Below are 57671 nucleotides of genomic sequence, written 5' to 3' on the forward strand. Positions count from 1 at the left end.
TTTGCTATGTGGGTAGCACGTGCTGATGAAGATCTCGAACAAGTTGTGATGGCTTATTTGGGCATACAGTTTAAACCTGATCAAAAAGCTGCTGCTATAAAAGCGATGCAGCATATTGTGAAAAGTTTTGGTTTGGAAAATGGGCCATTAAACCATGATATAACCCATCATACTGATAATCAGAACTATGAAAATTATATTGTGGTTGGTTACTGGCGTGATCCCGCAGCCTACTGCCAATGGGCACGTTTAGCAGAGGTCAATGACTGGTGGAGTTCAGATGATCGACTAAATGATGGGATCGGTTATTTTCGTGAAATTGTTTCACCGCGGGCTGAACAATTTGAAACTTTATATGCATTTAAAGAAGATTTGCCGGGTGTTGGTGCAGTCATGGATCGTATCAGCGATGATATTCAAGAACATGGATATTGGGGATCAGCACGAGAACGCTTTCCGATTTCACAGACAGATCGCATGTTAGCCAATGGCGAATTACAGATACTTTCAGGTGACCCTCAAAAAGGTGGACGTGTGGTCGTACAGGGTCATGACAATATTACGTTAATTCGTTCTGGTCAGGACTGGGTCAATGCAGATGAGCAAGAAAGAGCATTATATTTTAATGAAATGCTGCCTTCATTGCAGGATGGCATGGATTTCCTTCGTGATGAAGGCCAATCTGTAGGATGCTATAGCAACCGTTTTGTTCGAAATGTTGATCTTGACGGTAACTTACTTGATATCGCTTATGATATAGGCTACTGGCGCTCATTAGATAAACTAGAACGTTGGGCAGAATCACATCCCACACATCTCAGAATTTTTACTACTTTCTTCAAAGTTGTTACCGGCTTACAAAACTTGCGTCTTTATCATGAAGTTTCAGTCAGTGATGCTAAACATCAAATATTTGAATACATCAATTGCCATTCCCAAACAGGCATGATGCGCGACGCACAAACCACCTAAATACCCCCAAATTATTTTATTTCACCAGAACACAAGCACAGTCTAACTGTGCTCATGGCTGGCTATTGCCTAAAGGAATTACAAATGAATTCAAAGTATTATAAATATTACATGATGTTAATAGCTCTACTGGCTGCATATGCTGAAACACACGGGGCTGAAGTTATGCCGGGTGATTATGAACAAGCTCCCGGTGGCCTAACTCTCGGTGCAATCTATTATCAGCATGCCACGACCGATGCACTCTATAGCAATAGTTCAACCGCTGCAAAAGATATGAAAGTCGAATCAAACATAGGAATCGCAAGGATGATCCATGTATTCGAACTCAGTGATCGCGTCACAATTGAGCCACAGTTCTTATTACCCTTTGGTCGCGTTGAAGGCAAAGACAATGCTAGCGGACTGGGTAGCACCTCTGGTATAGGGGATCTTATTTTAACTGCGCCTGTCCGCTACCGTCTAAATGATGCCAAAGATGTTCTTGCAGGAACGCTTTATATTAATGCTCCGACCGGAGATTACGACAATGATAAAGCATTAAATTTGGGGAGTAATCGCTGGAAATTTGATTTACAGGGTGCATATGTTAAGCATTTCACACCAAAATGGGCATTAGATCTGGTGGGTGATGTGGTGTTTTACACCAATAACGATAATTACGGGACAAATTCTGACACCCTTAAACAAGATACTTCATTTGAAACACAAGTCATGGGACGTTATATGCCAAATGCCACAACTTCGGTGGGATTAGGTATCGGTCATAACTGGGGTGGCGAAACCAAAATTAATAATGTTTCACAGGATAAATCCACCGAAACCACCAACATTCGCTTTGCTATTAGCAAGTTTATGACGCCTAAAGACCAATTCGTCGTGCAGTTGGGACGTGATCTTTCAGTTGAAAATGGCCTAAAAGAAGATTTTCGTTTGAACTTGCGTTATTTACGCATTTTTTAAAAGTTAAACCCTATCAGGATAACTGCTCATGTTGTCCTTTTCGAACAAATGACTGGCGCTTTAAATCAAGTTTTGAAGAAAAGAACAGACTAATTTAAAGAATATCTTCAGTCAGAATAACAAGTGACGGGTAAAAAATTATGGCGATTCAAAGACCAACTATCGACGATTTAAAACAGATTGCAAGCAACCTGCACATGCAGTTGACTGACTTAGAAGCCGAGGAATATCTAAGCATTATGCAGGCTAATTTTGATGCTTATGATTTGATTGATGAACAGGCAGATGAAATTCCAGAAGATCATTACCCACGTACAGAACCTTATCGACCTGACGTAACCGAAAATCAACTAAATGCATGGTATTACAAAACTGAAGTCAAAGGTGCCCCAACTGGAAAACTCTCAGGGAAAACCGTTGCTCTCAAAGATAATGTATCACTTGCTCAAGTTCCAATGATGAATGGCTCATCGACCTTGGAAGGTTTCGTTCCAGATTATGATGCTACTGTCGTTACTCGAATGCTTGATGAAGGCGCTACGATTTTAGGTAAGGCGACCTGTGAACATTTTTGTCTATCAGGTGGCAGTCATACCTCAGACCCTGCCCCAGTACACAACCCATATCGTCACGGTTATTGTGCAGGTGGTTCATCATCTGGGAGTGCTGCACTTGTTTCAAACGGCGATGTTGATTTAGCAATTGCCTGCGATCAAGGCGGATCGATCCGTATTCCCGCTGCTTTTTGTGGTGTTTATGGGATGAAACCGACCCACGGATTGGTTCCATATAGCGGGATTATGCCTATTGAAAATACTATTGATCATGCAGGACCAATAAGTCGTTCGGTTCAAGATAATGCGCTACTGCTTGAAGTCATCGCAGGTAAAGATGGGCTAGACCCACGTCAGTATGGTGTTCATGTTGAAAACTATACAAGTTATTTAAATCGCGGTGTGAAGGGTTTAAAAATCGGTGTTGTTAAGGAAGGCTTTGCTCTACCCAACATGGATCAACGAGTGGCAGAAAAAGTCCGCCAAGCCGCAGCTGAATTTGAAAAACTCGGTGCTATTGTTGAAGAAATCTCTTTGCCTGAACATCAACTGGCAGGCGCATTATGGACACCGATAGGCTGCGAAGGCCTGACTGCACAAATGATGCACGGGAATGGCATGGGCTTCAATTGGTCAGGCTTATACGATGTCAAACTACTCGATAAACACAAAGACTGGCGTCAAAAAGCCGATCAGCTTTCTCCAACCTTAAAAGTCTGTATGTTTGTGGGCGAATACGGCATTCGAAACTATTCAGGTCGTTACTACGCTAAAGCACAAAATATTGTAAGACGTGCCCGCGCAGGTTATGACCAAAAATTAGCTGAATACGATCTTCTATTAATGCCAACTTTGCCAATTGTTGCTCAACCTCTGCCTGACTCAGACAGTTCATTGACGGAATACATTACCCGTGCCTTTGAAATGATTGGAAATACAGCCCCACAAGATATTACAGGTCATCCAGCAATGAGTGTGCCATGTGGGCTAGTAGATGATTTACCCGTTGGCATGATGCTCATCGGCCGTCACTTTGACGAAGGCACGATCTATCAAGCAGCAGCCGCTTTTGAAGCAGCCGTTGACTGGAAAACTTTTTAAGTTAAACAAAACCCAAAACGTTCAATCAATCAAACCATTTCTTCATGAATATGGTTCGTTGAAACTCATCTCTACCAAGGAGTCTTACACGTGAGTACATCTGTTTCTAAAAAATCAAACTCCACCCCAGGCGAGAGAGCATGGGCATTACACACAGTCCTTAGCAATAAAGGATTAATACCTGAAGGATTTATCGAAGGTTTAACCGACCTGCTTGCCAATAAGTTTGATCCAGCTAACGGCGCTCGTGTTGTTGCTAAAGCTTGGACTGACCCAGCCTATCGTGAGCTGTTGTTAAGTGATGGTACGGCAGCTTGTGAAATGTTTGGTTATACCGGCCCACAGGGTGAATATATTGTTGCCCTTGAAGATACGCCAACAATCAAAAATGTGATTGTTTGCAGCCTTTGTTCTTGCACGAACTGGCCCGTTTTAGGCTTGCCGCCAGAATGGTACAAGAGCTTTGAATTCCGAGCACGATTAGTACGTGAAGGTCGCACGGTACTAAAAGAACTGGGCACGGAACTTCCTGAAGATATCAAAATTAAAGTATGGGATACCTCTGCCGAAACACGCTATCTAGTATTACCAATGCGCCCAGAAGGAACTGAGCATATGACTGAAGAAGAGCTTCAACAGCTCATCACCAAGGACGTACTTATTGGTGTTGCATTGCCAAAATTACCTTAGTTTTTAATCACACTTTTTAGCAACGATATAGTGGAGTAAACATAATGGATGGTTTTCATGATTTAGGTGGTAAGCAAGGTTTTGGCGCAATTGATCACCAAATTAATAGTAAGAGCTATAAACCTGTATTTAAAAAAGACTGGGAACACCTCGCCTATACATTAATGTTTTTAGGCGCAGGACATCTCAATAAATTTAATATTGATCAGATTCGTCATGCGGTTGAGCGTATTGGATTACGGCAACATGTTGGGACTGAATATTACGAGCGTTATGTGATTGCAACAGCCACTTTGCTTACAGAGACTGGTGTAATTACACAAGAAGAACTCGATGAAGCTTTAGGATCTCATTTTCAACTCGCGACCCCAAATCATTCAAATGGCCGCGAAGCAATTTCAGGACGTCCACCATTTGAAGTTGGAGACGTGGTTACAGTCCGTGATGAATCGATTTCCGGTCATATTCGTGTACCCGCCTATGTGAGAGGAAAAACAGGCGTTGTCCTTCACCGCACCACGGAAAAATGGCCATTCCCAGATGCTGCCGGCCATGGTCATGCAGATGCATTACCCCAACCCACTTATCATGTTGAATTTTCAACACAGGAATTATGGGGAGATGCAGGTCTTGAAGGTTCGGTAGTCGTTGATTTATTTGAAAGCTATTTAGATAAAGCTCAGACCTCTTAACCTGATTTTCTATATTAACTATCACGAACTATGAGGTCATGCATGACAGCAATATCATTAAAATCACAATTTGAACTTAATTCGTCTCGTATTCCTGTGACTGTTTTATCAGGCTTTTTAGGTTCAGGTAAAACGACCCTACTCAACTATATTCTGAATCATCAGCAAAATATGAAAGTAGCAGTAATCGTCAATGATATGAGTGAAATTAATATTGATGTTGAAGATGTGCGCCGTCATGTAGATCTCAGTCGTGGTACTGATCAATTAATTGAAATGAGCAACGGATGTATCTGCTGCACCTTAAGGGCTGATTTACTCGAACAAATTAGTACTATCGCGCAGAAGTCACAGTTTGATTATATTTTAATAGAATCTACAGGTATTTCAGAACCCATGCCTGTTGCTGAAACATTTGCTTTTCTTGATCAAAATGGTTTTAGCTTAAGTGAGCTGGCACGTTTAGATACGTTGGTCACTGTAGTAAATGGCGAAAACTTTGCTCAAATGATTCAATCCAATGACAAAGTAGAGACAGCCCATCAAGATGAACAGTTGTCGACAACACGTCCTCTATCGGATCTTCTGATTGAACAAGTTGAATACGCTAATGTTATTTTAGTCAGTCGTGTTGATGTGATTGGGCAAGAACAATACTCTCAATTGCAATCACTGCTCAATGAACTGAACCCCGCAGCAGAAATTTTACCCATGGCCTTTGGGGAAATTGATTTGGAAAAAGTTCTAAATACTCACAAATTTAATTTACCTGATTTAGTGAAATCCCCAGGATGGATGAAACAGATGGATCCGAATGAAGAGATCCATTCTGAATCTGAAAATTATGGTATTTCTTCTTGGGTATATAGTGAGCGTCTACCCTTTCACCCTCAGCGTTTTCAGAACTTTTTACAACAAGCGTGGAATAACGGTGCTTTATTACGTTGTAAAGGATATATCTGGTTTGCCAATCGTTATCAGGATATTGCAATGCTGGTGCAAACAGGAAATCAATTTGCTTGGGAATATGTCGGAAAATGGTGGAATTTTATTCATCAGGCTGATTGGCCTCAAGATGTTTATCGTCGTAATAGTATTTTTGAAAAATGGGATGAACGTACAGGTGACTGTCGACAAGAAATTGTTTTTATCGGACAAGGCATTAATTGGGAACAACTTCAGCAGCAACTCAACGATTGTTTATTAACAATGGACGAAATTAAGGATGGGCCTGATGTTTGGTCAGATTATTAATATTTAACCAATCCAAGTAATCACGCCACACTATTATTTTTCCATTTTTAACTTGTAATTTTCTTGCACGGCTAAGCGCAAGCTTTATCAAGTTTAAATTTTGAGGTCTAAACGCTTTTGCCACAGGTTTTCTAACCTTTTGGTATCGTGGTCAAAAGGATGAAAATCAGGACGGTAGTAATCTAAAAAATCTTTAACCGTTTGTAGTGTCAGTAATCCTTGACTACCTACTCCCTTTTTAAAAAATTTAGCGATGCCATTTAAAGAAAGCACTCCATCGGCTTTAAGTAATCTTCGTGTGTTATTTGCAATTAAGAAAAGTAAAATGCTTCCTGCAAATGTCATGTAAAAAATACGTGATAAGTATCCACCGCCTGATGCTACATAAGCATCAAAGAATACCGCTTTATGTTCATTTTCTTCAACTGCATGCCATAGCCATAGCTCAGCAACTGGACCGACTAAGCGATGATTCCACTCATCATTACGCAAGAGTTCGGCGCCTAAAGTTGCCGTAATATGTTCAATTGCACAACCAACCGACATGATATGCATAGTTGGTAATATTTTTTGCATTAGGGCATATAAGGCTTTAACTTCATTTTGCAATTCATTGATATTGATTTGCTGTTCATCTACATAACGGTTAAATGCCAAATGCTCTTTAGCATGCATGGCCTCTTGTCCAATAAACGCGCTTATCTCTGCTTGAAGCACAGGATCATCAATTTTATCTCGTATATTTCTCAGAGCCTCAATCAACATTAATTCTCCTTGCGGAAAAATAGCTGACATTGCATTCATCAAATGGGTGAAATAAGCGTCATTATCAAACCAGTAACGCTTTGAACTGGTGAAATCGAAACTTAAACGTCTGACTGGAAACGAGGCTATCAAACGATGTGCTGTTGAGGAGGGCTTAGGTTTAACTTCTTCAAGGGTAGTCATATTTCTATTTAACAAAAGTACGAATTAGTTCTTTTGTAGATTTCTTTATATCCTTAGTCAATAGTTATTTTTCATCCAATTGAAATTCATATATTTATTTATAAAAAAGTTTCTGAGAACAAAACAATCTTGAGCAAAAAAGCGGTTAATGATAGTTTTAGCAAGATTTCAAATTTTAGAAGATTTAGTGTGGAAAAACTCTCTGGCGCTTATGATACTCAAGCAGCAGGCTTACCCAGAGGCCGCACCAGCCTGTTAACTGAAGAAACACGTGAAAAGCAACGCCGACGTTTGGTTAAAGCAGCTGTTAGTGCATTTGCAGAAAAAGGGTTTGCTGCTACAAGTATTACAGACATTGTTAAAAGAGCACGAGTATCTAAGCAGGTGTTTTATGAAATTTTTGAAAACAAGGAAGATTGTTTTCTGGCAGCAGATGATTTAGGTAGAAAAGCTTTATTTGAGCAAGTTCTCTCTGAAATTAAAATTAAAAATATGAATGCAGATGAATGGATTAGATCTTCAGTTCGTGCCTATTTACAACTATGTAATAGTGAACAAGACTTTACCAAGGCTTGGGCGATCGAGTTCCCCAATGCTGGAAGTCGCTGTCTAGAACAACGTAATTTATTTTTTGCAGAATTAGGACAAAGACTAAAATCTATACATGACATCATTAAAATGAATGACCCAGATCAATGGGTCAGCGTTCCTCATTTATTTTATGATGCAGCAATTGGCGGCGCTTATGAAATTATTTTCCGCTACATTTGCCAAAACAAATTTACTGAATTATTAGATCTCGAAGATGATCTGGTTAATTTCATACAGTTTTCTATTGGATATAAACAAGTCTAAACCTGTCCAGATATGCTAAAACCATATGAAATATAATATCTCATTTCATGCTTATGCTTTCACAAACATAGGCTGAATTTAATTGCGACTTGATAGGCTTTTTGAATAGGTCAGTTTTATTTCAAAAATGGCTTTAAATAGTAAGTAGTAAAGCCCCTCTAAATCGGTGCGTAAGAAATAAAGTACCTTAAGTTTATTTTTAACGTTTGAGCCTTGGCCAAATTCAGAAATTGAAACCACTTTTTCTTTTAAACGTTCTTTTTACACGATCAAGCAGATTTCAATAAAACGCTTTTTCAATTAAAAGTAGTTAAAAAAGTCGCTTTTAGAACTTCAGCCCCTTTCCTCTGCAACCGTATGAAAGCCATAATGATGAAGCAAATTAATTGATGTATTTAAGACTAAATAAACGTTGGCATAAATGAATAAGACGGGCATGAAAAAATCGTACTGTACTAGATAAAAATTTTTTCCTGAATTTAATTTCACATAACAAGTCTAAAAATTATATGCCTTAAAAAACTAAACCTATGTAAAAAATACATGTTAAACATAAGAAATATATAAGAATATTATAATTTTACCAATTTTGACAACACAAATTGTCAGAAATAAATTGACAAATGTAGTGCGAATACTCTACAAAAGAACCTAGTAGTTCTTTTGTAGAGTATTCATTATGCAAGATCACGCCATTAATGATTATTCATAGACATCATCTCTCTATATTGGAGTAATAATTATCATGTCAACCACTATTAACGCTGTACAAAAAGTTAAATCCTCTTTTCCTGTTCGAAATATTAAGTTTGATTTTGATCCTTCTACACGTTATTGGTTTGATCAAGATCCTCTTTATAGTCATTTTTTGAATACGTTATCGGCAATAACAGCACAAGGTGAATTATTTTTAATCCGAATGTTACGTACGCTTAGAGAACGTATAACCGACCCTGTATTACAGGCTGATATCAGTGCATTTATAGGTCAAGAAGCAATGCATGCCAAAGAACATACTAGATATCATCGTTATGCTGATCTAAATGACATTGATATTGAAACTTTTGAGCGTCAATTAATTCAGATATATAGTCTGCTAGATCGTGCTTTACCGTTAATGGACCGAATGGCAATCGGCTGTGCAATTGAACACTGTAATGGAACTTTTGGAGCAGAGTTATTACGCAATAATACGTGGAATCAAAAGATGGTTGGCCCTCTACGTAATTTATGGCTTTGGCATGCGGTTGAAGAAAATGAACATAAAGCAGTTTTTTTTGATGCCTATCATGCCGCAGGTGGTGGCTATATTAGACGCATGGTATGGATGGTACTTGGATGTAGTACTTTTGCAGGATTAATGACCTATGGAACACTCCGTCTTTTAGTAGCAGATAAGAAGTTTCTATCAAAAAAACATCTACAATCTATCAGTCAAATTACACACCCAAAAACAGGCCTATTTAATATTACTGTTATTAAAGAATTCCTTGACTATGTTCGTCCGTCATTTCATCCATTTGACTATGATACAAAACAACTCGAACAACACTGGCATAAAGTGTTAAATCTTGAAAATCAACAAAATTAAATACTTGAAGAGTATTTTAAGAATACTCTTCCCAGTAAAACAATGCTTTCAAATGTTAAATTTCAAAAAACTTGATTTAATAAGTTTTTTGATTTCTTTAGTTACTGGACAGTGCCTTTATTAATAGGTGTATCGGTACTTTTAGTGGAATAATGGCTGGAAGAAACAAACATATTGAGCATAAGGGCAACTAAAATTAAAGAACTGATCAAGTTATTTAACTTATTAAACAAAAAAAATAATTTGTGATTATTCTGATAACTAGATTTTATCCCTTTAAATTTGATACTTTTTATCCAATTTAAAGGGGATTTGCCAACTCTTGAAAAGTTATTAAACTGCATCCGAAGATGCAATTAAATAAAATAAACTTAATATAGCTCTGCTTAGGCTAATTATGTAACTCTACCCAACAATTTTTAATGCTTGTTCCAGTCCACGTTGCTTAATCGTAGCTCCCATACCAAACCATGCTGAATTCAATCGATGATCTCGACTCATGGCACGGCGTTCATGGTCAACAAATTCCGTGATAGTACAAAGCAAACCATAAGCTGTGTCTTTCGCTGAACTTAGCTCTGCCCCTCGCCCTTGTCCGTTAAACATTTCCATAGCCATCGACATCGCTCGTCCATTCGGCTCAGATTTGGAGTTTGATTTTTTGTTCATTGATGCTGCTTTAAGATAATACTGAATTATACTTTCCTCCTGATCTGTAGCACTCATCATCGTGTTATTAAACACCGCATCAAAGTAAGAAGCTGCTTCCTGCTGAGTTACTTTTCGTTGAGTTAGCTGTTTCATTTCGTACATATGCTCATCCCAAGTTTTAATCGAAATACCTAATTGTTGCTTAATCTTCTCAGCATCGAACTTAGTACTATGTGGAACTTTAACAACACCAGCACTACTGTTCTGCCCACGTAAGGCAATCGCTAAAGTGTTATTGCAAACAACCCTGATCGAAGTGAATTGCGCCGTGGTTGCCAATGTGCCATCACAAGCAGTTGCCAAGAGAATATAACCATTGCTGATATCTTTTCCTTTCAGTGCTGCCGATTGCCCAGTACGAGCCAACGCCCAAAATTTACGTCCACCTTTCAGTACGCCCGCTGTTTCCAGCTCAAAACCTGATTGCTCCGTCAAATCACGGTAAAACTCTAAAATCTCTTGAGGTTGTACCTCTTGAAAACGTTGACTTACAACGGATAGCGGTGCATGGGTATCTGAACGATATAAAACACGCTGTTCCTCATACGGCATAAGGATATTTTGCCCACGCTCATTCTTTGCCATATAGCTGACATTAGATGATTCAATACGCCAGTCCATGCCTGCTTGTTGTGCCCATACTTCTATCGGCTGATTTGGACTGAGTGGATTGCCTAATCCATGCCATGGAGTGTCGCCAACAAATGCCATTGTTTCTACTAAATGTGCCATAAAGTAACCTCACTATTCACGATAACTAATGATGTAAAAATTGAATTACTGCATAAAAAAAGGCCTGCGGAGAGCAGGCCAAAACGGGAAGCTTTCTGAAAATGGATTCAATCAGAATGAGTTCACTTAGATGGTATATATCTGAAAGTTTTTTAAATTATTTTTTAGACACACGATGCAACTTTACCGCGCAGTAAATTGACGGGATCATTTTCAGAGATTATGATGACGTTGCTGGCCTACATTGCCAGTCGACTTTGACAGGTCGGTTTATTGGATTGCATCAGAGTTATTCCTTCTGAGGGATAATTTTGAGGGTACATCTCGTCTCCTCCCGTAGCGGTAGGACGGGAGAGGGACACTTTCGAGTGTGCTGGTGTCAATCCAATCCGGTCTGTCAACCCTCTTTCGTTCTGCCACCATTAATCATTAAATTATGTCTGGTAGAACTTCTTATCTATATAGGAGTGGTTACCATGACTAATTTCGATTCCTGTTTTAAGACATCTTTCCTTTCTTTTGCTGATCTATTCAATGGCAAAAAACCGTTGCACTCCTGCCCATTGAAAGATAAGCCACTCGGCTAATAATAAAACTTTTATATACCAACACAATCAACTTTTATTCTGCTTATGCTTCATGAAGTAGGGATAAGTATGCCCTGTGAAAATATTCTGTATACCTTATAGGCGTTGGGGTTTAACTGTTTATGACTTTTATCCGTCTCTTTGTTTTGTGGGGCAAGAGTAATTCCCTTCTAGAGCTTGGACAGGAAATAAAAGCTGTTTGGTGTTGTGACATGAAGTGATGGTTAAACCAATCAAGGTGAATGCACCTTTCACTTCGATATCAATTTATCCAATACCTAAAACAAGGACATAACAATGAAAGGTAGAATTCTTGATTTTTCAATCCAGACGAATACTGGGATCATTACTGGCGAAGATCACAAACGCTATAGCTTTGTAAGCAGTGAGTGGAAAGAAACACAAGCACCTGTCCGTGGCTATGAAGTTGATTTTGAAATCAATGCCGAGGGGCAAGCAATAGGCATTTATCTTGAAATAACAGCCAACCCAATTCCTGCCATTGTGAATACACCAACTCAAAGTAACTCTTCATACACAGCTCCCGCTAGTCAAGAAAGTTCACATAAAGCTAAAGAGGCTTTTAGAAAATGGGAACAAGGTGAAGACAACTATCAACAAGCCATATTTACCTGCTTTAAGAAATTTGCAGATTTTAAAGGCCGTGCAAGACGACGTGAGTTCTGGTATTTCGAACTATTCTGTGTGCTATTAAGCCTACTTTTAAGCTTCATGAATGAAGACTTAGCCACACTCGCCATGCTGGTTACGTTTATTCCGAATATTGCTGTCAATGTAAGACGGCTACATGACATTGATCGTTCAGGTTGGTGGATGTTAATTGCCTTAGTACCAATTGTAGGCATTCTACTACTACTGTTTTGGGCTACCCAAGAAGGTAATCCATCAGCAAATCAATATGGCGAATCACCCAAAGCATAAGTAATCAAGCCATTCCATGACACATCAATAACAACCATCACTTCTTCATTTAATGGAAGTACACATTTTAGGAAACACCATGAATAATAAAATCATTATTACTTTGCTTGTAAGTTGTTTAATGCAAGCTTGCACCAAAAATGAATCTACAGAAAAGGCTTCTTCAAATACTGCTCAAACAGAAGCAGTTAAAGCTAATACAACTGATTCACAACAGTTCATTGAACAAGGCAAAAATGACATTGCCACCTATGGTAAAGAAACCCTGCAATATTTACTTGATCAAAAATATCCGGATAGTTATACCGCCTTTACGGTAGATAATGTCAGATTTCTACGCCAGCAATCCGAAGATCTTTTTCTTTACACATGGAACATTCGATTCTTAGACAATCACTCAGATGATGTTTATGGCTGTGACAACCAGCAACTTTCATGGAACAAGAAAACAAAAGATATTGAATCTACGTTAAATGACGAGTGCTTTAACATCATTGAGCGCGGCAATCATTCTCAAAACCAAAATGAGACAACTTCCAATGTACCAGAAACCTCACCTGTAAAAGTTGTAGTGGAAGAAAACCCCTACCACTCTTTCATGTCAGTCATTAAGGTTCAATCACTTGTAGATGATGTCTCTGTTTCAAATGTCACGGTCAACCGTGGTAATTGCCCTTTATACCAAAAAATAACTACACCAAGACGACTAGGTTTCGGGCAAACAATGTCCGTAGATACGAACAATTGTGGTCGTGCAAAGATTATTGAAATAGTCGTTTCTACCGATCAGGGGGATTGGAAGTTCGGCTCATAACAATTGGTTCAATAAAATTTAAATGAACTTAATGTCTGAATATGCGTAGAGAAAGATTATGAAAAAAATTACTTACTCCATTTCCTTAGCCATATTGTTGACTGGCTGCAATGAGGTCAATTCTGCCAAATTAAACTATCAAGCACAGTCTTGTACTGCCGATAACTCTGTCAGTTGTAATGATATTCGGGTTAGACGAGCGATCGTTGCTACCCAAATGGGATATCAACAAATGATTGATGAAAAAAATAAGTTTGTATCAGAACTTGGACAGACTCGATATGAACAGTTACTTGGTTTAATGAGACAAAAGATCGAACATCTCGAAAAGCAGCGCCCTAACCTTTATTTACGATGGTTTCAGGGAGATTCCAGATATTATAAAGATGTAGATTTTGGCGACCATATTGATGCTGAAATTGAGAAGCTTCTCAATACTCAACATGTAGCTTCATCAAATTCTACTCCAGCAGACCTAATTCAAAATGGTGAATCAATTCATGTCGCATCAGAACAAAATCAGACAGATCATTTTTCTGAAAAGTATGAACACAGCTATACTTTCACTGTAATAAACCCAGTTTTAGAAAAAGATGATGCGTTGCTTTTGGATACCGAAGCAGGCCCTATCAAGTTTGATATGCATTACACATCTGTGGCTCAGAACTTTATCCTTGAAAAGTTAAAACAAGGGGACTGTATCCAGTTTAGTGCTAAAGATACCCCTGTCATGAATGATGATCATCAATTGTATTTTGAGACCTACATTACTGACCCACAAATAGTGCAATGTACAGCGGCTTAACTCATTTAAATGAAACAACATCTATCGTTCAGGGAGGTTCACCCTCCCCAACTTTATGCCCATCCATCAATAAAACAGTTGACCACAGCTTTGGCATTGAAAGCAGCAACTTGGGGTGACAGGCACACGATCAAACAAACTATTGAAAATACCACCGACTACGGCTCCTGCAATTCCCCCTATTAAAGGTGAAATTGGCAGACTCTTTGATAATGCTGCACCCATCGTGGCAAATGATGCTGACGATGCCAGGCTTTGGTTGCCTGTGTGGGAATGAGGGTTGACCACTCGAATAACATGTTCTGAATGGCAGTTTGGGCAAGTAATGTTCATAATATATACCTCTGAAATGGAAAAGCTTTAGAAAACAATATGCTTTCATTCAGATAGTACATATTTGAAATAAGTTAATTCCTTGAATCCTCCCTTTCTTCATAATACTCTTCAAAACGCAATTTCATTAAGTAGGAGAACTTTGTCTCAACCACCGCATCAAACATATAAAAGAGCATCCCCTTTGCAATTTCAAGATGATCCGGTTCACCCCGTAAATTATGCAAATAATAAGGCTCGAAACCGTCGACCCCCAGATGGAAAATCATTTCATAGAAAAACACCGCACAATCAACCAAAAAGGCCATCCGATCGAAAAACTCGTCCTCATCCATCTCATGCCTAAGCTTTGCAAAGTCAGCAGGGCAAGTTTCTGATTGCTGTATAAATCGGGTGAGTTGATCAAACTTATTCTCTATAAAAAAGAGCTGTTCCAGGGTATTGCTATCTAACATTTTATCGCTCCTATGTTTAACTCATGAGGGGTTACATAAGAGACGGGTTTTAGGTATAAAAATACAGAAGCAATAGAATGAAAAAAAGATAAGGGGGTTAAACTTGTTTGATCTCAGTCATTTTCAACCAGATGTACCAACAAGTATTTCTCAACCCAGACGGGTAACTCTCCATCAAAATCCGGGTTAAAAGTCAGGGTATCTCCACCTGTGATTTCTCCAATATAAGATGCGTTCTGGTGAGTTGCATCACTTGAGTTATCAAATAGAAATGCTCGATCTGCAACTTCGACCGCATCAATCAGCATTTCCATAGTTCGGTAATAACGCTCTCTAATTTTTTGTTCTTCAACAGGATGACCACCCTGGCTTACCCGTTGCCGAACTCTGTCCACATTAATATCTGGGTCTTCTGTGGTTACAAAATATAAATAGGTCCGATATCCCAATGCTTTTGCATCGCGTAAAAATTCTATTTTACTTTTATGAGACATCACCGTCTCAAAAGTGAAACTCACCTTCAACGCCAATAGCTCTTTGCGAATATAATCCAGAGTTCGGGCAGCAAGATATGAATCAATCAGATTACCCGACAGATCTATTTTGTTCCCATCAATTTGCGGAGTCTTCAAAAGACAAGGAGTAATGATTTCTTGACCATCATTCTCTCGACGCTTTATTTGCAACCCCATCAAGAAGTGAACTAATCGGGTAGCATCAATTCGTTTATCAAATTGTTCCAGATCAAGAATAGGGTTAGTTTTAAGCTCACGCTCAAGATTATCGGCATTTAAAAAAAGTTTAGATAATCGTTGATCCAACCCATGAATCATCGTGCTTTTACCTGATCCATTTGGTCCAGCAAACATTCTAATCCGTGGAGTACGATTGGACATCAAGTTATTCAGCTTCCTCAACTTTACGCTTTTTAAGCTTTACAGTTCCTTGACTAAGCACGCGTTGAGCTAACTCATGATCGCGTTTAGGTAACTGTTTAATCGTCACTGTTCGCCCATTTGGTGTTTGTTTTAAGACAGCACCATCTTTTGCATAAAGTACGCTTGCATAACGAGATACCTCAAGAAAACTCGCCCGAAGCACCTGCCCTGCCATTGAAGGAATTTCACTTTCATCGCGTGATTTTTTAATAGTTGACATCTTTAAAAACCTCGGCGTGTTTAAGCTTCATTGTAGTTTACGCATAGCAATGAAAACTAATTATGTCTTCATACAATATAGTGCCATTTTGTTTAGAATCCAAGCTATCATTCTATGCATGATCTTAAATTCAAGGGTAACCCTAATGTGTATTTACCCTGATATCATTTCATGGCCTGGAGTTATAGTTTTTAGCTATAAGAATATAGAGTTTAAGGTATTCATTGTTCCTGAAGTGATAGCCGAAACTAGTAAAGTCCAGCTATCACCTATTGAAGAGAAGATGTTTCTCATCTAGATGGTACATATCTGTGTATGATTCCAATTAACGCTGTGACATGCCAAAGGTACGCATCTTCCTCGTTGTTTTTACTCGGAGGTATTGCTCTTTCTCAGGTCGTGCTAAATAGGACAAGGTTGAACACATTTTTCGTACTTGATAATCAACCTCGCTATAGATAATGCCAACCCCTAAAGTACCTTGCTCTTCGTATTGCTTTAAGTACCTACGATCATGGCAATTAAAGTAACTTCCATCATCCCCTGTAACATCTTCCCATAACTCCCCCACAGCCTTAGCAATACTCCATGCACTCGTGCGCTTACGCTCATTAAAGATCAATGCAATATGGCAATGGTAGCCTTTCTTTTCTCCCTGCTCTAATGCCCATACCAGTAGCAATACCTCCCTTCCATATTCAGATCGCTTGATCTTTCTTCTAAGCATTTCTAAATCATTATCTACTTGTTCAATATCTGGACTAACCACATAGGCTAAATCAATCCTTACCACCAGCACAGCAGAATAGCTTTTCAATATTTCTTCAAGGCGTTTATTAAGCTTGGCAGCATTTAATGTTTCGCTATAACGATGTTGACGTAATTCATTAAGGTGACCAACTCTAGCTCGATTGAAATAAGCTTGCCAGTCTTTAAAGGTTCTTTGTTTCAAGCGATTGTAAAGTGATAATGAGGTTTCATATTGCAGGTCGTAGTCATGGAGCAAACTACAAAAGAGATCGATTAAGCAGGTATAACTAAAGTCAGGGTTATAGACTTGATTGAAGGCTAAGAGAAGGTTTGCGAAGATTTCATAAAATGATCTTGGCTGTCTTGTAGCATCAAGAGTGGTTAGGATAAAACTTTCAATTTCGATCAGTAATGATGCCTCGTTGATTTCATTTTGGTTTAGGCTAACGTTCATGTTCACTTACCTGTAGTTATTTAGGACTACATGAAGTGGCTATGGTGTTATTAATTACCTAAAGGTTTTAAGATCATGGTTAAGTAATGTGATTATTTAATAAGGTGAGAGGTTAATAGGTTTTAAGTAGATAGATAATAGGGTTATGGATATAGACTATGATTTAGAGATTAGATATTAAATATATTGATGTGTATTAACTAGAATGTATTGGTGGTATTAACTAAGTCATTACACCTAATCCATACCTGATATAGGCAATATGATTTTCCCGATCTAATCAATATATTAATATATCCATATATGATGTAGTTGTAGTTTTTCCTATATGATGAATTGCCTAGTTCATGTCAAGTTATCCGACGCTAAAATATCAATTAGCAGAGGCATGTAAGTTCATTGTCAAACAGGAGACTTACAAACGAAACTGAAAAATACTCCCTCACTTGTGGAGTTTCGACATGAAATTGCCCATAGAGGTGCCTATATCACCTTATATACATTATTAGAAGCTTATAAAAAAAACATGCGAAATCGTCTTAAATCATACTAGAAACCGCCCCAAAACCCTTCCTACATTTGGCTAAACTAAACGGAAAGCTTACTGTAAGAAGGTGTCAATTATGTATCAAAGCTCTGCACATAAAGAATTAAAACTGTATCTCAAACAACTTTCTGATGAGGATATGATTTGGGTTTTGCATGTCATGAATAAAGATTATGAGGAACATGATATTGAAAGAGACATTGATGATATGGACTCGGCTTTAGTCCGATTAGATATTAAAGCCTTAAACACCATGACTAATATGGATGAGATTAGAAGCAAGGTTATAAACAGTTATGAGGAAATTAGGGAAGAATTTATTAACCACTTCATCGATACTTTAAAAGACTTTAAAAGCACTTTAAAAATACGAGGAAGAGACTTATCCAAATACAAGAGCAACAAGCGTCTATTATATTTTGTACTCAACCAAATTAATTACAAGGAGGGTCGATATAATACTTTCCGTGATATACATAATGAATATTTTAGGTTCCTCTATACGATATTCATGCTACCCAACTATTACGAATCTAACCGCACCCTTGATGATCTGGAAGCTAGTTTTAGTAAAATCATAAGCAAGAAACCGTTACACTTTAAAAGCTTTGACAGTGATGAGTTCTACCTATGGGCTAAAACTTATATGGATCAAGATAGAGAAAATGCTAAGGTACTCAATAGTACAAGCTACAATCCCCTAAATGACAAAGAGTGTAGTATTGTCGTTAATGCAATCTTTGACAATTTATTAGCTATAGATAGCAACATATATAGAGCGCTAAAAGATAAGTTATCGAATGCTGCGTACCAAAAAAACTACCGCAAGAAAAACAAAGGGCGTAAGCATCATTACTATCTAACTGATAAAGCCCTTCATTGCTTAAATATATTGGCAGAGAAGCACAATGTGACCGAAGAAAAGATGATCGAAAACCTTATCAATGAACGCTACACCAATGAGTGTATGGACAAAGGTAATCATCTTTATACACTTACCTGCTAATTATCTCAGTGTATAGAGATCATGGATGGGAACTCCCATCCATGAATCTTAAATTAAGTCGAGTATTGGTTAGCTATTTGCCGAGAGCGCTCTTTAAAGCCTATAGAAACTATTCAATACATTGCTCTTTTATATTTCTTTCAAGCCTTAAAGCCTTCATTAATAATTCATCCAGAGAATCAGTATTGAAGGGAAGAATACCTTTGCGCAATTTAAAAGGGTAACTATCAGTTAAAGCATGCTCAAGCAGTTTCATGAAAGCTGAGAGCTTTGCTATTTCTTTTTGCAATTTATCTTTCTTTGAAGCTGTTAATGTTTTACTCAGTATTTCTTCATGTAGCACTTTTACTTGTTCCCTACTAACTTCCAGCTTTGACTTGATCCATTCCTCATCGTAGGTTTGGAACTTACACGTAACTTCATCTATGATTTCATCCACGGCCTTATATACACTCTGATATTTCTTGCCAGACTGCTGTACTTGTTCAATTAACAGGTCAAAGAATATTTTCTTTTTAGCCCTTACAATTTTCTGATATTCGCCTTGAGTGCTTCTACCTTTAGCTATTCTGATTTTCAAAGATGGATTCTGAAATCCATAATTAAGCGGGTCTAAGCCAATGTATCCATGAAGTATTTCCTTATAAGCCTTATGTTGTTCTTTTTCATTTAATTTTTCCAAATTACTTCTCAAAACTTCGAGTTGATCCAGAAGGTTAACCAAGTCACTTATTGAATAGCCATACTGTTGCCTAAAAGCCTCATACCGTGTTTTCTGGCAATTCTCGACCATTTCCTGATATATACGATTACGCTCTTCCACAGTAAAACTAGACTGGGGATGCAAGTGTGAATCAAGGCTGCCCGTTCGTGTAATGTCAACATTGATATCAGTTAGAGCCTTCAATAAATCTTTAACTGTTAATGACATGGAACCTTTCTTTGAATCAAGTTCACTACAAAACATATCAAGCTTTAACGTTGGGGACCCTTCACCCAGATAGTCTTCTAGCCAGCTAATATTAAGGTATTGGTTCAGCAACTCTGTTTCTAACTCTTCAATTAAATGTTTATCGAATACTTTCATACCACCCTGTAATAACCTCTTAAACCATAGTTCATAACCCCAGTTTAAATTTTACATCTAACTGACTTATAAAAAATTATTTTTACGGCTGTTGAATCCTTAATAGAGCCAATCTTAATGTGAATAATAGCAACCGTGATCACACACTCTAATGCAACTTGAAATGCTCTAGTACAGCAGGACATGAAAGGAAAAGACATGGTTTCAGATCTATCAACCTTCGATTATCTATTTTTGAAGTTTCGTTCACTACACGTAAAGCTCGAAGATGTTGTAAAGGAATATTATCCGCACCTATGCAAAGAAAGAATGCTGGAAAGAGTACGTCAGAATAGATTCCCCTTTTCATGCTTCAGAATGGATGACAGCCAAAAAGGAACGCTCTTTGTGGATATACGAGAGCTTGCTGAAGTGATCGATGATATCTACCGTAAGCAACACACTATTTTTCAGAACAGAACCCAAAAAGCAATTCAGTCATTAAATTAAGAAACTATAGGAAAAGTAAAATGTTAGAAGCGCGCTATCGAGTAAAGGATCTGGTGAATTATCCCGAACGTGCAGCGAAAGATTATGTAGATCGTAGTGGCCGTAGACGTCGTCTTTCTCATAAACCAGCAAGTAAAGGATTGCTGAATATTGCAGAGTCAACTTTTTGGAAAATGATTCGCCGTGGTGACTTTCCCAAACCCATCTATTTAACAGCAAGTATGCCCACTTGGACTGAAAGCCAAATCAAAGCTTGGCTTGAAGCAAAGAATCCTAAAGCTGTATAACGCAAACAGCCTGTCTATGATGGGCTGTTTTACTTTTCACCCATACATTATGTACAAAATATTGTCTGTACAGAATATTGACACTTTAAAGCAAAAGTTTTACAGTTACTATGCTTAGTCGCAATTGTAAGAGTAATAAGCTAAATAGTGTCTATCTAAGTATCTAAATTTATGCCAAAAGTGAATGACGAAAATACAGCCATCCATAGTGTCCAAATGTAATGATCAATGTATCTAAAGAAGTGACCAAAATAGTGCTAAATGAAATGTCAAATATATACTGGCGAATATCGTAAAGATTGTAATTAATGACTTGTAATGCTTGAGTAATAGGAAAATTAAGACTATGCAAATTTTCACTTATACCGATGCTCGCAATAATCTGAAAACGGTTTTAGATCGTGTCATTGATGATTCAGATGTTGCAGTAATTACGAGAAAAGAAGGTCAACATGCGGTTGTAATGGGACAAGACTATTACAACAGTATAATGGAAACATTGCACCTCATGTCTTCTCCAAGTAATGCAGCACACCTAGCAAAATCAATTGCAGAATTACGGGCATCTAAAGCAATCGAAAGAGAACTTTTAGATGAAACGGAAGACTAGTTTTACTCCAACAGCTTGGGAGGATTACGTGTATTGGCAAAACCAAGACAAAAAGACTCTTAAGCGCATCAATACATTAATCAAAGAGTGTCTTCGTACCCCCTTTGATGGTATTGGCAAGCCTGAACCATTACTCGGCGATTTAGCAGGTTTGTGGAGCAGACGAATAGATGAAAAAAATAGATTAGTCTATGAAGTAACTGATGTGGCGACAACTGTCATTTCTTGTCGTTATCACTACGAATAAAAGAGAAGCCCTAACCTAGTGTTGGGGCTTCTTTACATAAATCATTTACTACATAAACATTACAGCAATAGCTATACTTAAACTTAATGCTAAATCAATTCTTGGCTTGAAGAGAAAAGTCCTAAAGCAGCATAAAGTAAAACAGCCTGTCATAGACAGGCTGGTTTTCAATAGTTAATTAAATCATTTCTCATAAGCTGTATTATGTTAATTTTAGAAAAACCTAATTTCTTAATGCGACAGCACCATATTTACTCTGGATCAGCATATAAATGACTAACACATATACCACATACAGAGCGGCCTAATTGAGCACATTTAACACGGACAATGGATTCATCCACTTCACAAGTGATATCCTTAGATCCAGAAATCCATTTCATCTTTTCACAAATTGAAAAACTTTCAGATGTACATTTACTCTCTGAATTAGGAGGATTCAATTTACCTTCAAAAAGGTGAAACTGATCTGTATTAGGATTCTTTTTCAAAGTGTAAGTCTTTTTGGTCATAGGATTCTTCTTTAAAATTAAAAATATTATTCAACCAATACTAATTATATTACTAATAGACGACAATACTATAAATAGATTATAGCGACATGTAGTGTCGTATCTTTTCACACATTTTACTATAACTCGGCTTACCAAACACGCATGAATAAAATTTTACGTGACTCCATACTGAGCGAACTAAAAAATAATCCTTAAAAAAAGGGGAGCTTAAGCTCCCCTTTTTTTAAGGATGAACTCTATGATTCCGTAAAGAGTAATTTACCTATCCACCAAATAGACTGGCCAAAATTTGAAATAAGTTGTTCACCTTGTCTAAGATATGATCTATTTTCATCAATTCTAGCCAGTTTCAAAGCATCTCCAATTTTAGAACTCGTCTGATGTGCATCACCATTTCGCATATCATAGACTCCAGCAATCACTCCAAAAATCTCATGAGCTTTATCGTTTCCAACTTTATCAGCTAAGATACTTTCAAGAAGTTTATTTGAACCGAGCTTCTCTTTATCTTTACGCGTTGAAAGCTTACGGAGTTGTTCCTTATTCAAACGCTCAGAGAAAAAACGGATAACTTCCTTTGCTAATCTTAATAATGATGTCTGATCCTTACTCGAAAAACGAGAGATATCCTTAAAAAAGTTTGTATCACTTATATCTTGTGAAAATAACTTAATTCCATATTCATTATAAAACCCCGCTTCTAACAACTTAGTACATTCAAATAACATAGTTTCAGCAGCGTGTGTAGAAGCAGGTTGTGCCTTAACCTGTGACATTAGCAATTCAGAAGAAACCTTTCCATCTGGGGCTATGTTATGGCCAACCCAAACATGTTGCTCCCATGCTTCTAAACGGGCTATATCATAAGCATATACAGTAATGAAATCTGACGAGTTCACTCCAAAATGTATTCTATATCCAGAAGTCGAATGAATAGCCCCAGTTTCTGCCGTATACCATTCAAGAAAAAATCCTCTATAACTAAGCAATTCATTAACAACACTAGAACGAAACCATAGCCAACGACCTATATCTTCATCGTTTAATGAAGCAGCATTCATTCTTGTCCCGTCAGTTTCCACAACGAAATTTGGTAATGTATCATTTTGATCTCTACGAACACGTATACTTTTTCTTTGATGATGAATCCATTCATCCCTCCAAAACTCTCCTTCTACCCGTACACCTTGATATCCACCTTTATGACCTTTTGAAGTTTCATATTCTGTATTGTCATCATTTTCAGGCCCCATTACTGGTGCATCTTCACCTTCATCAACATCTGTTCTCCAAACTCTAAAAGATGCCCATCCACCTCCAAAAATATCATTTACATTGCGAATAAGTAATTCAAATCTTCCATCGTTTCGCTGTTCTTTAAAATTTGTTAAAACTGCATAAGCACTATTGGCCAATGATTCAACATTTTCTACTCTCTGACGATAATATGAGAGTCGAAGTGTTAAATTTCTTGCAGCCAAGTAATCAATTAAGAATTCTCTTTTAATTTCTATTAGTACATGATTCCCTTTCTCATCAAAAACTTCACGAGCTACTTCAACAAAATTTTCCTCAGGTCTTATCCAACTTTGCCCTTCCTTAATTAAGCCAAGAGCAACTATCAAATCTGGATTAAGTATCCACTTCCTCCCACCAATAACAGGTTGTGGGTATTCGAAAATTAAATGGACACCTATAGGTTCTCTATCATTACGTTCGTACTTATCAATTGGCGAATAATAACCATCATTATATGCATATGGTTTACCAATTGAACTAATACCTATATCACTCCAACTTAAGTTATTTGCTTTATCTACATGTTCTGGTGGAAATGCAACTGATCCGCATCCAAAAAACTCACTTTCAAAACCTATATTTTTGACTGAGCCTTTTTCGTTGGTCTGTGATGCTCTAAGAGGAATCCAAGTTGAATTATTGAAACTTCTGCGAGTCTCTTGAATTTGAAGAATCCAATTTTTTTTATCCACATTATTTCCTCATATACTTTAATTCGTTAAGATTAAGCTTATCTATTATTAATATAATTTATTTTAAAATAAGTTACTTAAGTTAAAAAATATTTTTTATTTAAGATAAAATCTCTTATAGGAACTCCAAAAACCATGGAATTTTCCGCCTATTTAACATACTGGGTGCTTTATGAGATATAAAACAAAAATCTTTTAAATTTAACTTGTTACAAAAATAACTAACATTTATTTAAAATACAAAGAACCAATTTGTTACAAATTGGCTTCACGTTAGACATCACGGTAATATTTGACCAAGCAATTTAATCAAGAAATCAGCGATCTTCTAGCTTTTGGTCACTATGTTCAAGTAAAGAATCCAAATAATCAGCCCACTCTTGCATCATTTCTCGACGGTTATTCAGGAACTTGGTTCTGTTGTAGGCTGTACCATTATTATCTTTTACCTTGTGGGCCAATTGGTGCTCAATAAAATCTACACGTTGCTCTAAAATCTCATCCAGCATAGTACGTGCCGTTGCCCTGAAACCATGTGCTGTCTGTTCACCGCCATAACCTAAACGCTTTAAAGCCGAATTGATTGTATTGTCTGAAATGACAGTTTTTCCATCCCGCCCTACAAAAATATATTCACTGTAAGGGCGTAAATCAATGATTGACTCTATCAGATCAAAGGCTTGATCTGATAAGGGCACAATATGAAGCTGTTTAGTTTTGCTGGCAGTAAATTTAAAACAACGCTCCTCACGATAGTAAAATTCCTTTTTCAGCATTCGTATCTCACCCGGTCGCTGAAAGGTCAATACAGAAATTTTTAACGCAACCTGTGTTGTCAGCAAACAACGAGGATAGAGTTTGGAGTAGTTCCAGATTTTATTCAGCATAGGAGCTAAGTCTTGCTCTTCTGTTACTGCTGGAAAATTCCCTGCCTGTGGTTTTGGCAGCTCAATATCTTCAATAGGATTGTATTGAATCAGTTTTTTCTTACGGGCTGATTTAAATATTTGATTGAGATCAGATTTAAGACGCTTAGCAACAGACAAAGCACCACGTTCAACAATACGTTTGAAGACCTTAGTCTCAAGTATTTCCAAAGTAAGCTGAGGAAAGGTTAGATCACCAATATAAGGGTAAACATCGTGATTCAAACGACGGATTGTTTCTTCATCCTGCTTTCGTTCAAGTTCACGTTTATGCAACCATAGCTCAGCAATAACACGGAAGGTATTTTCAGCTTCTTTCTGCTTTTGTGACTTGGTTTCAATCCGCTCCATTGCTGGGTCGATACCCTGCTTAATGAGCTTCTTATATTGATCTCGAATGGTACGAGCATCTTCTAGCGAAACTTCTGGGTAAGTACCCAAAGATAAATCGTTACGTTTGCCCAAAAATGGGCGCGTATAATTGAATATCCAGTATTTGCTACCACTCTGGTCAATACGCAAATACAGGTTTCCCCCATCTGACAACTTATACATCTTATTAGGATCAGATTTAGCTTTTTTAACTTGCAAAGCACTAAGCTTGTTTATTCCACGGGTCGTCATAATCCAGACATAAAAAAATGCAGTAAGAGCGAATCTTACTGCATTTTTTACTACTTTATAACTGCCAATTGACGTACTGTGTCATGGCTTGTAGTATTACTTATTTCCAACTTTAACCTTATAAATCATAGACTTATACAGCGTTAAACAGTGTCAGAAATTTGAATTTGGCGGAAGCGGTGAGATTCGAACTCACGGAGGACTCACACCCTCGTCGGTTTTCAAGACCGGTGCATTAAACCGCTCTGCCACGCTTCCATGTGCGTAAGAATACAAAGCTTATTCATTTTATTCAAGAAAAATATCATCGCTTTGTGTTCAAGTGCATATTGTTTCATCAATTTTACAGTTGAGCAGCTAATTCTGCTCCTTCTTTGATCGCACGCTTCGCATCTAGCTCTGCTGCAAGCTTTGCACCACCAATAATATAGTAGTTTGCTATAGTCGACTCGTCTTCTTTTGGCATCAAGTCTTTTACCGATTCTTGACCTGCACACACCACAACAGTGTCTACGCGTAAAAGCTGATCTTGACCATTATGCTCAATCCACAGTCCTTCATCGGTAACTGCTTTATATTGCACACCACGCAACATGCGTACACCATGTTTTTTAAGCTGAGCGCGATGTACCCACCCCGAAGTCTTACCAAGACCAATACCGAGCGGTGTTGTTTTACGTTGCAGTAAATAAATCTCGCGGATTGCTGGTTCAACTACTGGTGGTTGCATACCACCTTCAGAAATATAGTTCGGATCTGGATCTACACCCCATTCACGTTGCCATTCAGCCAAAGGTTGAGGCTGTGGCTGATGTGGTGGTTTAAGTAAGAACTCTGATACATCAAAACCAATACCACCTGCCCCAATCACTGCAACTTTTTGTCCCACTTCTGCACCTTGCAAAACTTGAGCATAGGAAAGAACTTGTGGTGCATTACTTCCTTCAATTTTTAAAGCACGTGGCACTACACCAGTCGCAACAATAACTTCATCAAAACCTTCACGTTCAAGTTGCTCACGATTTACACGCGTATTTAAGCGTACATCTACACCTGTTTTTTGAAGCTGTACTTTAAAGTAGCGAATCGTCTCGTGGAATTCCTCTTTACCTGGTACAACCTTGGCAAAGTTAAACTGACCACCTACATCTTTATTGGCTTCAAACAAAGTCACTGCATGACCACGGCTTGCCGCCACAGTTGCAGCAGACATACCTGCCACACCACCACCAACAACTGCAATACGCTTAGGCTGTTTAGTTTTTAAATAGACCAATTCTGTTTCATGGCCTGCACGTGGGTTGACTAAACAAGACACACGTTTATTTTTAAATGCATGATCTAAACACGCCTGGTTACAGGCAATACACGTATTAATTTCATCAACACGATTAGTCGCAGTTTTATTTACCCAAAAAGCATCGGCTAATAAAGGGCGAGCCATTTGAATCATGTCTGCCTTGCCTTTTGCCAAAATCTCTTCGGCAGTTTCAGGCATATTAATACGGTTAGATGCAATGACTGGAATTGAAATATGTTGTTTTACATGAGCTGTGTAATCGACAAACGCTGCACGAGGTACAGAGGTTACAATAGTTGGTACACGTGCTTCATGCCAACCAATACCCGTATTTAATAAAGTTACACCCGCTTTTTCTAAAGCTTTAGCAACAGTCACCACTTCTTGCATGGTATTACCGTCATGCACAAGGTCGAGTAGCGATAAACGGAAACAGATAATAAATTTTTCGCCCACTTTTGCACGAATTGCTTTGACTATTTCAACCGGAAAGCGCATACGGTTTTCAATTTCACCGCCCCAACGATCAGTACGCTGGTTTACATGGCGACTTAAAAACTGGTTAATCAGATATCCTTCTGACCCCATAATTTCGACGCCGTCGTAGCCTGCTTTTTTGGCAATGTCCGCGCACTGTGCATAGTCTTCAATGGTGCTGAGAATATTTTTTTCAGAAAGCTGACGCGGTTTAAATGGTGAAATTGGCGATTTAATTGCTGTTGAAGACACCACAAAAGGCTGATAACCATAACGTCCTGCATGCAAAATTTGCATTAAAATTTTTGAACCATGTTTATGGACAGCGTGGGTTACTAAGCGATGCTGAGGAATATCAAATAGGCTATTCATAGTACCGCCAGCTGGAGCCAACCAGCCTTGACGGTTCGGTGAAATACCACCTGTCACAATCAGGCCAACCCCACCTTTTGCACGCTCTTCAAAATAAGCTGCGAGTTTTGGGTAATTAAAAAAACGATCTTCAAGTCCCGTATGCATAGAACCCATCACCACACGATTTTTAATAGTGGTAAAGCCTAAATGTAATGGTTTTAATAAATTGGCGTAACTTGTCATGCTGCGTCCCAATAGTTTTTGCAACTTGTTGCATAGTACTTTAATACTTTTTTAATAATTTTGGATGACCAAGAATTATTTTTTATTTGAGATTATGGTCAATCTACCTATACAGATGACAATCACATATTTTGTTAAATAATAAATACCAATCATAACAAGTGAATTAATGCTTTTTTTGCCAAAAAAGCACCATGAATAGTGCTACAATAGCCGCCATTCAGAATTCTCGAGACCACCTCAACGGGGTCTTTTTCATAAATGTTAGGATTAGCAATGACTGATAATGCAACTATCTTGCAGCATGTACCAGTAGGCAAAAAAGTTGGGATTGCCTTCTCCGGTGGTCTAGACACTTCAGCTGCTTTATTGTGGATGAAACAAAAAGGCGCTGAGCCTTATGCATATACTGCAAACTTAGGCCAGCCAGATGAAGATGACTACGATGCAATTCCAAAGAAAGCAGAACAATATGGCGCTGTAAAAGCTCGCTTAATTGACTGCCGCTTACAATTGGCGCTTGAAGGTATTGCTGCAATTCAGTGTGGTGCATTCCATATCAGTACAGGTGGCGTTCCTTATTTCAATACGACTCCACTCGGTCGCGCAGTAACAGGTACTATGCTCGTTACTGCAATGAAAGAAGATGACGTAAACATCTGGGGTGACGGTTCAACTTATAAAGGTAACGATATTGAACGTTTCTATCGTTATGGTTTGTTGACTAATCCAAATCTTAAAATTTATAAGCCTTGGTTAGATCAAAACTTTATTGATGAGCTTGGTGGCCGTGCAGAAATGTCACAGTTCCTCATCGATAACGGTTTTGACTACAAAATGTCAAAAGAAAAAGCGTACTCAACTGACTCAAACATGTTGGGCGCGACTCACGAAGCAAAAGATCTTGAATACCTAAATGCTGGTATCAAAATCGTTGACCCAATTATGGGCGTTGCTTTCTGGAAAGAAGAAGTTGAAATCAAACCAGAAGAAGTCACTGTACGTTTTGAAGAAGGTGTACCTGTTGCGTTAAACGGTCAAACTTTTAACAATCCGGTTGAACTTATTCTTGAAGCAAACCGTATTGGTGGTCGCCATGGTTTAGGTATGTCTGACCAAATCGAAAACCGTATTATCGAAGCAAAATCTCGTGGTATTTATGAAGCACCAGGTATGGCCCTTCTTCATATTGCTTATGAGCGTTTGGTTACAGGTATTCATAACGAAGATACGATCGAACAGTACCGTATTAATGGTTTACGTTTAGGTCGTTTACTTTACCAAGGTCGTTGGTTCGACTCTCAAGCACTTATGTTGCGTGAAACTGCACAACGTTGGGTTGCTAAAGCGATTACTGGTGAAGTGACTCTTGAACTTCGTCGTGGTAATGACTACACCATCATGAACACTGAATCTCCAAACTTAACGTACGAAGCTGAACGTTTAACAATGGAAAAAGGCGATTCAATGTTTACGCCAATGGACCGTATTGGTCAGTTGACTATGCGTAATCTCGATATTACCGATACACGTGCAAAACTTGGTATCTATACAGATGCTGGTTTACTTTCAATCGGTCAAGGTTCTGCTATTCCTCAATTAGACAGTAAGAAAAAATAATTTTCTTATGACGTGAAAAAAGCCACCTCTATAGGTGGCTTTTCTATATTTAAAATTAAATCAGGCAGTTTCTACGATTTGTAAAGGTTGATAATAAATTTGGTTACGACCAAGCTGCTTTGCTCGATATAAAGCCTGATCTGCGGCATGAATTAATTCATCTTGCCCCATTTTTAGCCCACCTGTATATACAGTAAAACCTAGACTGATAGTGACATATTTCGAAACTAAGGAAGCAGCATGTGGAATAGCTTGGCGTTCTATCGCTTTATAAATATTTGCTGCCACTGAATAAGCACCCTGTGCCGGTGTTTCAGGTAAAAGTACGACAAACTCTTCACCTCCATAGCGTGCAACAAAATCGACATGGCGAATTGAATTTTTGATTGCAGAAGCAATAGATGAAATAACCTTATCTCCCATCTGATGCCCATAAAAATCGTTATAGTTTTTAAAAAAATCAATATCAATAAATAAGACAGCTAACGGACGTTTTTCTTGATTCGCACGGTAATAGTAAAAATCAAACATTTCGTCAAAAGTACGACGGTTTGAAATTTGAGTTAGCGCATCTTGCTGGCTCAATTGAAGCAATTCAGATGCTTCAATACGTAAAATCTGTTCATTAATTTCAGCAAGCTGATTACTTAAAAAAAGACTGCGCTCTCTTGAAATAAGCATGGTGCTTATAGAAAAACCCAAAATACAACTACCAAACAAGGCACGCCCAAGTGCAATATAGTCACAATTCACATTTAATAGAATGAGTAACACAAAAACCAATATTGCCGCCGATAAGCCAACATAAAGCATATGCAAAGGTTTTATGCCGCTCAAAATAAACCCAAGCATATATAAAAATGAAAGAAGCAACATCGACTGATTTTTAAGAGCCATATTTCCAACACTGAGCAACAGCATGGCACTTGTAATAATGGAAAAAAAAACAATGCTACAGGCAGCAAAATAAAAATGCTTAGAGAGTTTTTTAAACCTAGCAAATACCCAAAATACTAAAAGTGCAAATGCAATATTCATTGCACTTAACAAACAGTAGACGAAATCTAAAGTTATATAAGGCACCCCGATTACAAAGTAGTCTGTCGGCAACACCAGTAAAATAAAAATGATATAAGTGAGTACACCACTTGCTAAAAATTTTGAGATGTTTTGCCGAGTTCGATCGAGGTTTAAAAGCCAGAATTTTTTTTCAAGTTGTTTTGGCAAAGGCATATTGGCATAACGATGGGTATGTAGAGTAACCAAATACTCGATTTCTTCTTTAGATTTGAGTAATTGATGTACATTTCCCCTATTTGCCACTAGTCGATTCCCACATATTCCGCGTTAACAAAATATAACATTATTTTTTAAAGCTCCCTGCGCTTTATTTTGCCATTTGTCCGTAATTCTCGTTACCATTTTCACACTTTATCGATTATCATTTGTTTTATTTCGAAGTTTGAACTGCCTTGAACTCTATTACCCTGCTCCAGCCAGATGATTGGCATGCACATTTACGTGATGGTTTAGCATTAAAACGTACTGTTCCAGATTTGGCTAAACAATTCGCTCGCGCGATTTGTATGCCTAACCTTGTACCGCCTGTAAAAACAGTAGATGAAGCTTTAGCTTATCGTGAACGTATTCTTGCGCATGTTCCAGAAGGCAATAATTTTGACCCTCGCATGGTGCTTTATTTTACTGATCACACTTCACCAGATGAAGTTCGTAAAATTAAAGAATCAGAACATGTAAATGCAATTAAACTTTACCCTGCGGGTGCGACCACAAATTCCGACAATGGCGTGAGTGACATTCGTAAGGTTTATGCAGTCATTGAGCAACTAGAAGAGCATCAAGTGCCGTTATTGCTTCATGGTGAAGTGACTCACAATCATGTAGATATTTTTGATCGTGAAAAACGCTTCCTAGATGAGGTATTATCACCATTATTGAAACAGTTTCCGAAACTTAAAGTTGTGCTTGAACACATTACGACAAGTGATGCAGCACATTTTGTTTTAGAACAAGACCGTAATGTTGCAGCAACAATCACTCCTCAGCATTTATTATTTAACCGTAATGATATGTTGGTTGGTGGTGTTAAACCGCACTTTTACTGCTTACCAATTTTAAAACGTCAAACACATCAAACGACTTTACTTGAAGTTGCGACAAGCGGTAATCCTAAGTTTTTCTTAGGTACAGACAGTGCCCCTCATGCACAAAACGCAAAAGAGAATGCTTGTGGCTGTGCAGGCTGCTATAGTGCTCCTAATGCAATTGAGCTTTATGCACAAGCTTTTGATCAAGTTGGTAAATTAGAGCGTTTAGAAGGTTTTGCAAGCCACTTTGGTGCAGACTTCTACGGTCTACCACGTAATACTTCTACCATTACTTTGGTTAAAGAAGACAACCTCGTTCCCGAATCTTTTGATTATTTAGATGATCAAAAAATTATCCCGCTGCATGCCGGGAAAACGCTGCAATGGAGAAAAGTGTGACACAAGAAAATTCTGTCCCGGTCATTGGCCAACGTTTTCGTGGCTTCTTACCTGTTGTTGTCGATGTTGAAACGGCAGGTTTTAATGCCCAGACAGATGCATTGCTAGAAATCGCGTGCATTCCAATTGTGTATGATGCTCAGGGACAATTTGTCCCTGGTCCTGCATTTCATGCACATATTAACCCGTTTGAAGGTGCAAACCTCGATCGCCGTTCGCTCGACTTTATTGGTATTGATCCATTCAATCCAATGCGTATAGCAATGGCTGAAGACGAGAGAACTGCGCTACGTCGTATTTTTAAATCGGTCAATGAAGTTCGTAAACAACAACATTGTACTCATGCAGTACTTGTAGGTCATAACGCACATTTTGACCTTGGTTTTTTACAAGCAGCAATTGCACGTACAAGCACGAAAAACCAAAACCCATTTCATAGTTTCTCAGTCATGGATACGGTTACTTTAAGTGCTGTTATGTTTGGACAAACCGTGCTTGCTAAAGCATGTATTCAAGCTGGAATTGAGTTCGATGGTAAAGAAGCACACTCTGCTTTATACGATACTCAGAAGACTGCTGAACTGTTTTGCTATATTTTGAACAAACTGTCTCCTTACCTACTTGACAGTTTAGTGGCGGCTTCTTAAGATACCGCCATCCTCAACGTCCCTATCGTCTAGAGGCCTAGGACATCGCCCTTTCACGGCGGTAACCGGGGTTCGAATCCCCGTAGGGACGCCATATTCTTTCTACAAAGAATCATCGCTTCAAATTATTTTATCTCACTTCAAATTTTATCCATGAGATAAGTTCCGTATTTTCAAAATCAAGACTTCAACTTTACTTCATTAATATGTTGTGTAGGTTGCATAGTTGGCTCATCTCTCTCAATAATTATTGCATCCTCAACTAACTTTGTTTTTGTTAAATCTGGTTCTATTGGAACTTGAGCTAATGAACTCGATGCAATATTAAAATCACGATGTATTTGTGCCAGTTCTGGTGTTCGTTTATAGCGTATAACTTTAAAACCTGCTTCTTGAATTAAAGTATCTCGCTCTGCATCAAACTTTTCCTTCCCCTTATGGCTAGAATCATCTAACTCAACAATAGCAACGATATTAAATGCTTTATCCAACACAACAAAATCAGCAACTTTTCGATTAAATAAATTACGCGTCGCGTATCCTTGCGCTGTCATAAAAGCGCTGAAAGCAACTTGCGCTAAAATAATATGTTCCGGCAAAGCTTCCTTTAGTTTCATAAAAGTAGGTTGTTCATTCATAGTAATGATACGCTTTCCCTTGATTGGGTTACGTTTTGCATTTCTATTTTTGCTTTCCCCTTTCTTTAAAATACTTAAAATCGCCAATATCATTATGGCTATTAAAAATATGCCAACTATCGCAAACATCGAATTTCCCCTAAATAAATATAAAAACTATTTTGATTTTAAAAATACAATTAAAAACGGCTAGCTATAAATTATTTATATGATTTTAAAAGCTATTGTTCTATGTATTCATTGCTCTATTTTAGACTGTAATTTATAATTTTTTAACCCTATCTTTTTTGTTTTTAATTTTTGTCATTTATATTTCCAAATAAAATACACTTGTGCAAATTTATCACTGATTCCATATTCCTTTTACACACAGTTACATTATAATAATTCTTATTTTTATACTGATATTTATTATCAATAAGGTTTTAAATGGATCTTAAGCTTCGCCTCCTCTCCTTGAGCATTGCTCAACTATGCTGTATCTCCTCTGCTTTTGCAGATACAGACACTTCTTCAACTACTCTTGCCACTATTAAAGTTAAAGCCCAACAGGCATCAGATCAAACTTATAAAGTTGATAGCTCGAGTAGTGCAACACGCAGCGAAATTGCTTTAAAAGATACCCCTCAGTCGGTCAGTGTGGTCACCCAAAAAGTAATTGAAGATATTGGCGCTACTCGTTTAATTGAGGCGCTTGATTTAGCTGGAGGCGTGACTCGTGCTAATAATTTTGGTGGTCAAGGTTTAACAGGTTTTAACCTCCGTGGCTTTACTAGTGGCGAGTTTTATCGAAACGGATTCCCAATTAACCGTGGTTATCCAAATGTCCCAGATAGTAATACCATTGAACGCATAGATGTTTTACGTGGTCCCTCTTCTAGCTTATATGGCCGTGGTGACCCAGGCGGTACTTTTAACTTAATTTCTAAAACACCAAAGTCTGAGCAACAAACCACTTTGGGTGCCCAGCTCAACAGTGAAGGTTTATATCGCACCACTGTAGACACGACAGGAACTGTACCTAATGCGGAAAACGTTGGCTATCGCCTCAATGTGATTGCAGAAGGTGGTGATAGTTATCGTGATCATGTTGAATCTAAACGTTATGGCATTGCTCCAGTCATTCAATGGCAGGCTTCTGACACAACAAAACTTACATTTGAAGCCGATATTTTAAGAAACCAACATCCGCTTGACCGTGGCCAAACACGCTATGCAGGTCAGAAGTCTTTTATCAGTTCACCAGACACTTATTTATGGGAAACGGGTAAAGACAACAACCGACTTTATAATGATAACAATATGGCTCAATTAAGAGTTGAACACGAGCTTGGAAATGACTGGAAGCTCAATGCTGGTGTGCAATATTTAAATGGCAAGTTACATGGCTATGCAGTAGAAGCAAATGGAATTCAAAAAGACGGGGAAACGCTAGGTCGAAATTACAACTACCGTGAACTAAAGTGGCAAGATACCGATGCTCAAATTAATCTAACAGGTAAATTCCAGTTTTTGGGTTTAGCAAACACCTTAGTTACTGGGCTTGAATATGAAAACTATGATTATAAGTCATACATTATTCGTTCAAGTGGAGATGTCGGTAGCTACCCTATTAATATCTACAACCCTGTTTTAGGGCAGCCTCTGCCTGAGCTTTATCGTGTAACCACACATGACCGTGAAAACTTAAAAACAACTGCCCTTTTTTTACAAGACCAAGTCGATTTAAATGAGCGTTTAAGCGCACTATTAGGCTTACGTTTTGAACATTATGAGCATGACTATAAGAACTTATTACCTAATACCGCAAATTGGAATACCGGTCATAACGCGTTTATTCCACGTTTAGGTTTAGTCTATAAAGCCAGTGACGATCTTTCCATCTACACTAATGCTGCAAAATCTTTTAAGCCAAACACTGGTGCTAGCCGTAATGGAGACGGGTTTGATCCTGAAGAAGGTTTAGCTTACGAGTTAGGCTTTAAATGGCAAGCACTTGATAATATGTTATCGATTGATTCTGCTATTTTTTATGTCAACAAAGAAAATGTCTTAACCCTAGATCCTGTAGATTCAGCCTACAAAGTTGCTGCTGGTAAAGTTCGTAGCCAAGGTATTGAGCTAAATGTTGCAGGGCAAATTACACCTGCTTGGAAAATTATTGGTGGCTATGCCTATACAGATGCAGAAGTAACTAAGGACAATAGCCTGCAAAAAGGAACAACTCTAGCCAACATTCCAAAAAATAGTTTTAATCTTTTAAATATCTATGAATTTCAGGATGGGCCTTTACAAGGGTTGGGTTTAGGTATCAATCAAAAATATATTGATAAGCGTGCAGGTCAAACGGCCAATAGTACCTACACCATGAAAGGTTATGCAGTTACAGATTTGGTTTCTTATTATCAAGCATCACCAAAACTTCGTATTAACTTAGATCTGAAAAATCTTTTTGACAAAGTTTATGATGAAAGCGCTTTCAATCTATATGCATACCCGGGTGAATCACGTACTGTTCAATTAGGTATGAGCTATACGTTCTAAACTAAGAATATAACGAACCAAAGCATCAGCCTTTTACCGTATAAGATCTCACTAGGGATATTAGTCATTAAAGAAGCCACTGTCTAAAAATACAGTGGCTTTTATTTTCTCATATAAAATATTATAAATTTATGATTTATAAATATTTTATTATACTTAAATTCTTTTCTACCCTATACTAAAATTAAATCAAAACTATAATTTGAACATGACATGCAAATTCGATTATTTCATTTACAAAATTCACGCTCTCAACGCATTATTTGGTTTTTAGAAGAATTAGGACTCAACTATGAGCTCATCACTAAATATCATTCGGACGAAGACAAAAATAATAACTCGCCGCATCAGTTATCAAAATTTCCAACCCTCGAAATTATTGAACACGAGCAATCTTCAATTTTGGCCGAAACTTCAGCAATCCTAGATTATTTATCTCATTTACACCCACAATTGGGACAGAATAATTTAGGAAATCAGCAACTAAAAAATTTTTATTATTGGAAAAATTACTGTGAGGCAACATTTATTCCCGATCTGGTACTCAAACAAATCTTTCAACAAATTGCTGAGCGTACGCCTTTTCCAGTACGTTTCATTCCAAAGCTTTTAAAATATGGATTCGATCAAGGATATCTCAATCAATCATTACAACAACACATGAGCATGATCGATAAACATTTAAAGCACCACTTATGGTTTGCTGGAGATCAGTTTACTACTGCTGATATTTTGATGTGGTTTCCGTTATTGGCTTGCTCACCAAATTACAGCCAGTTTAAACATATACAGCGTTATCTGGCTCAAATAGGAAACAGACCAGCCTTTAAAAATGCTTTAATTAAAGGTCAATGGTCTGCTTCTACGTTTCAGACTTACTGGGCTATTGCTTGGTAATTTATTTATGCAGATTTACGTGAATTCACACGCCCTTGAACAACGGCCTTAATATTGCCCTTCGCGTAATTTAAAAACACAATTAAAGGCGATAGCTTTGGATTTGGCTTTTTGCCCTGCCCAATAGCTTTAAATTGTGCTGCGTACCAAATAATTTCCATAATCGCCATTTTGTCAACAAAAGGTAAACCTGTTTTAATTGGTTTTACGGCATAGCGAACATCTTGGCCTGCGATTAAACGGTCAGTCAAATCTGTTTCAACAGCAAGTGGACGAGCAATACCAATAAAGTCACATGCCCCACTTGCTAGAGCAGCATTCATTCCTTCTACAGTACGGAAGCCACCTGTCACCATAAGTTTACATTTTACATGCTGACGGATTTTTTCAGCGAAGTCTAAGAAGTATGCTTCACGTGCAATGGTACTTGCTTTACGTTTATCGGCTTTAGCACCAGCCATTGCAGGTGCTTCATAAGTACCACCTGAAATTTCAATTAAGTCGATGCCTGCTTCATCAACTGCTTTAAATACTGAAATCACATCTTCTTCGCTAATACCACCGCGCTGGAAGTCGGCAGAGTTGAGCTTAACTGAAATAATAAAATTCTCTGAAGTTGCTTCACGTACCGCTTTATAAACTTCTAGTAAAAAGCGAGTACGGTTTTCAACTGAACCACCCCACTGATCTGTACGTTTATTGGTTAATGGCGATAAAAACTGGCTAATTAAATAGCCGTGTGCACCATGTAACTGCACTCCTTCAAAACCTGCTTTCTCACAAATGCTGGCAGCCGTTGCAAAGCGTTTAATAATATCCAAAATTTCTTCATGTGTAAGCGCGCGTGGAGTGCCAAACATGGTCGCTAAAGCTGGACTAAAAGGAACTGCCGAAGGTGCGACTGTTTCTTTATTTAAGCCTTTAGGACACTGACGACCTGGATGAGACAATTGAATGAGCTGTACCATTCCATATTGTTTACCAACCGCGGCCCATTCTTTTAAACGCTCTAGGTCACGTTCGGTTTCAATCACCACCACGCCTGGTTCGTTTTTGGCTTCGAAATTGACCATCACATTACCAGTAATCGCACAGCCTAAACCACCTTTAGCCCATGCACCGTATAGGCCTAAATGTAAGTCATTTGGCTGTCCCTCATAGTTTGCAAGTGCCTCACTCATTGCACCTTTAATAATTCGGTTTTTAAATGTGGTATTTCGAATCGTGATTGGTTGTGCAATCTGGCTCATGGTTAACCTCTTTTAATACTTTAGAGCAATTACTCTAATTTAGATGAGTTACAGGTCATGTCAAGGGAAAATCGATAACTGACAATAGCACATGTCAAATTTAAAAAGTATAGAGAAATGCAACTTTTTGCATTAAAAAATTAAATTATATTTATGCTTATAAAACATAATCTTATTTAAAAAATTAAAGACTCGCCCTAATTAATTGCTTGGTATATTCAGTTTGAGGATCATTAAATAACTGTTCAGTCGGCTGATATTCCACAACTTTTGCATGTCGCAATACCATCACTTTATGACACAGTGCTTTGACCACATTTAAATCATGACTAATAAAAATATAGCTTAGGTGCTCTGTTTGTTGTAAACGTCGCAATAATTGAATCATCGCTTTTTGAGTCGTTCCATCTAAGGCAGATGTTGGCTCATCTAAAATTAAAAGTTTAGGTTGAACCACTAAAGCTCTCGCTAAAGCAATGCGTTGACGTTGCCCACCAGAAAGTTCATGTGGATAGCGATGTTGAAAATCTTCAGCCAACTCAACTTTTATCAAGACTGATTCAACTTGCTGTTTGATCTCATTATCAGCTACAGCTTTCACTTTTAAGCCTTCAGCAATAATCTGCCCTACTGTCATACGTGGGTTTAAACTACCAAATGGGTCTTGGAAAACAATTTGTAAGTCTGACCTAATCTTACGCAAAGCTTTTTGTTCTAAGCGGTTTATGTCTTGCCCTAAAAAGATAATTTGCCCATCACTTTTGAGTAATAGAACCAGCGCTAAAGCCAATGAGGTTTTACCTGAACCACTTTCACCTACAACACCTAACGCTTCGCCTTGAGTAAGCTCAAAAGTTATATTTTCAATAGCAGTGGTATAACTTTGAATTCGGTTAAAGATACCACTCCGAATTGGGTATTTAACATTGAGTTGTTGAACAGATAAAATTTTATAACTGGGGGAAATTGGCTGAGCAAAACCAAGATCATGATCTAACAATTGCTCAGTATAAATTGATGTGGGATTTTCAAAAATCTGTTCAAGCTGACCTTGCTCTACAACTTGCCCCTTGTGTAATACAATGAGTTCATTGGCATAACGGCGTACCAAATTTAAATCATGGCTAATTAAAATCAGCGCCATACCATATTTGTTTTGCAAAGATTTTAATAATTCTAAAATTTGCGTCTGTAAAATGACATCAAGCGCGGTAGTTGGTTCATCTGCAATTAAAATTTTAGGTTGAAGTGCTAGTGCAGCCGCAATCATAACCCTTTGTTTTTGCCCACCTGAAAGCTCATGGGGATAACGTTTTAAAATATGCTCAGGATTAGCAATTCCTACATCTTTTAATAATTGAATTACATGCTGCTGAGCTTTCGATTTTGACCAACCTTGTAAAATGAAATGTTCACCAACAATTTTCTCAACCCGATGTAATGGGTTTAAAGCCATAGAAGGCTCCTGAAAAATCATGGCAATTTGGCGGCCACGTATATGTGTTTTTGTCTTTTCATCTGTTTCTAAAATATTTTTTGAATCAATAATAATACGACCAGATGTTTTTAATTTTTCTGGTAATAATCCCATCATCGCCAAACAGCTTATTGTTTTACCTGAACCACTTTCACCTACAATTGCAAGCGTATCACCAGCTTGTAAGTGTAAATTGAAACCCTCCAATAAAGTCTGATCTTGCATAGATATTGAAAGGTTTTCTATTTTTAGCAAGGTAGTATCTGAGTTCAATTTATTTTCTTGGGTCAAATGCATCGCGTGCCGCCTCCCCAATATAAATTAATAATGACAACACAAGAGCTAAGCTAAAAAACCCAGATAAAGCTAACCACGGTGCATCTAAGTTATTTTTACCTTGCAACAACAATTCACCTAAAGAGGCCGCATCTGGCGGTAATCCATAGCCCAAGAAATCGAGTGCGGTTAAAGCAATAATATTGGTGGTCAGAATAAAAGGTAATTGCGATAAGCTAGAACTTATAGCATTTGGCAAAATGTGCTTAAAAATAATTGTTCTATCATTTACACCCAAAGCCTGAGCTGCACGGACATAGTCAAGTTGACGCGCTTTTAGAAATTCAGCACGGACAATTCCCACAAGCACAGTCCAGCTAAAGAACAACATAATAAAAAATAGCCAATATACATTTGGGGTAAACATACTGACCAAAATCATGACCATAAACAGCATAGGTAAACCATTCCAGACTTCTACTAGTCGTTGTCCTAGCAAATCGACCCAACCACCATAGTAGCCTTGTATAGCCCCCACAAAAATGCCTAGTAGTGTTGCACAACTTGTTAAAGCTAAACCAAAAAGTAATGAAACTCTAAGTCCATAAAGAATACGTGCCAGTATGTCTCGCCCTTGGTCATCTGTTCCTAACCAATTCTGTTTAGAAGGTGGCGATGGCACAGGTACAGCTAAGTCTAAATTAGGTGTCTGATAAGAAAATTGAATGAGCGGCCAAATCGCCCAACCTGTATGATTAATAAGCTCTTGTACAGCAGGGTCTTTATAATCTGCTTCTGTTTCAAATACGCCACCAAAAGTGGTTTCGGGATATACCTTAAAAACAGGCAAATAATAAGCGTCCTCATATTTCACTAGCAATGGTTTATCGTTAGCAATGAGTTCAGCAGCCAATGAAATCACTAAAATGAGGCTAAACAAGATAAAGCTTGCCCACCCTAATTTATGTTGCCTAAAATTTTGCAGTCGTGATCGCACAATAAAAGACACTATTTGCCTCCTTGTGCATCAAAGTGAATACGCGGATCAATCCATTGATACAGCACATCGCAAATAAGTCGTAAAAGCAGACTAAACAGCGTGAAGAAAAACAATACGCCAAAAATAACTGGATAGTCTCGCTGAACAATGGCTTCAAAGCCCAATAAACCGACACCATCTAGATGAAAAATAATTTCAATAAAAAGATTTCCCACAAAGAAAATGCCTGCTAAAGCCTCTGGCAATCCAGCAAGAACCACTAAAATGGCATTACGAAATACATGTTTATATAAAACTTGCTGGCTATTTAAACCTTTTGCATAAGCTGCCAAGACATAAGGTTTATTAAGCTCTTCTAAAAATGAATATTTGGTTAAATAGGTTAGACTCGCAAAACCACCTAACACCATGGTAATAAGCGGCAAAGTCATATGCCATAAGTAGTCTGTAATTTTTTCAAAAAAACTTAATTGATGAAAATTATCCGACACAAGATTTTGCAATGGAAACCAGTGAAAATATGACCCACCTGCGAAGAAAACAATAAGTAAGATAGCAAAAACAAAACTTGGCACCGCATAACCCACTACCAGTAACAGTGAAGTAGAACGGTCAAACCAAGAACCTTGTTGTTTGGCTTTTTTAATACCCAGCGGAATTGAAATAAGATAAATCAGCAAAGTGCCCCATAGCCCAAGCGAGATCGACACAGGCATTTTTTCCCAAAGCAACTCAACTACTGGTTTATCTTTAAAAAAGCTTTGTCCAAAGTCTAGAGTTAAATAACCTTTTAACATCAACAAGAAACGTTCTACTGGAGGATGGTCAAAACCGTATTGTGCTTTAATTTGCTCTACCATTTCGGGGCTTAATCCTTTAGCACCTTGATAGTACATTTCAGTACCTAATATCCGCCCTGCTCCTACACCACTTTCTACTTCATGGATTGCTTGTTCAACGGGCCCACCTGGGGCAATTTGCACAACCACAAAGTTGATCAATAAAATAATGAACAACGTTGGAATGATTAAAAGAAGTCGCTTCAGAATATATGAACCCATATAACAGGATTTCCTTTAGATACGTGCTTTTATTGTTGATGTAAATATTGAGCAACTTTTTTGGCTTGGTTTGGATTAATCCACCAATACTCTATACCGGCTGAGAGCACAGGTTTCACTTTAGGTTGCTGATACATATTCCAGTACGCATACCAATAATCACCTTTTCCATAAGTCGGAATCTGGTAATAGCCTGCGCGAAGTAATCGGTCAAGAACATGAGTATAGGTAATTTGCTGTTCACGGTCTTTGGCAGTGACCAGTTTTGAAATGACTTCATCAATGACAGGATTACGAATACCAGCATAGTTATAGTTGCCATCTTGAATGGCTGCTGCGCTGCCCCAAAACTGAGCCTGTTCATTGCCCGGATTTAACGATTGCGGCAAGTTCATGGTGGTCATGTCAAAATCATAACGGCGTGTACGCTCTAAATATTGTGGCGCATCGACTTGTCGTAAATTAATATTAATTCCTAATTTTTTTAAATTTCTTAAAAATGGCATGAGTGTTCTTTGTTTGCCATCTTGCTGAATAAGAAACTCAATGTGTACAGGCTTGCCTTCGGGCGTATATAACTGCTCTTCTTTAATTTTATAGCCAGCCTGAATGAGTAATTGTCTTGCGATTAATAAGTTTTGACGGTTAAAACCACTGGCGTCCGAAACTGGATATTTCCAGTCTGCCAAGACAGCTTTTTGCATGACTGGTGAAAGCTTTGGTAAAAGTGGTTTTAATATCGTGAGCTCACTCTTTGAAGGACGACCTGTTGCTGCCAACTCACTATTTTCAAAATAACTTTGTAGTCGTTGATATTGTCCATAAAACAAAGCTTTGTTCTGCCATTCAAAATCATAGGCATAGGTTAAAGCTTGTCTAAAGCGAATATCGTTTAAAGGTTTTCGTCGTGTATTAAACACATAACTTTCAGTTGCAATCGGGTTATGGTGTCTAAATTTATATAGAGTGACTAAACCTGCTTTTACCGCTGGAAACTTGTAATCAGTGACCCATTTTTTAGGATTAGTTTCTTCATGCAAGGTATATTGCCCAGATTTAAAACCTTCGAATGCAATATCCCAATTGCGGTAATAAACATATTTTAAATGGTCGAAGTTATAGCGCCCTCTATTAATAGGCAAATCTTTTGCCCAATAATTCGGATTTCGTTTATAGCTAATACTACGTCCAGCATCAATTTTTTCAACAACATACGGCCCTGAACCTACAATCGGTTGCAAGGTAATACGGGTAAAATCATGGTTCTGCCAATCTGCTTTTGAGTAAATCGGTAAGCTCGCCACAACAAAAGGCATTTTGGGATTATGACTAGACTTAAAAGTGAATTTAACTTGATGTGGGTTGATCACTTCTGTTTTTGCCAAGTCAGCAAGATACATTTGTAGACCAAAATTAGATTTGGTCTGATACGTATCAAAACTAAATTTTACATCTGCCGCGGTTAAAGGCTGACCATTACTAAAACGAGCTTTGGGATTTAAATAGAAAGTAACGGATTGTGTTCTTTCTGGGTCATACGAAACTTTCTCGGCTAAAAGTGGATATAAAACCCCAACTTCATCAAGTGACTGAGTCATTAAAGTATCAAAAAGATAATTTACCCCTTCTGTCGCGTTTCCCTTCCCATTCATGCTGTTTAAGTTATCAAAAGTCCCTTGCGCAGCCCGACTCAATACTCCACCTTTTGGTGCATTTGGGTTGGCATAAGGCATAGCAGCCATTGCGAAGTATTTAGGCTTAGAATGAATTGCGATATAAGGCGTGATTTGCTGTGCAGAGAATACAACTTGTGAAAAAACACTGAGCCCGACTAGCAGGCTCAGTTGAGAATATAACTTTTGCATAAAGTTCTAATTATTCTATAAATTAGGCACTTTAATAATATCGCCAATACGTAATTGAGTCGAGGGTGTTAAGTTGTTGAGTTCCGCCAGTAAAGTGGTTTCTAGGCCATATTTACTCGCAAGACCAATTAAGGTGTCGCCACGTTTGACTTTGTATTCCACTACAGTTTTTGGAATTACAATATTTTGACCGCGCTGTAGGTTAGCATTTGCTTTCAATGCATTCATTTCAGCAAGTTCACGAACTGAAATACCTGCACGACTCGCAATCGCATTTAACGACTCACCAGCCTTAACCGTATACTTTTCAGTATTTTTGCCTGCTGCAACAGGTTTAGCAGATGATTTTGCGGTATCAGCTTTCGCTGTTTCTACAGGCACATCACCTGTTAGTTTTAAATGCTGACCAACACGGACAGTGCTGTTACGAGACAAGCCATTTAATGCAGTTAGATAATCTAACTGTAAATGATAACGGCTAGCGATGCTTCGTAAGTTATCACCAGACTTAACGGTGTAAGTATCTGGTGCTTCATCTTTAGCATTTTTAGTAGCAGCCTTGCTCGGTGTTTCAATCTCACCTGTCAATTTTAAACGCTGACCAGCACGAACACCTGCTGTACGTGATAATCCGTTTAAATCGGCCAAATAACTGGTTTGTAAGTTATATTTAGACGCAATCGCATGTAAGCTATCACCAGACTGCACAACATAGTGTTCAGGAACACTTACACCCGCAGGTACTTTCAAGTTTTGGCCAAGCTGGACATGGCTACTCGCTTTTAAGTTATTCAGTTCTGCAAGTTCAGCTAAGCTAATTTTAGACTTGGTCGCAATGCTTGATAATGTATCACCACGTTGCACTTTATAGCTTTCAGTCTTATACGACGGCCCTGCTGCAAGTTTTTCATACTTGCCAGAAGCTTTGTTGTCATCAGATTCATCAACAGCAACTTCTTTTGTAGGTACATTAATTTTCTGGCCAGCCATTAAATTACTACCAGCTGATAACCCTGGTGTTAACTCCGCCAATTCTTGATTAGATAATGCATAACGATCTGCAATTAACTTTAAGTATTCACCACGTTTAACCGTATAACTCTTTGTTGCAATACGACGTGTACTTGCCTGAATAGCTTTAGGCTCTGCCTTAGCAGAATTACGGTTACCTTTAGGCTCTTTCAAATGCAACTTCTGACCAACAAATAGACCATCACTTACAGATAAATCGTTATATTCAGCAAGCTGTTTCACAGACAAATTAAATTGATTTGCAACGCCTGTTAAACTGTCATTTGCTTGAACAACGTAAACATCAGGTTTAACTGTTGATTTAGCCGTAGACTCAACCTCTTGAGGTTTAGCATCATACAAATACAGGCTAGTTCCTACAAAGAGAGTCTTTTCTGGATCAATCTGGTTCCACTTGGCAACATCACGCCAGTTGACTCCATTTTTCATCGCAATAATTGCTAATGTATCGCCCGGCTGTACAGTATAGGTACTACGCTTACCTTTAGGTTGTACAACAACAACATCAGTATCGGTTTTAATGTAAGGCTTATCTTTATTGCGCTGTGCTTCTTCAGAATTTGCAACACTTGCATCTTCAGTTAACGTTTTTGGATAAGCAAAGCCCTTACTTAACTCTTTACCTTGCTGTTCAGCAACGGATTGACTTGTCTGAATCGCAGTTAACTTAATTTTACCATCGTAAGGATCAACAATTTCGGTACCTTGCGGTGCAATTGCCTTTAACTCAGCAACGACTTGGTCTTTTTCAGCTTGAGTGGCTTGTGGTTGTAAAGCTTGCTCAACTGTTTCTTTCTCACCTTCAGCACGAACAGCAGCTAAAATTTTCTCACGTTCATGTGCTGAAATTGGCGGTTCTGTTCTTACTGGCTTAACATTGGTTGCAGGCGTTACTGCAACTGGAATACGAGGTGCACTTGGCACATCAGCTGAGGCCGCAAAAGCAGCTAAAGCATCAGAACCACGAGGTGTTGAGGTTTTTACTGATACAGAACTGCCCGTTGTTCTTGTAGGAGTCGTAGGTCTTACAGGCTGAACTTGAGTAGCTGGTGATGTTTTAACAGTGACTGAGGTTGAAGTCGTTGTAGTTGGCTTAGATGGCGATGTGACATTTGCCCACCAACCTGAACCACCACCAGATTTCATTCCTTTTAATTTATTATCCACTGAAGGGCTAATATCAGCAGGAATTAAAATACGCATTGGGCTTGCAGGGTCTACTGTTTCACCACGATAACCCGGGTTTAATGCATATAACTCGGCACGGCTAAGACCACTAACCGATGCAATTTCATTTAAAGACAACGGCGCAGACAATGTCACTTCACGGAAGTGGGGTCTGTTCGCAATTGGTGGTAATGAAACCCCGTAAGCACGAGGATTTTTGATAATTTGAGCAACTGCCAAGAAACGAGGAACATAGTTCATGGTTTCTTGTGGAAGTTTTAATGACCAATAATCGGTTGGTAAACCCGCAGCTTGGTTACGGTTAATCGCCTGTTGGATACGACCCGGACCAGCGTTATAAGCTGCCAAAGCCAATTCCCACGAACCGAACTGGTTATATAAGCTACCTAAAAACTCATATGCAGCACGTGTAGACTCAACAACGTCACGACGACCATCGTACATACCCGTTTGTTGTAAACCATAAATACGGCCAGTACTTGGAATAAACTGCCATAAACCTGCTGCTGCTGCACTACTTGTTGCAGCAGGGTCATACGAGCTTTCAATTACTGGTAATAACGCAAGTTCAGTTGGAAGACCACGGCGTTCTGCTTCTTTAACAGTATGATATAAATAACGACTTGCGCGAGCACTTAAACGGTCAAGGTAGGGCTGACGTGAAATAAACCAACTACGCTGCGCTTCAATACGTGGATCCCAGTGATCGAGATCCATTTTAAAGCCGACAGCCATGCGTTTCCAAACATCACCGTGTTTTAAAATAAGTAGACGGTCACCCTCTACAGCACGCATATCAGTTGCTGAAAGTAAATCTTCTAACGAGTCTAGACTGCTTGCATCAAGATAACCTGCTCCACTAACCTGTTTTGTTTTCGAGGTTTTTGCAGATTGCGGAGTCGAAGAACAGCCTGTTGTAATACCCAACGCAGCTAAAGCAGAGCTAAGGACTGTAATTTTGAATAATGATGCTGCAGATGGCTGCCACACAAATGTGGTTGGTTTATACATAAAAACTTCCAAACAACTCGCGTAATATTTCTTGGGGTCTGCCCACAAACCCTAGGTCTTCGATGCCATTGTAGTAAAGCATGCAAGATAGACAAGGCAATAATTTAATGTCATTTGCATGGAAATGTTACAAGAAATTAAAAAAAGCTTGCTTTGTAACGATGGAACCGAACTTTTTGCGTATACAATACACCATATTCAGCTCTTTTTCTTTCAGTTTAGGTTTCGATTTATGTCTCAAACAATCACACTGTATGTTGATGGTGCATGTCGTGGCAATCCCGGTTTAGGCGGTTGGGGTGCATATGTCATTACCGAACAGGGTGAACATAAATTATTTGGCGGTGAACCCGATACAACCAATAACCGTATGGAACTTACTGCGGCGATTGAAGGTGTTTCTTTTTGCCCACCCGATGCACAATTAATTATCTGGACCGACTCAAACTATGTAAAGCAAGGCATTACAGAATGGATTCATGGCTGGAAAAAGAAAAATTGGAAAGATGTTAAAAACCCTGACCTATGGCAAAAACTTGATGCTGTTTGCGCAGGTAGAAATATTGAGTGGAATTGGATTAAAGGCCATGCAGGACATCCTGGCAATGAAATGGCAGACCAACTTGCCAATTTAGGTGCAGATAAGACTGCTCAAGAACTCAAGCAACCACAACCTGTTGCTGCACCGCAAGATATAAAAAAGCCTGAACAGGACTGGTTGCTAGACGACCCTTTTGGATTTGATCTGGTTGAAACAACCGATGATGAAGATATCGCTCTTGAACCATCACAAGAAGTTGAGATGATTACTGTAGACGAGCAAGTAAATGAAGTTGAAGCTGTAGAGCAAGAAACTAAGCAGCAAAGTAGTAACATTCATCCTCAAATTGTTGTTACCGAAGCAAAGCTTAAATTGCAAGGCCCTCGTCAGCTCATTCTCGATACTGAAACGACTGGTTTCTATTTCCAAGATGGCGACCGCATTATTGAAGTCGGCGCAATCGAAATGATTAACCGTAAGCTTACGGGTAGTTCGATTCACATTTATATTAACCCTGAAAAACCAGTGGGCGATTCAGAAAACATTCACGGTATCAGTGATGATTTCTTAAAAGATAAACCCCTCTATGCAGACATTGCAGATACTTTATTTGAGTATCTAAAAGGCGCAGAAATTATCGCTCATAACGCGACCTTCGATATGAACTTCTTGGATATGGAGTTTAAACGTGTTGGGTTACCTGCTCTTTCCGAAGTTTGTGAAGTTACTGATACTTTAGCACTTGCAAAAAACAAGCATCCGGGACAGAAAAACTCACTCGATGCCCTAGTCAGACGTTATGAAATTCCAGCTCGTGACCGTACCTTCCATGGTGCATTACTCGATGCTGAAATTCTGTCTGATGTTTACTTGGCTATGACAGGTGGTCAAGTATCGTTTGATATGGATGCACTATCGCAGAGTGAAAAAGATCAGCAAAATACAACAAGAACTAGAGTTCAAGTTGATTTACCCGTTATTTACCCTTCAGATGAAGAGTTAAGCACACATGAGACTTGGGTCAAAGAATTTGAGAAAAAACATGGAGAACCTTGCCTTTTTGCAAAATAAATTTTTGATTCTCTAGTGTTTTTTTGGTTTCCCCTTTTGCAAGTTAAGTTATATTAGTCGTATAGATTTTTAGCTCAAAATATTGAGCCATGACGAATATAACAATTGATTTTTTTTGCAAAGGGGAATTTTTATGTCTGAGCATAATTCGATTCAATTTGATCCGACAGCGTTGCTTATCATCAAGAATGAAATTGATAACTCAATAAAACTTGTGGAAGGCGCTGTAAGTACATTAATTGAAGAACAGGCTCTCCCTTTTGGTATTGATGATGCATTAGAACAATTTAAACAATGCACTCAGGTATTACGCCTCATTGATATCCCTTATTTGGCAAAGATCACACAGTATTCGACAGAATTAATGCAAAAGATTATGGCCAAGCCAGAGCACATCAATACCAATGAGGTGGTTGCTCTCAGTGAAGGCACGACCATGGTTAAACGCTATATCGAATTTATCTGTTTACGCGAAGTTGAAGTACCACAGTTTCTTTTGGACACTCTAAACAATTTAGAAAAAGCTTTAAACAAGCCATTAACATCATCTGGACAACAGATTTCTGCAAATCTTACAGTAGCTTCAATTGAGTTACCTTTATCCGAGGTCGTTATTAATGAAAAGACTCAGTTTATTCATCAGCTTTATAAGTTGTCTTTGCTTAAATTTTTAAATAAAACTGAAACTACTCAAGATTTCCAAGCATTTAAACTGATTGGTAGTTATTTAGTCAGCATGGCTCATGGTCAACTAAGCCAACAATATTGGCAATTGGTTAACTCTGCCTTTAATCACATTGATGAACTTGTTTTAAATGATGCTCGCTTACGGGTATTGATTAATCTTGAAAATACTATAAGTCTATTTTTAGCAGCACCTGAAAGCTTTGAAGCAAATTCGAATGCCCTAGCAGATATAATTAGTATTGTGATTGGACAAGAAGATCAACTTGCAAAGCAAATTCGTAAGCAACTGAATATTGGTTATGAATTTCTCACCGATGCTCAGCTTAAAACCTTAAGTCAGCATTTGTATGGTCCAGACTTTGACACCATGGAAACGGTAAGCCAATTGATCTTAAACGAAATGAATAAAGTTCGTAATGATATTGAATACAACTACCAAAACATGTCACCAGAAAAGGCACAGCAATTACAAAACAGCCTTATGCAACTCGCACATACATTTAAACTACTTAATTTAAATGAAGCAGCAGCCGAGCTTTCTCATCAAGCAAGCAGCTTAAGTCAAATCAATATATTGAGTAATGAAAATTACGCTCAGCAACTGATGAAGAGTATTTTGTCAGCGATGAATGCCATTGGTATTTTGGTACGAAATTATTCTTCTAGTCGTCTACAAATTCGTGTAAACAACACCAATATCTCTTTAGATCGTTTGGATGAAGCACATCAAACCTTATTAAATGAGACAAAAAATTTAATCGATTTTGTATGCCAAAGTTTGACTTTATATGCCAACGATCAAACTCAGAATATTGAAGCAATTGCAGGCTCTTTAAAAGAGTTGGCTGGTGCAGCTGAATTTTTAGGTAGTACGGTTCAACAAAATGCTTTGCTTGAAACTGCTAAATTTGTACAGAATCAAATCGATCAGAATCAACCTTTTAGTCATGATCAGATTCACTGTATTTTTAACGTATTAGCGGGACTAGATATGTTAGTTGACAATTTAAAAAATAAACAGCCTGTTCTACAATCCATGTTTGATGTAGCATTGCTAAGTAGTCAACAACTTCAAAAAAAGGCAGCTTAATGTCTGAATTATCACTTGCTTATATTTTTCATCATCAACAATTATTGGTTGACCAAAACCTTCAATTACCCAAAGTCGAAAAGTTAGCAAGTGATCTGCTTTTCACTCATAACGAACAGGTCATTGCACGTGACCTACTGAGTGAAGAGGCTATACCAGAAGGTCTGCAACTCGTTCCCATACGTCAGCTTATTTCCAACTGGTCAAAAGAGCAATTTTTACAGGCAAGTCGTGCTGTACAATTGCTCGAATGGCGGCGTAACCACAAGTTTTGTAGCCATTGTGGACATGCCACCGAAGTCCACTCCAGTGAATATGCAATGGTGTGCCCTTCTTGTGGCTATCATCAGTACCCTCGTGTCAATCCATGCATTATTACTATCATTACTAAAGGTGATGATGAAGTGTTATTGGCGAAATCAATTCACAATAAAACCAATATGTATGGCTTAATTGCAGGATTTGTCGAAGTTGGCGAAACTCTCGAAGAAGCGGTACAACGTGAAGCTTTAGAAGAAGTGGGTATTAAACTCAAAAATATTCAATATATGTCAAGCCAGCCTTGGCCTTTTCCAAGTAATCTCATGATTGCTTTTAGAGCTGAATATGAGTCAGGCGAGATTTCTTTGCAGGAAGATGAAATTGCCGATGCACAATTCTTTAAATTTGATCAGCTTCCTGAAATTCCATTTAAAGGCAGTATTGCACACGCAATGATTACGCAGATTACTCAAGCAAAGTAATCTGCGCTTTCTAAAACTCAATGGTTTTAAAATACTTCATCCAGAAAATGCAAAATGGTTCGTTTTGTTTTGAAGTAGTGACTTACAAAACTCGATAGGCTGGCCAAAATCGTAATATGGCCAGTTTTAGGGATAATAGCAATATGGCTATGATTCCCCTTCTCCCTAAGAGCTTGATCCATATCTAAAGTATTATGTTGCTTTACGATCTGATCATTTTCAGCCATGAGTAGATAATGCTTAATATTATTTTGATTTACAAAATAATAAGGCATCACCTCTTTATAAGAAATGTCTTGATCAAAAGCATCTTCCGCAAGCGGATCACCTTTATAATCAAAATGATATGGTCCAGCTAATCCAACTATTGCCTTAATTTTCCCTAAACATTCAATTTTAGTAGAATCAGGGTGATAAACAGCAGACATTACATTAAATGCACCTGCCGAATGTCCCATAAGCACAGTATTCTCTGTCGAGATTTCTAATTTTTCCTGATTTTGATGCAAATAATTTAACGCTTGCGTTAAGTCCTCTACATAACTTGGAAAAATATTCTTTGGTGCAAGCTGATAGTTAATGACAGCAACGTCATAACCTTCTTTTGCAAAAGCTTCACCAACAAATAAATAGTCTCGTTTATTACCATGTTGCCAAGCACCACCATGTACAAAAACAATGAGTGGTCGATGAGCTAAGCGCTTAGTAGAACGATAAATATCTAGACGATGGCGAGGCTTTAAGCCATAACGCACATTTAAAACCTGCTCGAAACCATCTTTTGGTGTAAAACGGTTTAAAGCAAAGCTCCCCAAATCATACAGACGGAACTCTTTATAAAGAGTTCTCGCCTGCTCAATTTTGCTTTGTAATTGTTCAATCAAGTTCATATTTTATTGTGCAGTAGATGATGCTGGATCTGCTTGGTCCGGATCAATTGCAACAGGAGTTTGAACTGTTGGTTGAGCAAGAACATTATTTATCACTGGCGTAGTCGTTGCGTTGCCCGTCGATGCTGCTGGAGCAGGCGCTAAATCAATGTTATCAATAAGCGTCACAATTTTGGTCACGTTACCCACATTTTGAAGCACACTGTTTAAATCATTAATTTCAGCAGTATTTAAACGACCCATCACGTATAAAACACCATCTTCGGTATGAACGAGTACTTTACTGTCCGATACAACTGGTGCTTTCATTAATAGAGCACGTGTATTTGCGGTTACACCAGCATCTTGCATGATCGTGTTATAGCTTACTTTGTTACCTACCGTAATATAGTTATGTACGGCTTTCACATCACTCATCGCTTTAACATTATCTTCTGCCAGCTGTTTCAAGTATGGGTCTGGTACCTGACCAGTTAACAATACTGTGCTATGAAAGCTTTCGATGTTAATACGAGATTGTTTAAAACGCTGATCAAGCTTATAGAGGTTAATATTCGCTGTACGTTTAATTGAAGAGTCAATGAATACCTGACCTAAGCTACGTACACCACTATCTGTTCCAACTGGAGCTGTACCTGTTCCACCAGAAATAAAACTTGCGCAACCTGACAAACTTGCGACACAAAGCGCTGTTACAGCAATACGTTTCAACACTCCACCAGACTCCTATCAATCTCTTCTTGGCTTGATCATAAACATCGGTTTTAATTTGCTCAAAAGAGTAATGAACTCTTAATCCAAAGTAAATGCATTTTCGATCCATTGCAGATCATAATGGAATTTCGAAAAGTCTTGCTGTACTGTTTTTGCAATTTTCTGTGGAAAATCAAAACAAATCACATCAAAACGACAATAAAAATCCTGATAAGATGGGTAGCGCTGTAAAAACCTCATCGCCGTTTTAATTATTTTTTTCTGTTTGCTCACAGTGACCATTTCACAAGCTTGTCCATAATTGCCCTGTCCACGCGCTTTTACCTCAACAAAAATCAATTCGTTACCGCGTTTTACAATCAGATCAACCTCTCCACGGCGTGAATGATAATTACTGGCGACCCATTCATAATTTTGTTCTTTTAAAATTTTTAATGCCGTTTGTTCAGCCCATTGCCCGAGCTGCTGCGCGACTAACATAATTTTCCCCATTAGAAATGTAAATACTCTCAATGCTTGCTCTATACATTTTTAATTTTTTTCAATTGAGCAAATCAAAAGCAGATGTCTTAAAAAGTAAAAAAGCCCAATGACATTGTTCACGCCAAAAAGATAATTTCGGGTACACTAACCGATTAAAATTGTTTATCTGTACGGAGTAAAAAACCAAATGAGTGCTCAGTTATTTGTTGTAGCCACCCCTATCGGGCACTTAGATGATATGACTTTCCGTGCAATTGATATTTTAAAATCAGTTTCTATTGTGGCTGCCGAAGATACACGCCAATCAGCTCAATTATTTAAGCACTATAATATATCTACTCCACTTACAGCATGCCATGACCACAACGAAAGCAATAAAATTGAACAGTTAGTTCAAAAGTTACTTGCTGGTGAAAATATTGCTTTGATTAGCGATGCAGGTACGCCGCTTATTAGTGATCCCGGTTTTAAACTGGTTCGAGCTGCACAAGAACATGGTATTAGAGTTGTACCTGTACCCGGTGCATGTGCTGCAATTGCTGCGTTAAGTGCGGTGGGCTTACCAAGTGACCGTTTTAGTTTTGAAGGCTTTTTACCATCAAAAGCTTCTCAACGTATTACGCAACTTGAAAAGCTTAAAAATGAAACTCAAACGTTAATTTTTTATGAAGCACCCCACCGTATTTTAGAATGCGTAAAAAATATGGCTGAAGTATTTGGTGAAAACCGCCCTGTGGGTTTTGCACGTGAAATTACCAAAACTTTTGAAACCATCAAAAAAATGACTTTAAAAGACTTGGTCAGTTTTATTGAAAATGACCACAATCAAGAAAAAGGTGAAATTGTTCTGGTAGTTGGTGGTGCACCAGAAAAGACAGATCTGGAACAAGAAAAACTAGACGAACTCTTAAAGCGTTTACTTCAAGACTTATCTGTTAAAGCGGCATCTCAACTTGCTGCTGATTTAACGGGTATTAAGAAAAAAGTCGCTTATCAACGTGCGCTTGAGTTAACGCAATCTTAATTTTTTAACTAAGTGCGGTGATGGCAAATACTTTATGCCATCCCGCGCATAAATTTTGCATAATAATATTAATCATAAAAACAAGAGCATTGATATGGCTGAACAGCTTGGGAAACTTGGCCCTCATGAAGGGCAAGAACTAGAATTATTATTGTCTGGTAAGAAACCAATTGCTTTATTTTATGACTTATTACCTACTGAATTTGTAAAGCATCTTGAGCAAGGTACTTTAACTATGCTCAGTAAAGATATTGAAACATCTTTACCCGTACCTTTTTCAATTATGCTGATCTATAAAGATGTCTCTTTGGTAGATTTGAATGAACTCGTGTTATGTATTGAAAAATCAATAAAGGAAACTCAACTTGAAGACCGCTTAGCACTAGACCGTAGAATCGGACAACTTTTAGGTTATTCAGCGCAAGACATAGAGTTTTATATTCAACACGTTTCAAATTTTTATGCACGCTCACAGACTTAAATTTATCTCAATATCTTTTTCGCTGATTGAACAATTGTTTCGGTCAGCACATCAAGTTGTTTCGACTGTCTTTTCCAGTGGTGCCAATACAAAGGAATATCAAGTTGAGCCTCAGGCATAATATCAATAAGTGTTCCGTTTTCGAGTAATGGTTGAACTTGAAGCTCTGGCACCATTCCGTAACCTAAACCCAGCTGAATTGCTTTGACGAAAGCATCTGTTGCCGGAATAAAACTATAAGGATAACTCTGCATCGGTAAACCGTATCCTTTTAATAAAACTTCCGAATGCATTAAATCTTTATGATTAAAAATAACTGCTGGTGTTTTTCTTAAATTTTCTCGGTTAATTCCACCACTAAACCACTGGTTTACAAATTCGGCCGATGCCAGCATTTTATAGCGCATTTTACCAAGAGGCTGAGCTAAGCAACCCGCCATAACCTGCTCTTCTGCTGTGATACATGCATTAACCTGCCCCGTTTCTAGCAAAGTATGCGTGTGTGATTGATCATCAATTTTTAGCTCTAACACTATTTTTTCTTTAAACAATGTTTGCTGAATAGTTGGTAAAAGCCAAGTTGCTAATGAGTCTGCATTTGAAGCTAAAGCAATTTTATAAAATTCCGATTCAGAAGATTTTCCCGTTAAACCTTGTAAAAGATTTTGCTCCATTAACCTTGTATGACGTAAATGCTGGAGCAAGGTTTGTCCTGCTTGTGTGAGTACACAAGGGCGGCCCCGTATAATTAAAATCTGACCCAAATATTTTTCTAGTGCTTGTACACGTAGTGATACAGCAGAAGGAGTTATACATAAATGCTCTCCTGCTGCATCAAAACTCCCGACTTCTGCAACAGCAAGAAAAGCTTCACATTGCTTACTATCTAACATATACAAACCTAAATTATTTTTAGCCAAACCTAAATATTCTTAATTTTACTTATTTCTCAATAAAAAGTCAGATAATTCCCGCATCTGATTTTTTCTACTTAATGGTTATGCTTTCTCTGAGTGTGTTTTTTAAAGGTTTAGGTATTGGTAGCGGCCTAATTGTAGCAATTGGTGCCCAAAACGCTTTTGTTCTAAAGCAAGGACTCAAACAGCAATATGTATTTTGGCTATGTTTAATATGTGCCTTGTCTGACTCGATTTTAATTGCTTGTGGTGTATTGGGTTTTGCCGAAATTATGACTGCATCGCCTATCTTAATCTCGGTCGCTAAATATTTAGGGGCAACGTTTTTATTCGTATACGGTGCAAAAGCATTCTATGCAGCGTTTAAAACGAACCAAGGCATGGAACTTGGAGGCAGCCCAAAACAAACTTTAACCCAAGCACTAGTGACCTGCCTTGCCTTTACTTGGTTAAATCCACATGTCTATTTAGACACCATTGTGCTGATGGGTTCGGTTGCAACCCAGCTAGAAGACAAACTTAGTTTTGCTTTAGGTAGTATTCTTGCTTCTTGGATTTTCTTTTTCAGTTTAGGTTATGGTGCAAGATTACTAAAACCGTTATTTACCAATCCAAAAGCTTGGAAAATTTTAGACTTTCTTATTGGTTGCGTTATGTGGAGTATTGCAATTTCACTTCTCATCTAATGTATTCAACCATTAAAAAGTACCATGATTGAATGGTACTTTTTATTTATGCAATCACAATTAAGCTTCTGAACCTAACATCACTTTTGACTGTTTTCTTTCCTGTAATGATTGCTTAATCACAGCATAGCCGGAAGATACACCTAAGTATGCAATCACAAAGGCTACCAATAAATCTGGAAATACGGTGCCTGTTCCAAACACACCTACAGCAGCAAAAATAACAGCAATGTTCGCAATAGAGTCATTTCGACTACACAGCCAAACAGAGCGCATATTGGCATCACCATCCCTAAATGCATAAAGCATAAGCGCAACAGAAACATTCGCAATTAAGGCGATTACCCCAATTGTGCCCATGACCATCGGTTCAGGTGAAACGCCATGAAAGAATGACCACACCACTTTTGCAATGACGAAGAAACCAAAAGCTGCCATGGTTAATCCTTTAACCAGTGCTGCGGTTGCGCGCCAGTAAAGGCTCATCGAAAGTACAACTAAAGACAAAGCATAATTTGCTGAATCTCCTGCAAAATCGAGTGCATCTGCCCACAATGAAACAGATTGGGCTTTATAACCGCCTACTATTTCAACCACAAACATGAGTGCATTAATCACAAGTGCAATCCACAACGCCTTTCTAAAACGTGGGCTGACTTTCTTTGTAGGGGAACATGTTGAAGCACATCCACATCCGGCCATTTTATTTCCTCAAAAACTCTTTTATAGTGATTAAAAACCCTTGAGTAGCTCCAGAGTCAAGTCTTATGAGTCTTTCTATTGGCCAATTATCAAAAAAAGCGGATATTCCTATCGATACTATTCGCTATTACGAAAAAGTAGGTGTGCTGGACCGTATTCAGCGCTCAGAAAATAATTATCGTATTTACACAGATCAAACGCTCGCGGACCTATTATTTATTAAACATTGCCGCGAATTAGATATTTCCCTTAACGACATTAAAACGCTAAAACAGATGAAAGCTCAGCCGAAACAGGCTTGTACGGAAGTTGATAATTTGGTGAATAAATATTTGATCGAAGTATCGGAAAAAATTGAACGACTTTTGCTTTTAAAAGAAACACTCATCGATTTAAAACAGCACTGCTCTACCGACCGCACAGTAGACGAATGCGGCATTTTAAAAGAACTGCAAAATAACCTTTAACTCAATTTAAAAGCCAATAAAAAAGCATCACTCATGTGATGCTTTTTTAATATTAATGGTCGCTATGTTCGTCTGGCGGAACTTCAGTAATTCTCCCA

Annotated in this window: 54 protein-coding genes, 2 tRNA genes and 1 pseudogene (2 of these 57 only partly in view); 29 read left to right on the top strand and 28 right to left on the bottom strand. The window is 38.1% G+C overall.

Annotated features, from left to right (window positions below):
- The 6 genes from ABFY81_RS05695 to ABFY81_RS05720 form a co-directional block, all read left to right on the top strand.
- Positions 1–972 carry the 3' portion of a phenylacetaldoxime dehydratase family protein gene (locus ABFY81_RS05695; protein ID WP_323739518.1) on the top strand. The gene continues 78 nt to the left of window position 1, outside the view, so the window shows 972 of its 1050 coding nt (coding positions 79–1050); the start codon falls outside the window, past its left edge; the stop codon is at positions 970–972.
- Between the two features lie 84 nt (positions 973–1056).
- Positions 1057–1935 (top strand): transporter, encoded by an 879-nt coding sequence (locus tag ABFY81_RS05700; RefSeq protein ID WP_347913295.1) that lies wholly within the window; start codon positions 1057–1059, stop codon positions 1933–1935.
- 140 nt (positions 1936–2075) lie between these two features.
- Positions 2076–3590 (top strand): amidase, encoded by a 1515-nt coding sequence (locus tag ABFY81_RS05705; protein WP_347913296.1) that lies wholly within the window; start codon positions 2076–2078, stop codon positions 3588–3590.
- A gap of 90 nt (positions 3591–3680) precedes the next feature.
- Complete coding sequence (nthA, locus tag ABFY81_RS05710; protein ID WP_347913297.1) at positions 3681–4280, top strand: nitrile hydratase subunit alpha; 600 nt, start codon at positions 3681–3683, stop codon at positions 4278–4280.
- A 44-nt stretch (positions 4281–4324) separates the two neighbouring features.
- Positions 4325–4972, top strand: a complete 648-nt coding sequence (gene nthB / locus ABFY81_RS05715; protein WP_192454872.1) for a nitrile hydratase subunit beta — start codon at positions 4325–4327, stop codon at positions 4970–4972.
- 42 nt (positions 4973–5014) lie between these two features.
- Entirely contained in the window at positions 5015–6226 is a 1212-nt protein-coding gene (locus ABFY81_RS05720) for a GTP-binding protein (RefSeq protein ID WP_347913298.1), read from the top strand.
- A gap of 93 nt (positions 6227–6319) precedes the next feature.
- Here ABFY81_RS05720 and ABFY81_RS05725 read toward each other — a convergent pair whose 3' ends face one another.
- A complete protein-coding gene (locus ABFY81_RS05725) occupies positions 6320–7174 on the bottom strand; it encodes a metal-dependent hydrolase (RefSeq protein WP_347913299.1) in 855 nt (284 codons plus the stop codon).
- 189 nt (positions 7175–7363) lie between these two features.
- Between ABFY81_RS05725 and ABFY81_RS05730 the strand changes: the two genes are divergently transcribed.
- Positions 7364–8029, top strand: a complete 666-nt coding sequence (locus ABFY81_RS05730) for a TetR/AcrR family transcriptional regulator (protein WP_347913300.1) — start codon at positions 7364–7366, stop codon at positions 8027–8029.
- A gap of 96 nt (positions 8030–8125) precedes the next feature.
- Here the strand turns inward: ABFY81_RS05730 and ABFY81_RS05735 are convergent.
- Positions 8126–8467 (bottom strand): annotated as a pseudogene (locus ABFY81_RS05735) (TetR family transcriptional regulator); the annotation flags it as partial.
- A 307-nt stretch (positions 8468–8774) separates the two neighbouring features.
- Here ABFY81_RS05735 and ABFY81_RS05740 point away from each other — a divergent pair.
- A complete protein-coding gene (locus tag ABFY81_RS05740) occupies positions 8775–9620 on the top strand; it encodes a metal-dependent hydrolase (protein WP_347913301.1) in 846 nt (281 codons plus the stop codon).
- A 405-nt stretch (positions 9621–10025) separates the two neighbouring features.
- Here the strand turns inward: ABFY81_RS05740 and ABFY81_RS05745 are convergent, their stop codons facing one another.
- A complete protein-coding gene (locus tag ABFY81_RS05745) occupies positions 10026–11063 on the bottom strand; it encodes a DUF932 domain-containing protein (RefSeq protein ID WP_347913302.1) in 1038 nt (345 codons plus the stop codon).
- An 884-nt stretch (positions 11064–11947) separates the two neighbouring features.
- Between ABFY81_RS05745 and ABFY81_RS05750 the strand changes: the two genes are divergently transcribed.
- The 3 genes from ABFY81_RS05750 (at position 11948) to ABFY81_RS05760 (ending at position 14211) form a co-directional block, all read left to right on the top strand.
- Positions 11948–12592, top strand: coding sequence for a DUF805 domain-containing protein (locus ABFY81_RS05750; RefSeq protein WP_199999960.1), 645 nt, complete (start codon positions 11948–11950; stop codon positions 12590–12592).
- A gap of 79 nt (positions 12593–12671) precedes the next feature.
- Positions 12672–13406: a hypothetical protein gene (locus ABFY81_RS05755; RefSeq protein ID WP_347913303.1), complete on the top strand. Its 735-nt coding sequence runs from the start codon at positions 12672–12674 to the stop codon at positions 13404–13406.
- A gap of 58 nt (positions 13407–13464) precedes the next feature.
- Positions 13465–14211, top strand: a complete 747-nt coding sequence (locus tag ABFY81_RS05760; RefSeq protein ID WP_032049992.1) for a hypothetical protein — start codon at positions 13465–13467, stop codon at positions 14209–14211.
- A 66-nt stretch (positions 14212–14277) separates the two neighbouring features.
- On the opposite strand, the gene ABFY81_RS05765 is transcribed toward ABFY81_RS05760, so the two are convergent.
- The 5 genes from ABFY81_RS05765 to ABFY81_RS05785 form a co-directional block, all read right to left on the bottom strand.
- Positions 14278–14544, bottom strand: coding sequence for a hypothetical protein (locus tag ABFY81_RS05765; RefSeq protein WP_079398562.1), 267 nt, complete (start codon positions 14542–14544; stop codon positions 14278–14280).
- Between the two features lie 74 nt (positions 14545–14618).
- The gene (locus ABFY81_RS05770) at positions 14619–14999 is read right to left on the bottom strand and encodes a hypothetical protein (RefSeq protein ID WP_199999959.1); all 381 of its coding nucleotides are present in this window, start codon (positions 14997–14999) and stop codon (positions 14619–14621) included.
- Positions 15000–15112: 113 nt separating this feature from the next.
- The gene (locus tag ABFY81_RS05775) at positions 15113–15868 is read right to left on the bottom strand and encodes a hypothetical protein (protein WP_000457345.1); all 756 of its coding nucleotides are present in this window, start codon (positions 15866–15868) and stop codon (positions 15113–15115) included.
- A gap of 31 nt (positions 15869–15899) precedes the next feature.
- Positions 15900–16157: a hypothetical protein gene (locus tag ABFY81_RS05780; RefSeq protein ID WP_000104071.1), complete on the bottom strand. Its 258-nt coding sequence runs from the start codon at positions 16155–16157 to the stop codon at positions 15900–15902.
- A 325-nt stretch (positions 16158–16482) separates the two neighbouring features.
- Positions 16483–17361, bottom strand: coding sequence for an inovirus-type Gp2 protein (locus tag ABFY81_RS05785; protein ID WP_199999958.1), 879 nt, complete (start codon positions 17359–17361; stop codon positions 16483–16485).
- Between the two features lie 623 nt (positions 17362–17984).
- Between ABFY81_RS05785 and ABFY81_RS05790 the strand changes: the two genes are divergently transcribed.
- A complete protein-coding gene (locus ABFY81_RS05790; RefSeq protein WP_199999957.1) occupies positions 17985–18914 on the top strand; it encodes a hypothetical protein in 930 nt (309 codons plus the stop codon).
- A gap of 109 nt (positions 18915–19023) precedes the next feature.
- On the opposite strand, the gene ABFY81_RS05795 is transcribed toward ABFY81_RS05790, so the two are convergent.
- Complete coding sequence (locus ABFY81_RS05795) at positions 19024–20001, bottom strand: hypothetical protein (RefSeq protein WP_199999956.1); 978 nt, start codon at positions 19999–20001, stop codon at positions 19024–19026.
- 198 nt (positions 20002–20199) lie between these two features.
- Here ABFY81_RS05795 and ABFY81_RS05800 point away from each other — a divergent pair, with 198 nt between their 5' ends.
- The 4 genes from ABFY81_RS05800 (at position 20200) to ABFY81_RS05815 (ending at position 21634) form a co-directional block, all read left to right on the top strand.
- Positions 20200–20490 carry a pyocin activator PrtN family protein gene (locus tag ABFY81_RS05800; protein WP_200000004.1) on the top strand — a complete coding sequence of 97 codons (291 nt, stop codon included), beginning with the start codon at positions 20200–20202 and terminating at the stop codon, positions 20488–20490.
- A gap of 20 nt (positions 20491–20510) precedes the next feature.
- On the top strand, positions 20511–20777 hold the full coding sequence (locus ABFY81_RS05805) for an AlpA family phage regulatory protein (RefSeq protein WP_111936990.1): 267 nt from the start codon (positions 20511–20513) through the stop codon (positions 20775–20777).
- Between the two features lie 346 nt (positions 20778–21123).
- The gene (locus ABFY81_RS05810; RefSeq protein WP_001165438.1) at positions 21124–21387 is read left to right on the top strand and encodes a type II toxin-antitoxin system prevent-host-death family antitoxin; all 264 of its coding nucleotides are present in this window, start codon (positions 21124–21126) and stop codon (positions 21385–21387) included.
- On the top strand, positions 21371–21634 hold the full coding sequence (locus ABFY81_RS05815) for a Txe/YoeB family addiction module toxin (protein ID WP_199999955.1): 264 nt from the start codon (positions 21371–21373) through the stop codon (positions 21632–21634). The genes ABFY81_RS05810 and ABFY81_RS05815 overlap by 17 nt, the downstream gene beginning before the upstream one ends.
- 251 nt (positions 21635–21885) lie before the next feature.
- Here ABFY81_RS05815 and ABFY81_RS05820 read toward each other — a convergent pair whose 3' ends face one another.
- From ABFY81_RS05820 to ABFY81_RS05840, 5 genes are all read right to left on the bottom strand, one after another.
- On the bottom strand, positions 21886–22146 hold the full coding sequence (locus ABFY81_RS05820) for a hypothetical protein (RefSeq protein ID WP_032008265.1): 261 nt from the start codon (positions 22144–22146) through the stop codon (positions 21886–21888).
- 239 nt (positions 22147–22385) lie between these two features.
- Complete coding sequence (locus ABFY81_RS05825) at positions 22386–24140, bottom strand: hypothetical protein (RefSeq protein WP_199999954.1); 1755 nt, start codon at positions 24138–24140, stop codon at positions 22386–22388.
- A gap of 317 nt (positions 24141–24457) precedes the next feature.
- Positions 24458–25690, bottom strand: coding sequence for an integrase arm-type DNA-binding domain-containing protein (locus ABFY81_RS05830; RefSeq protein ID WP_199999953.1), 1233 nt, complete (start codon positions 25688–25690; stop codon positions 24458–24460).
- 168 nt (positions 25691–25858) lie between these two features.
- Positions 25859–25948, bottom strand: a tRNA-Ser gene (locus ABFY81_RS05835).
- An 85-nt stretch (positions 25949–26033) separates the two neighbouring features.
- A complete protein-coding gene (locus ABFY81_RS05840) occupies positions 26034–28064 on the bottom strand; it encodes an NADPH-dependent 2,4-dienoyl-CoA reductase (protein WP_347913304.1) in 2031 nt (676 codons plus the stop codon).
- A 261-nt stretch (positions 28065–28325) separates the two neighbouring features.
- Between ABFY81_RS05840 and argG the strand changes: the two genes are divergently transcribed.
- Entirely contained in the window at positions 28326–29684 is a 1359-nt protein-coding gene (gene argG / locus ABFY81_RS05845; RefSeq protein ID WP_086496291.1) for an argininosuccinate synthase, read from the top strand.
- Positions 29685–29744: 60 nt separating this feature from the next.
- Here argG and ABFY81_RS05850 read toward each other — a convergent pair whose 3' ends face one another.
- Positions 29745–31007, bottom strand: coding sequence for a diguanylate cyclase (locus ABFY81_RS05850; RefSeq protein WP_347913305.1), 1263 nt, complete (start codon positions 31005–31007; stop codon positions 29745–29747).
- 149 nt (positions 31008–31156) lie between these two features.
- On the opposite strand from ABFY81_RS05850, the gene pyrC reads away from it, so the two are divergent.
- From pyrC to ABFY81_RS05865, 3 genes are all read left to right on the top strand, one after another.
- Positions 31157–32191 carry a dihydroorotase gene (gene pyrC, locus ABFY81_RS05855; protein ID WP_039250233.1) on the top strand — a complete coding sequence of 345 codons (1035 nt, stop codon included), beginning with the start codon at positions 31157–31159 and terminating at the stop codon, positions 32189–32191.
- Positions 32176–32838 (top strand): ribonuclease T, encoded by a 663-nt coding sequence (gene rnt, locus ABFY81_RS05860; RefSeq protein WP_004702976.1) that lies wholly within the window; start codon positions 32176–32178, stop codon positions 32836–32838. Before pyrC ends, rnt begins: the two co-directional genes overlap by 16 nt.
- A gap of 18 nt (positions 32839–32856) precedes the next feature.
- A tRNA-Glu gene (locus ABFY81_RS05865) sits at positions 32857–32932 on the top strand.
- An 85-nt stretch (positions 32933–33017) separates the two neighbouring features.
- Here the strand turns inward: ABFY81_RS05865 and ABFY81_RS05870 are convergent.
- Positions 33018–33605, bottom strand: coding sequence for a DUF2726 domain-containing protein (locus tag ABFY81_RS05870; RefSeq protein WP_134262824.1), 588 nt, complete (start codon positions 33603–33605; stop codon positions 33018–33020).
- A gap of 300 nt (positions 33606–33905) precedes the next feature.
- Between ABFY81_RS05870 and ABFY81_RS05875 the strand changes: the two genes are divergently transcribed.
- Both ABFY81_RS05875 and ABFY81_RS05880 read left to right on the top strand, forming a co-directional pair.
- On the top strand, positions 33906–36020 hold the full coding sequence (locus ABFY81_RS05875) for a TonB-dependent siderophore receptor (protein ID WP_347913306.1): 2115 nt from the start codon (positions 33906–33908) through the stop codon (positions 36018–36020).
- Between the two features lie 213 nt (positions 36021–36233).
- Positions 36234–36917, top strand: coding sequence for a glutathione S-transferase N-terminal domain-containing protein (locus ABFY81_RS05880; protein ID WP_134262826.1), 684 nt, complete (start codon positions 36234–36236; stop codon positions 36915–36917).
- 5 nt (positions 36918–36922) lie between these two features.
- On the opposite strand, the gene ABFY81_RS05885 is transcribed toward ABFY81_RS05880, so the two are convergent.
- From ABFY81_RS05885 to ABFY81_RS05910, 6 genes are all read right to left on the bottom strand, one after another.
- A complete protein-coding gene (locus ABFY81_RS05885) occupies positions 36923–38167 on the bottom strand; it encodes an NADH:flavin oxidoreductase/NADH oxidase family protein (protein ID WP_032051500.1) in 1245 nt (414 codons plus the stop codon).
- A gap of 184 nt (positions 38168–38351) precedes the next feature.
- Positions 38352–39941: a dipeptide ABC transporter ATP-binding protein gene (locus tag ABFY81_RS05890; RefSeq protein WP_134262827.1), complete on the bottom strand. Its 1590-nt coding sequence runs from the start codon at positions 39939–39941 to the stop codon at positions 38352–38354.
- On the bottom strand, positions 39919–40929 hold the full coding sequence (locus ABFY81_RS05895; RefSeq protein ID WP_347913307.1) for an ABC transporter permease: 1011 nt from the start codon (positions 40927–40929) through the stop codon (positions 39919–39921). Before ABFY81_RS05895 ends, ABFY81_RS05890 begins: the two co-directional genes overlap by 23 nt.
- Positions 40929–41981 (bottom strand): microcin C ABC transporter permease YejB, encoded by a 1053-nt coding sequence (gene yejB, locus ABFY81_RS05900; RefSeq protein WP_347913308.1) that lies wholly within the window; start codon positions 41979–41981, stop codon positions 40929–40931. Before yejB ends, ABFY81_RS05895 begins: the two co-directional genes overlap by 1 nt.
- 29 nt (positions 41982–42010) lie before the next feature.
- The gene (locus tag ABFY81_RS05905) at positions 42011–43846 is read right to left on the bottom strand and encodes an extracellular solute-binding protein (RefSeq protein WP_347913309.1); all 1836 of its coding nucleotides are present in this window, start codon (positions 43844–43846) and stop codon (positions 42011–42013) included.
- Between the two features lie 15 nt (positions 43847–43861).
- Positions 43862–47077, bottom strand: coding sequence for a LysM peptidoglycan-binding domain-containing protein (locus ABFY81_RS05910; protein ID WP_347913310.1), 3216 nt, complete (start codon positions 47075–47077; stop codon positions 43862–43864).
- Positions 47078–47309: 232 nt separating this feature from the next.
- Between ABFY81_RS05910 and dnaQ the strand changes: the two genes are divergently transcribed.
- The 3 genes from dnaQ (at position 47310) to nudC (ending at position 51209) form a co-directional block, all read left to right on the top strand.
- Entirely contained in the window at positions 47310–48689 is a 1380-nt protein-coding gene (gene dnaQ, locus ABFY81_RS05915; protein ID WP_347913311.1) for a DNA polymerase III subunit epsilon, read from the top strand.
- A 133-nt stretch (positions 48690–48822) separates the two neighbouring features.
- Positions 48823–50466: a chemotaxis protein gene (locus ABFY81_RS05920; RefSeq protein WP_347913312.1), complete on the top strand. Its 1644-nt coding sequence runs from the start codon at positions 48823–48825 to the stop codon at positions 50464–50466.
- Positions 50466–51209, top strand: a complete 744-nt coding sequence (gene nudC, locus ABFY81_RS05925) for an NAD(+) diphosphatase (RefSeq protein ID WP_019458256.1) — start codon at positions 50466–50468, stop codon at positions 51207–51209. Before ABFY81_RS05920 ends, nudC begins: the two co-directional genes overlap by 1 nt.
- A 26-nt stretch (positions 51210–51235) precedes the next feature.
- On the opposite strand, the gene ABFY81_RS05930 is transcribed toward nudC, so the two are convergent.
- From ABFY81_RS05930 to ABFY81_RS05940, 3 genes are all read right to left on the bottom strand, one after another.
- A complete protein-coding gene (locus ABFY81_RS05930; RefSeq protein WP_004702996.1) occupies positions 51236–52099 on the bottom strand; it encodes an alpha/beta hydrolase in 864 nt (287 codons plus the stop codon).
- Between the two features lie 3 nt (positions 52100–52102).
- Complete coding sequence (locus ABFY81_RS05935; RefSeq protein ID WP_004702998.1) at positions 52103–52813, bottom strand: BON domain-containing protein; 711 nt, start codon at positions 52811–52813, stop codon at positions 52103–52105.
- A gap of 78 nt (positions 52814–52891) precedes the next feature.
- Positions 52892–53293 (bottom strand): YraN family protein, encoded by a 402-nt coding sequence (locus ABFY81_RS05940; protein WP_004703001.1) that lies wholly within the window; start codon positions 53291–53293, stop codon positions 52892–52894.
- A gap of 190 nt (positions 53294–53483) precedes the next feature.
- Here ABFY81_RS05940 and rsmI point away from each other — a divergent pair, with 190 nt between their 5' ends.
- Together rsmI and ABFY81_RS05950 are read left to right on the top strand one after the other, a co-directional pair.
- Positions 53484–54320 (top strand): 16S rRNA (cytidine(1402)-2'-O)-methyltransferase, encoded by an 837-nt coding sequence (rsmI, locus tag ABFY81_RS05945; protein ID WP_068934914.1) that lies wholly within the window; start codon positions 53484–53486, stop codon positions 54318–54320.
- Between the two features lie 94 nt (positions 54321–54414).
- Positions 54415–54801 carry a hemin receptor gene (locus ABFY81_RS05950; RefSeq protein WP_347913313.1) on the top strand — a complete coding sequence of 129 codons (387 nt, stop codon included), beginning with the start codon at positions 54415–54417 and terminating at the stop codon, positions 54799–54801.
- Between the two features lie 2 nt (positions 54802–54803).
- On the opposite strand, the gene ABFY81_RS05955 is transcribed toward ABFY81_RS05950, so the two are convergent.
- Positions 54804–55694: a LysR family transcriptional regulator ArgP gene (locus ABFY81_RS05955; RefSeq protein ID WP_347913314.1), complete on the bottom strand. Its 891-nt coding sequence runs from the start codon at positions 55692–55694 to the stop codon at positions 54804–54806.
- A 107-nt stretch (positions 55695–55801) separates the two neighbouring features.
- Here ABFY81_RS05955 and ABFY81_RS05960 point away from each other — a divergent pair, with 107 nt between their 5' ends.
- Positions 55802–56404: a LysE/ArgO family amino acid transporter gene (locus ABFY81_RS05960; protein WP_077162691.1), complete on the top strand. Its 603-nt coding sequence runs from the start codon at positions 55802–55804 to the stop codon at positions 56402–56404.
- 60 nt (positions 56405–56464) lie between these two features.
- Here the strand turns inward: ABFY81_RS05960 and ABFY81_RS05965 are convergent, their stop codons facing one another.
- Positions 56465–57106, bottom strand: a complete 642-nt coding sequence (locus tag ABFY81_RS05965) for a cation diffusion facilitator family transporter (RefSeq protein ID WP_019458261.1) — start codon at positions 57104–57106, stop codon at positions 56465–56467.
- Positions 57107–57171: 65 nt separating this feature from the next.
- Here ABFY81_RS05965 and ABFY81_RS05970 point away from each other — a divergent pair, with 65 nt between their 5' ends.
- The gene (locus ABFY81_RS05970) at positions 57172–57573 is read left to right on the top strand and encodes a MerR family transcriptional regulator (RefSeq protein WP_019458262.1); all 402 of its coding nucleotides are present in this window, start codon (positions 57172–57174) and stop codon (positions 57571–57573) included.
- Positions 57574–57625: 52 nt separating this feature from the next.
- On the opposite strand, the gene ABFY81_RS05975 is transcribed toward ABFY81_RS05970, so the two are convergent.
- Positions 57626–57671: the 3' portion of a hypothetical protein gene (locus ABFY81_RS05975; protein ID WP_004703010.1), read on the bottom strand. It continues 206 nt past the right edge of the window; the window shows 46 of its 252 coding nt (coding positions 207–252); its start codon lies off the right edge, out of view; it ends in the stop codon at positions 57626–57628.

The sequence above is a fragment of the Acinetobacter sp. WA-87 genome, from assembly GCF_039938935.1.
Lineage (GTDB): Bacteria > Pseudomonadota > Gammaproteobacteria > Pseudomonadales > Moraxellaceae > Acinetobacter > Acinetobacter seifertii.

Coding starts and splice junctions, on each gene's coding strand:
- ABFY81_RS05970 (WP_019458262.1), top strand. CDS start 57,172: ATGAGTCTTTCTATTGGCCAATTATCAAAAAAAGCGGATATTCCTATC.
- ABFY81_RS05765 (WP_079398562.1), bottom strand. CDS start 14,544: ATGAACATTACTTGCCCAAACTGCCATTCAGAACATGTTATTCGAGTG.
- ABFY81_RS05920 (WP_347913312.1), top strand. CDS start 48,823: ATGTCTGAGCATAATTCGATTCAATTTGATCCGACAGCGTTGCTTATC.
- ABFY81_RS05955 (WP_347913314.1), bottom strand. CDS start 55,694: ATGTTAGATAGTAAGCAATGTGAAGCTTTTCTTGCTGTTGCAGAAGTC.
- ABFY81_RS05740 (WP_347913301.1), top strand. CDS start 8,775: ATGTCAACCACTATTAACGCTGTACAAAAAGTTAAATCCTCTTTTCCT.
- ABFY81_RS05760 (WP_032049992.1), top strand. CDS start 13,465: ATGAAAAAAATTACTTACTCCATTTCCTTAGCCATATTGTTGACTGGC.
- ABFY81_RS05810 (WP_001165438.1), top strand. CDS start 21,124: ATGCAAATTTTCACTTATACCGATGCTCGCAATAATCTGAAAACGGTT.
- ABFY81_RS05965 (WP_019458261.1), bottom strand. CDS start 57,106: ATGGCCGGATGTGGATGTGCTTCAACATGTTCCCCTACAAAGAAAGTC.
- rnt (WP_004702976.1), top strand. CDS start 32,176: ATGGAGAAAAGTGTGACACAAGAAAATTCTGTCCCGGTCATTGGCCAA.
- ABFY81_RS05790 (WP_199999957.1), top strand. CDS start 17,985: ATGTATCAAAGCTCTGCACATAAAGAATTAAAACTGTATCTCAAACAA.
- ABFY81_RS05940 (WP_004703001.1), bottom strand. CDS start 53,293: ATGTTAGTCGCGCAGCAGCTCGGGCAATGGGCTGAACAAACGGCATTA.
- ABFY81_RS05950 (WP_347913313.1), top strand. CDS start 54,415: ATGGCTGAACAGCTTGGGAAACTTGGCCCTCATGAAGGGCAAGAACTA.
- ABFY81_RS05880 (WP_134262826.1), top strand. CDS start 36,234: ATGCAAATTCGATTATTTCATTTACAAAATTCACGCTCTCAACGCATT.
- ABFY81_RS05875 (WP_347913306.1), top strand. CDS start 33,906: ATGGATCTTAAGCTTCGCCTCCTCTCCTTGAGCATTGCTCAACTATGC.
- ABFY81_RS05785 (WP_199999958.1), bottom strand. CDS start 17,361: ATGAACGTTAGCCTAAACCAAAATGAAATCAACGAGGCATCATTACTG.
- ABFY81_RS05930 (WP_004702996.1), bottom strand. CDS start 52,099: ATGAACTTGATTGAACAATTACAAAGCAAAATTGAGCAGGCGAGAACT.
- nthB (WP_192454872.1), top strand. CDS start 4,325: ATGGATGGTTTTCATGATTTAGGTGGTAAGCAAGGTTTTGGCGCAATT.
- ABFY81_RS05890 (WP_134262827.1), bottom strand. CDS start 39,941: ATGCATTTGACCCAAGAAAATAAATTGAACTCAGATACTACCTTGCTA.
- ABFY81_RS05910 (WP_347913310.1), bottom strand. CDS start 47,077: ATGTATAAACCAACCACATTTGTGTGGCAGCCATCTGCAGCATCATTA.
- ABFY81_RS05700 (WP_347913295.1), top strand. CDS start 1,057: ATGAATTCAAAGTATTATAAATATTACATGATGTTAATAGCTCTACTG.
- ABFY81_RS05885 (WP_032051500.1), bottom strand. CDS start 38,167: ATGAGCCAGATTGCACAACCAATCACGATTCGAAATACCACATTTAAA.
- ABFY81_RS05745 (WP_347913302.1), bottom strand. CDS start 11,063: ATGGCACATTTAGTAGAAACAATGGCATTTGTTGGCGACACTCCATGG.
- ABFY81_RS05720 (WP_347913298.1), top strand. CDS start 5,015: ATGACAGCAATATCATTAAAATCACAATTTGAACTTAATTCGTCTCGT.
- argG (WP_086496291.1), top strand. CDS start 28,326: ATGTTAGGATTAGCAATGACTGATAATGCAACTATCTTGCAGCATGTA.
- ABFY81_RS05770 (WP_199999959.1), bottom strand. CDS start 14,999: ATGTTAGATAGCAATACCCTGGAACAGCTCTTTTTTATAGAGAATAAG.
- ABFY81_RS05750 (WP_199999960.1), top strand. CDS start 11,948: ATGAAAGGTAGAATTCTTGATTTTTCAATCCAGACGAATACTGGGATC.
- ABFY81_RS05815 (WP_199999955.1), top strand. CDS start 21,371: ATGAAACGGAAGACTAGTTTTACTCCAACAGCTTGGGAGGATTACGTG.
- ABFY81_RS05800 (WP_200000004.1), top strand. CDS start 20,200: ATGGTTTCAGATCTATCAACCTTCGATTATCTATTTTTGAAGTTTCGT.
- yejB (WP_347913308.1), bottom strand. CDS start 41,981: ATGGGTTCATATATTCTGAAGCGACTTCTTTTAATCATTCCAACGTTG.
- dnaQ (WP_347913311.1), top strand. CDS start 47,310: ATGTCTCAAACAATCACACTGTATGTTGATGGTGCATGTCGTGGCAAT.
- ABFY81_RS05705 (WP_347913296.1), top strand. CDS start 2,076: ATGGCGATTCAAAGACCAACTATCGACGATTTAAAACAGATTGCAAGC.
- ABFY81_RS05870 (WP_134262824.1), bottom strand. CDS start 33,605: ATGTTTGCGATAGTTGGCATATTTTTAATAGCCATAATGATATTGGCG.
- ABFY81_RS05830 (WP_199999953.1), bottom strand. CDS start 25,690: ATGACGACCCGTGGAATAAACAAGCTTAGTGCTTTGCAAGTTAAAAAA.
- ABFY81_RS05795 (WP_199999956.1), bottom strand. CDS start 20,001: ATGAAAGTATTCGATAAACATTTAATTGAAGAGTTAGAAACAGAGTTG.
- ABFY81_RS05805 (WP_111936990.1), top strand. CDS start 20,511: ATGTTAGAAGCGCGCTATCGAGTAAAGGATCTGGTGAATTATCCCGAA.
- ABFY81_RS05905 (WP_347913309.1), bottom strand. CDS start 43,846: ATGCAAAAGTTATATTCTCAACTGAGCCTGCTAGTCGGGCTCAGTGTT.
- rsmI (WP_068934914.1), top strand. CDS start 53,484: ATGAGTGCTCAGTTATTTGTTGTAGCCACCCCTATCGGGCACTTAGAT.
- ABFY81_RS05755 (WP_347913303.1), top strand. CDS start 12,672: ATGAATAATAAAATCATTATTACTTTGCTTGTAAGTTGTTTAATGCAA.
- ABFY81_RS05725 (WP_347913299.1), bottom strand. CDS start 7,174: ATGACTACCCTTGAAGAAGTTAAACCTAAGCCCTCCTCAACAGCACAT.
- ABFY81_RS05820 (WP_032008265.1), bottom strand. CDS start 22,146: ATGACCAAAAAGACTTACACTTTGAAAAAGAATCCTAATACAGATCAG.
- nudC (WP_019458256.1), top strand. CDS start 50,466: ATGTCTGAATTATCACTTGCTTATATTTTTCATCATCAACAATTATTG.
- ABFY81_RS05775 (WP_000457345.1), bottom strand. CDS start 15,868: ATGTTTGCTGGACCAAATGGATCAGGTAAAAGCACGATGATTCATGGG.
- ABFY81_RS05960 (WP_077162691.1), top strand. CDS start 55,802: ATGCTTTCTCTGAGTGTGTTTTTTAAAGGTTTAGGTATTGGTAGCGGC.
- ABFY81_RS05780 (WP_000104071.1), bottom strand. CDS start 16,157: ATGTCAACTATTAAAAAATCACGCGATGAAAGTGAAATTCCTTCAATG.
- ABFY81_RS05840 (WP_347913304.1), bottom strand. CDS start 28,064: ATGACAAGTTACGCCAATTTATTAAAACCATTACATTTAGGCTTTACC.